This window comes from Actinoplanes sp. NPDC020271 (assembly GCF_044388125.1).
In the GTDB taxonomy this organism is placed as follows: Bacteria; Actinomycetota; Actinomycetes; order Mycobacteriales; family Micromonosporaceae; genus Actinoplanes.
This window is the reverse complement of sequence record NZ_JBIRWQ010000005.1, coordinates 172459-229057: the sequence shown is the minus strand read 5'-3', so window position 1 is coordinate 229057 and position 56599 is coordinate 172459. Positions and strand designations below refer to the sequence as shown.

The following is a 56599-nucleotide window of genomic DNA, read 5'->3' as shown; positions in this document are numbered from 1 at the left end:
CAACCGCGCCGGAAGGCATACCGTCGGCGGTCGAGAGACGGTTCAGCAGCAGTTCCGCATAGGCGGAGTAACCGTCCCGAGTGGCGTCGGCTGCCGCAGCGGCAGCCCGATACGCGAGCGGCGACGGATCTGTCCAGATCTCCACGAGTGCCCGAGCGGCGGAGACGAAGCCGTGCTCAGTGTCGCCGGGGAAAGCGGTCAGGGTCCAGGGCAGCTTCCGGGTGAGCGGCTCCAGCCCGTGGTGGACGATGTCGCCGTCGAAGCCGCACTGGAAATGGTTCTCCCGATGCAGCCAGAGCGGGTCGGCGTCGTGAACGGGAACGCGGCGGAAGGCCCACAACGGGTCGAGGACCGGATCGACCGGGCCGGAACCCAGAGCGATGCGGATGTCGCGGCCGTCATCGGTGCGGATCCGATCGACGGTCGTCGAGTCGACCAGGCTGCGCCAGCCTTCCGCGGAGAGCTGGGATTTCCACAACAGCGCTTGCGAATGCCAGGCTTGCACCGGGTCGGCGTGATCGGGGTAGAGCTGGCCCGCGCGGACGGGTCCCGTGCAGAGGATGAGCAGCAACACGTTCGCGGCGTAGGTGGCGTAGCGTGCGGGCACGCCGGCGAACGTCGGCACATAGCCGTAATCGTTCCACTGTGGCGACGCATGGTTGACGCTCTGGAACACCTTCAGCAGCGGATCGCGGACCTGTGCGTCCCCGGCAGCCATCTCGGTGAGGAATGCGGGTACCCGCGACCGCTGGCTGAGGGGCTGATGTGACAGCAGACTCCTTAGCAACTCGTCGTCCAGCGGGATCGTGCCGAACCTGGGCCCCCGGACCGTCATGGATTGGAGCACGTCCCAGGTGAGCCGGGACACCAGGAATTCGCCGAAGGTGGCATGCAGGAACTTGTAGGTGCGTGGCGGCTCTTCGTCTGACGTGGCCGTCTGTGCCCGGCGTACGAAGAAGAATCGGCTGAGCAGCAGTTCAGAGGCGCTCAGCGGGGCTCGGAGATCGGCCTGCGCCGGTGACCGATCAGGAGGCGCAAGCGCTCTCAGGTCGGCGTCGAGTTCGTAGTGGGTGACCCATTCCCGGTCACGGTTGAACATGGCGAAGGCCGCGACAGAAAGCAGATGGATCTCCGACTCGGCGGCCCGCTCCAGATCGCGTACGGACAGGCCGATGCCGCGCTTGCCGATCTCTCGTCTGACGAAGGTGCTGAGCAGGCCTTCGTAGCCGGAGGCCGGGTGTTCGCCACCGAGGTGCTGAAGGGCAAGCATCAGCAGCCACAGCGGCTGGGTGGCGAGATCCCGCTGTGCGAGAACGATCTCCAGTGTGAGCGGTGTCCGGCCCAGACGGGTGAACTCGGGCGCGTTGACCTTGTTCCAGACGTCGATCCACGCTGCCACCTGACCCTCGTCGAACGGTTCCAGGCGCAGCACCACGGTTCTCGCCGGGAGCCGAACCCGGTCGGCGACGACGATGCGGCTCGTCACGATTGCCGCCACCGGACGGCCGATTTCGGCCTCACGGCGCTGGAACCTCGCCACCCGCTCGAGGTAGTCGCTGTGCCTCACGCCGGCGGCCTGCAGGAGTTCGTCGAAGCCGTCCAGGATGACCACTGGCAAGGCATCCCCGGCCAGTCGAGCTACCGTGGGCCAGGGGATGCGTTCGCCGGTGGCCTCCCGGACCGCGTCTTCGATCTGCTCCATGACCTCACCCGCGGCCGACACTTCCCGGAGCGGGACGCGGATAGCCATGAAGTCTGCGACGGGCAGGCGAGCGGCGAGCACTCTGGTCAGCAGCGACTTGCCCGCGCCGGGATGGCCGAGGATCAGCAGCGGCCCGTCCACCGCTCTCGGCGAGGTGAGGTACCCGAGCAGGAACTCCTGAAGGTCGTCGCGGACCGGCTGGCCGGCCCACCACGATTCATCGGTGACGTCCGCGTGCGGCGCGATCTCGGCGACCCGATACGACGGCGAGATGAATCCCTCGTCGAGGACGGGAATCCGGACTCCGGTCTCGACGTCTACGGACCTGACGATCGGCCGCTGCAGGTAGGCCTGGTACACGCGGGCCAGATCCCGGCGCCATGCGTCCGGCTTCCGCTCGACGGCCGGACGACTGGTTGCCCCCTCGTCCCGGCTTGTCGCCCACTGGCTGACCTCGGGGAAGTCGATGGCGAGCAGCCTCAGCGCCTCACGATATCGGAGGGCGGCGTGGCTCGCGGCGTCGGTCAGCTGTCGGGTAATCCGGTTGCGCTGCAGGAACGGGAGCTTCTCCCACCCGGCGAGGTCGGTGATGAACTGGTGCAGCCGGTCGGCGAGCCCGAGGTAGTAGCGGCGCAGCACGTCGTCGAACGACGCCGGGATCTGCTCCGGGCTCGGCACCAGCAGCCCGGCCGACCGGATCTGCTCGGTGAAGTCGCCGATGCCCGCCGTCCCGGTCTGCGGGAGCGGTGCGCCGCGGGTCAGCTCGACCGGCAGCCGCACCTCGGCGAGGCTCTCGAAGAACGCCGACACGACGATCACGGTGTGCGCCGCGGACAGGCTGTCGCCGCGCTCGACGGGGTCGAGAGCGTTGCGGCGTTCGGTGAGCCGGCGGAGCAGCGTCCTGCTCTGGTGGACGACCTCGTCGGTGCCGCCGAACCAGCGGAGCACGTCGGTGGACGGCACGTCGCCGCCGGTCGCCACGGCCTCGGCAATCCCCTGATCCGTGCCGCCGAGCAGCCGGATGGCGTCCGCGTACGTGAATGCCCGTGCCATGGTCCCTATCCTGCCTGTCCGGAGTGCTGCGATGCGTCAGGTGCGAGCGGTGCGAGCCGTCTCACGAGTCCGGGGCGCCGATCACCGATCCGGCCGGTGAACGCGTCGAAGTCCGCGCGGGAGGTGAGCTGCCGGACAGTGGGCAGGGCGAAGCCCCGTTCGGCGAGCCTGGTCATCGCCATCGCAGCAGTGATCACGTCGACATTGTCGAGGTCGGGTTCGAGCATCGAGCGCAGGACACGGGCGGTGCGCTCGTCGTCCTCGCCCTGGTCGAGGTGTGCCAGCGCGCACAGGACCATCCGGGATTGCAGTCGTGGGGGCAGCAGAGGTGCCAGGGACTGATGCATCTGCTCCAGGACGGTGACCGCCTCGCCCGGTCCGAGGTGGCCGTACGGTCCCAGGTGCGGCAGGGACAGCTCCGCGACGTTCAGCCGCAGATCGGACGGCTGTGACTCGTCCACCGCGAGGTGCAGGCAGCGGTGGAAGTCGTCGCGGGACGGTGCGGTCCACAGCCGCATCAGGACGTCGGCCGCGACGGCTCCGACCCTGCGGCGCAGCGGCCCGGCGGTCCGCATCAGGGAATCGGCGATCGGGTCGTACCGAAAATTGATCTTGATCTCGAATTCTTCGTCGGGTGGTGGCGGGATGCGGTCGCGCCAGCTCTCCGGAGCCAGCTCGATGCGCACGTCGCGGTGGTCGCCCTCGCCGATCCGCTGCACGCTCAGCCCGTGGACGAGGCCGGCGCTGTTACCGTCGGGCAGCTGCGACTCCCAGAACAACGCCTGGCCGTGCCAGTGGCGGGGCACGTCCGGATGGTCCTCGAACAGGCTGCTCGCCAGCACATCCCCGGTCACGTTCACGAGGATCAGCAGGAGGTTCGCGCGGTAGACGGCGTACCGGAAGGGCACGCCGCCGGGCGGGCGCCGGCCGGGAATCGGATCCGACGGCATCGGCTGGTCGTGGGCTGTACGGAACAGCAGCGTGAGCCGGTCCCGGAGGGTGACGACGCTGCTGGGTGTCAGGGTGGTCGCCATCCCGGTGAGGAAGTCGACGACCGGCTGACGGTCGTCAAGCATGCGGGTGGACAGCAGCCGCCGCAGAGCCGTGTCGTTGGGGAGCATGGTCCCGCCGAGAGCGGCCGGGTCGGTTGCCGTGATCCCCTCCAGTTCCGTCCAGATGAGCCGGGCGACGAGGACGTCGGCGAAGGCGGTGTAGGAGAATTCGAACGCCGTCCCGCGCCGCCGGAACGGGAAGCGGATCAGCAGATCCTCGGCGGGGCGTAGGGACCGGTGCGGTTTCACCTCGGCCCTGGTCAGATCCTGGTTCAGCTCGTCCTCGCTGATCCGGCCGGTGGCGCGCTGGAACATGGCGAGCGCTCCGGCGGTGAGCGCGCGCAGGTCGTCCTGCACCACCTCGCGCAGGTCGCGGTCGTGCTGGTCGGATTCGTACTTGGTGATCTCCCGGGTGGCCACCAGGTTGATCACATGTTCCGGTCCGCTCTCGGGCGGGTGGTGCCCAGCGGCGTGCAAAGCCAGCATGACGAGCAGCAGCGGCTGCCCGGCGAGAGCCCGGTACGCCCGGATGTCCTCCACGGTCAGCGGCGCCCCGGGGTTGAGGGCATTCCACCCGGCGAGCCAGGCGGAGATCTCCGGTTCGCCGAACGGCTCCAGCCGCAGCGCGAGACTGCCCTCCGGGATGCGGGCCCGATCGGCGACCGATGTCCTGCTGGTCACCACTACGGCCACCGGCCGACCGAGCGCGGCCTCCTGACGCTGGAAGACGGCGACGCGTTCCAGAAAGCCGGTCTTGTTGGCGCCGGTGGCGTGTAGCAGCTCATCGAAGCCGTCGAATACCACCACCGGTCTCGCGTCACCGGCCGACGCGACAAGCGCGGGCCACGTCAGGTTCTCACCTGTCGCGTCGAAGATCGCCTGTTCGAGGCGCTTGCGGATGCCGTCAATCTCCGCGTTCTCCCGCAGCGTGGCCGGCAGCACCAGGAACTTCTCAGGCGGGAACACGGCGGCGAACATCCGGATGAACGACGTCTTGCCGCCACCGCAATCCGCCACGATACAGGTCGGTGTCCGGGTGGCCGGCTCCGACTGCAGATGGTCGCCGAGATACTGCCAGGGATCCTCGCGGATCTCCTGACGGACCCACTGTGCCTCGTCGCTGACCTGCCCGGCCTCGGTCACCTCGAATACCCGGAACCGGGGAGTGATGTACAGCTCCTCCAGCGAGGGGATCGTGACGCCGTCGGGTGGCTTGCCGACGTCGCCCGCACGGTGGCGCAGGGTGGCGGACTGCGCCGCCGCCAGCGCGGCCCGGCGCTGGTCGGGCGCCTGCCCGGTGTAGAGGCTGCGCAGCAGCGTCATCATCTCGGCGATGTCCGCCCGGGTCGCCTGATGTTGCTGCTCGTCGGTCCAGTGCGCGAAGGCGGGGAAGGTACCGACCAGCTCGTGCAGCATGCTGCGGTAGTGGGCGACCGCCCGGCCGGGCACCGCCCCGAGATCCGTGGTGATCTTCGCGCGTTCCTCGGCGGACAGTCCCTCCGTGGCAGCCAGCCCGTCGAGGAAGGCGTCCAGATCCTGGGCCAGGCCTTGGTAGTAGGCGAGCAAGTCGTGCCGGAACTCCTCGGGCGACTGACCATCGGCAGGCACCAGCTGACCGGCCGACATGATCTGGCCGACGAACGTGCCGGGCATGGCCGGGACGCCGGCGCCGAGCGCGACCTGCTCGGCGCGGGTCAGTCGGGCCGGCAACGCCACGTCCTTGAGCTGGTCGAAGAAGCCGGTGATCACGATGACCGTGTGCGCTGCCTCGATCCGGTCGGTGTTGCCGTAGTCGGACAGCCCGGTGTGCCGCTCGTAGAAGAAGCGGATCGCCCGCTGGCTCAGCTGGGCCAGATCGGCCTTGTAGTCGAACCAGCCGAGCACGTCACTGAAGATCGGTGACGTGCCTGCCATGATCCAGCCCGCGGTGGAGTTCAGCAGATTCAGCAGCCGGTTGTCCTCGCCGCCGAGTAACCGGACGGCGTCGGCGTAGCTGAGCGACCGTGCCATCGCACCATCATCGGGGATCGGCGATGATCTGCCGAGCCCGGACGCGCCGGGCGACGGGTGCGTTTCGTGCCAGTGATCAGCCACCTCGTCTTGTCGGTGACCTTCACCGTCCACCGAGGATGTGCTCATCGGACGCAAGGGAGGCTGTTCGCGTGAATCAATTCACCCGGGCACTGACCGCCCTGCTCGCCCGAAATACCGCTGGCTGGTCGGGCAGCTCGGCGACACCCGCACCAGACGACCTGGCCGGACGGCAGCGTGCCGGAAAGCGCTGATCCGGGCAGTAGGCAAAGCGGAGGCATCGCCCGGGGGCGCCCCTGCAGCGGTCTCGCCGACGCCCGGCGACAGCACCCCCGCATCATGCGTACGACAGGGGCAATGAGTCATACCGGGCCGAGTGACCGAGCAGTCCCCGGTCGAGACGATCAAAAGGTAACGGGTGGGTCAGCGGTGGTGATCGGTGAGGACCTGGGACAGAGCCGCGGTGACGAGGCCGGCGGCCACTACCGTCAAGAGGCCCACACGGAGGCTGGTCCGGTCGGCGACGAGCCCGACGATCGGCGGGGAGAGCAGGAAACCGCCGCGCAACAGCCAGCTCACGATGGTCAGGCCGGTGCCGGGTGACAGGCCGGGAAGTTCGTCGGCGGTGTGCATCGCCGCCGGTACCAGGGTTGCCACACCGAGTCCGGCCAGGGCGAATCCGATCAGGGCGGTGGGCCCGGACGGGAAGGCGAGGGCGCCGCCCATGCCGGCGGCGGCGAGCGCTCCGCCGGCGCGGACGACCGTGCGCTGCCCGAACCGGTCGACGACCCGGTCCCCGGCGAGACGTCCGGCGGTCATGGCGACCTGCAGGGCGACTACGGCCAGGCCGGCGGTAGCGGCCGCGGCGTGCAGGTCGGTCAGGTAGAGCGCGCCCCACGACGCGCCCGCGTCCTCGACCAGCGAGCCGCAGGCCGCGAGCACGCCGAGTGCCACGAGCATCCGCACGGCCGGCCCGCCGGGGGACCACCGGGCGGGCCGGGCCTCGACGGCGACGGGCACGACGGCCGGGGCACCGGCAGACGAGCCGATCAGGACCCCGGCCGGAGAAGCGGCCGGGACGTCAGCGGGAGAAGCCGGGAGGTCGGTGGGAGAAGCGGCTGGGAGGCCATCAGGCGAGGTGGCGGTGCGCTCGGCGTCTTCTGGGCCGGGGAGCAGGAAGCGGTACGCCACGAGCGCCACCACGCTGAACACCGCCGCCGAGATCGTCAGGTGCACCCCGAGCGGCAGGGAGAGCCCCGCCGCCGCCGAGCCCATCAGCCCGCCCAGCACGGCCCCGACGCTCCACACGCCGTGCAGCGAGTTGACGATCGACCGGCCGTACCGGCGCTGGACCCGCAGCCCGTGCGCGTTCTGGGCCACGTCGACGATCGAGTCGAGGGCGCCGACCACGAACAGGACGGCGGCCAGGGCGTACCAGTGCGGCGCGGCCGGGATGCCGAGCGTCGCGACCGCCATCAGCACGATGCCGAACGACGCGACGCGCGCCGAACCCCACCGGCGGACGGCGGCGCCGGCGAGCAGGCCGGCGATCAACGCGCCCGCCGGGAAGGCCGCGATCGCGGTCCCGAGCAGCGCGTTGCTCAGGCCGAGTTCCGCTTTGAGCTGCGGATAGCGGGGGACGACGGTGAAGAACACCGCCCCGTTGGTGAGGAAGAGGGCGGCGACGGCGACCCGTGCTCGACGGGCGGAACTGGACACAAGGGGCTCCGGGGAGAAACGCGTACGCGAAAGAGGGTTGATCTTTATCGGAGGAAACGCTCGACCGCGTGGCGGATCTGGTCGGGCGTCATCGGGTCGGTCGAGAGGACGCTGTGCAGGACCAGGCCTTCGATGAGCGCGTCGACCTCGCGGGCCGTGGCCGGGTCGAAGTGTCGCTCGAGGGCGTCGCGGCTGCGCTGCATCCAGGCCTGGGTGACCGCGCGCAGCGCCGGGTTGCGCGCCGCGGCGACGTAGAGTTCGACGGCCATGACCAGGTCGTTCGGCGAGCCGATGAGGTCGTCGCGGATCAGTGTGATGACGGCTTCGATGGCGCTGTCCCGGTCGGTGGCGGCGCCGAGCCGCTGGTCGAAGACGTCGGCGGCGGCGTTCGCGTGCCGGGTGAAGGCCTCCGCCAGCACCTCGTCGAGCGACTCGAAGTGGTAGGTCATCGAGCCGAGCGGCACGTCGGCGGCGCGGGCGATCTCCCGGTGAGTGGTCGCAGCCACGCCTTTCTCCGCGATGACCTGCAACGCGGCATCGATCAGCCGATCCCGCCGGTGGGGGTCGTGCCGACGCGTCCGGCGGACCTCGGTCATGCCGCCACCTCCGCCGCGCTCCGGCGTCGCCGTGACCGCATCACGGCGTCCGATGATGCACTCGCCGGCTCGCTCATGCGATCTGCCGGACGATCCGGGCCGGGTTGCCGACCGCCACCACGTTTGCCGGCAGGTCGCGGGTGACGACGGATCCGGCGCCGACCACGGTGTTCTCCCCGATGGTCACGCCGGGCAGCACGATCGCGCCGGAGCCGAGCCAGACGTTGTCGCCGATCACGATCGGTTTTGCCGCCTCCCACTTGTCACGCCGCGGCCCCGGCTCGATCGGGTGGGTCGGCGTGAGCAGTTGCACGTTCGTCCCGATCTGCACGTCGGCCCCGATCGTGATCGGCGCGACGTCCAGCGCGACCAGCCCGAAGTTCGCGAAGGTGCGGGCCCCGATCCGGAGGTGCCGGCCGTAGTCGATGCGTAGCGGCGGGCGGATCTCGACGCCTTCCCCGACCTCGCCGAGCAGGTCGCCGAGCAGGCGGCGGCGCTGGTCGACGTTGCGGATCGGGGTGGCGTTGTATTCGTCCATCAGGTCGAACGCGCGCAGTGCCGCCTCGCCGAGCTCAGGGTCGTCGGCGAGGTAGAGGTCACCGGCGAGCATCCGCTCACGCATGGACCGTCGGTCGGACGTGGTCATGCGTACGAGCGTACACATCCTGTGTACTTCCGTACACAGGAGCGCCCGGGTTCCGGAACCCACCGCGCTTCGACGCTGTGACCTGCATCAATACCGGAACCGGTGTCGGAACCGGTTCCGGTCCCCATTGACACCGGTTCACACCAGCGACACAGTGTCCGGCAAGAGAGCGTTTTCACAGCTTGTTCCCCAGATGGAAACGACTTCGACACATCCTCCAGGAGTCCCCATGTCGATGACCCCTGCCCTGAAACGCCGACGAGCCTGGCTCGTCGCGGCCGTCCTGGCCGGCGCGCTGTTCACCGCACCGACCAGCGCGAACGCCGCGGAAACCCTCGTCTCCCAGAACAAGCCCGTCACCGCGTCGTCGTCGGAATGGGCCGGCACCCCGGCCGGCGCGGCCGTGGACGGCGACAACGGAACCCGCTGGTCCAGTGCGTTCGCGGCCGCCCAGTGGTTCCAGGTCGACCTCGGCGCCGCCACCGCGGTCAGCCGGATCGCGATCAACTGGGAGGGCGCCTACGCGAAGGCGTTCACGATCCAGTTCTCGTCCGACGGCACCAATTACACCCAGGCCTACGCCACGAGCACGGGCACCGGCGGCCAGCAGAGCATCACGGTCACCGGCACCGCCCGTTACGTCCGGATCAACCTCACGCAGCGCGCTCTGGAAGCCTACGGATACTCGTTCTGGGAGTTCCAGGTGTTCTCCGGCAGCGTCGTCACCAACCCCGCGAACACCCTTCTCTCGTACGGGAAACCGGCGCGCGCCTCGTCCGAACAGAACGACGTGAACTGCAACCCGTGCACGGCCGACAAGGCGTTCGACAACGACCCGGCCAGCCGCTGGGCCACCAGTTCCACCACCGGCTGGGTCGACCCGGGCTGGATCTACGTCGACCTGGGCGCGACCGCGAACGTCACCCAGGTGGTGCTGCAGTGGGACCCGGCGTACGGGAAGGCCTACCAGATCCAGGTGTCGGGCGACGCCACGAACTGGACCACGATCTACTCGACCACCACCGGTGACGGGCTCAAGGACGTCATCAACGCCACCGGCACCGGCCGCTACGTGCGGATGTACGGCACCGCGCGCGGCGGACCCTACGGCTACTCACTGTGGGAGTTCAGCGTGTACGGCACCGGCGGCAACCCGGTCACCCCGCCCGCCGCACCGGCCGACCCGACGTTCCCGGCCACCCGGCTCGTCTTCGCCGACGAGTTCAACGGCGCCGCCGGCGCCAAGCCGGACACCGCGAAGTGGACCTACGACCCGGGCGTCCCGCAGAACGGCGAAGTCCAGTACTACACGCCGAACAGCGAGAACGCGTCGATGAACGGCGCCGGGCAGCTCGTCCTCGAAGCCCGCAAGCAGGACTACGAGGGCCGGCAGTACACCTCGGCGCGGATGAACACCAGCAACAAGTTCCACGTCCAGTACGGCCGGGTCGAATCCCGGATCAAGGTGCCGAAGGGCAACGGGCTGTGGCCGGCGTTCTGGATGATGGGCGCCGACTTCCTGCAGGGACGGCCGTGGCCGTACAACGGGGAGATCGACATCATGGAGATCCTCGGCCGCAACACCAACGAGGTGTACTCGACGCTGCACGCGCCGGCGTACAACGGGGCCGGCGGTTACGGCCAGAAACTCTCGACGGTCGACCTGTCCCAGGACTTCCACGTCTACGCGGTCGAGTGGGACAGCAAGGGCATGCGCTTCTACCTCGACAACACGCTGATCCTCAACGCCGCCAAGGACACCGTGGAGAACACGCGCGGGCCGTGGATCTACGACCACCCGTTCTACCTCATCCTCAACCTGGCGGTCGGCGGCGACTTCCCCGGCCCGATCGACGCCACCACACCGTTCCCCAGCCGGATGCTGGTCGACTACGTGCACGTCTACCAGTGAGATGTGCCGCGGCAGGGCTCTCCCCCAGGCCCTGCCGCGGTCACCGTCCGAGGGCTCCGGCTTTCCGGTCGGACACCAGGTAGGAGGCTGCCGCGGTGACGGCCGAGACAGCGAGCACCGCCGGCCACGAACCGATCTTCTTGGCCAGGGGATGAGAAAGGCCGAAAGCCCCGACGTACGTCGCGGCCAGCGCCGTCGTCACGAACGGGCTCGTCCGCCGAGCCCACTCACGGCCCGCCGCGACTCCCCCGGCGGCCAGGACGACCCCGCCGAGCGGCCGCACCCCGGTCCGCCGGGCCACCTGCCACCCGCCGATGAGCGAACCCGCCGTGATCACTGCTGTGAGAACACGCATCCCCCGACCCTACCGCCGCCCGGGCCGCCAGCCGGAGCACGGCACGTCGTCAGGTCAGCCGGCTCTCGATCTCCTCCGGGGCCCGCATGCGCCACGCGTCCGTGATCAGCTCGGTCAGGCGGGCGACCGACACCCGCGGCAGGTGCAGCATGACCAGCGGAAAACCCTCATAACCGGGGGTGGTGAAGAACAGGTCGGGCTCGCCGAGGACCAGGGCCTGTTTCTCGGCCTCGTCGCCGACGTAGAGCACGGCGATGTCGGTGCGGATGACCCGCGGCTTGCCGGGTTGCCGCTCCGGATAGGACCAGGCGAAGCCCTTGTTCGCCACCCGGAAGTCGAAACCGTCGCTGTCGATCTCGACCACCTCGGGGAGCGCCAGCGCGAGCCGGCGTACGTCGTCCGCGTCAGCCATGCCGTGAGACTAACGACCCCCTACGACAACTTCGACGAGGCGGGACTGGTCGTTCACGGCGTTACCGGCGAGCGTGACGATCCGCACGGCACTGGTTTGCCGGGGCGGGAACCGGGCGACCTGAAAGGCAGAGACATTTGCGCGTACGGCCGCAACCGTCGCCCAGCCGCCGGGCACAGCGACCTGCACGTCCCAGTCCCGCAGGCCGCCCTCCGCGGCAGTGGTCACCGCCACGCTGCTGACCTGGTGTGACGTGGGCCAGTCGAGTTGCCACCAGTCCGGCCACCGCTTGCCGGTCGCGTCGTTCCACATGGTGTCGGCCCGCCCGTCGATCGCGGCGCACACCGGCCCGGTCGCGCGTGCCGTCGACGCCGTGACCCGGGTGGCAAGCGCCGTCAGGCCGGCGTCCGCGGGTGGCACGGTGACCTCGACGGGCACGTCCACGACCCGATCGTCCCTGGTCACACGCACGTGATAACTACCCGTCCGGGTCCCGGTGACGGTGACCGGCACGCTCGTCGTGTATCCGGCCGGCAGCCAGCTGGTGATCAGACGGCGGGGCAGGTGCAGCGCGTCGGAGGCGGTCAGCGACGCCTCCGCGTAGAGCCCTTTCGTCCCGTTGTTGGTGAGCTGCACCGCCAGGTCACGCCCGTTGCACGGACCGGTGGTGATCGTCAGTGACCCGGGCAGGACCGTCAACCCGCCCGGCACCGCCAGCAGCACCGCCGCGAGCCGGATCACGCCGTCACCAGCCCGGGCCGCACCCGCTCCGACACGAACGACGCCCGCGTCGACACCGTCCCACCGCGCCGGGTCACCTCGGACATCACCCGGTAGTCCGCCCGTATCGAGTCCCGCCCCAGCTCGCACCGCAGGTAGCCGCGCTGCCCGTTGGCCAGCCGCAGGTGCGGATTGAAGGCGCGCTGCATGTCCAGCTGAGGCGTGGTGTCACTGCCGTCCCCGCCGCTGGTGATCGACGTCCCGACCAGCTCGACCCCGACCGCGGCCGTCTCCGGGCGCCCGAAATCGACCCGTAGATCGGCCGCGTAATTGTTGTGGATGTCCCCGGAGATCACCACGGTCCCCGGTTCGACCGCGGCCATTTCCAGAATGCGGCGCCGGTCGGCCGCATACCCGTCCCACTTGTCCATGTCGAGCCGGCCGGCGGTGCCGCCGTACCGGCATTCGGCCATCATGACCTGCTGCGCGAGAAGGTTCCACCGAGCCTCCGAACGGCCCATCCTCCGGAGCAGCCAGTCCCGTTGCCCGGCGCCGAGAAGCGTCCGGTCCGGGTTGTTCCGGTCGTCGCATCCGGCGCGCAGACCGTCCCCGCACGCCTGGTCAGTCCGGTACTGCCGGGTGTCGAGCACATACGCGTGGGCGAGGTCGCCGAACCGGAATCGCCGGTGAAGTGACATGTCCGGGCCGGCCGGCTGTCGCGGCCACCGCAGTGGCTGGTTCTCCCAATAGGCGCGGTAGGCGTTCGCCCGCCGTACCAGGAAATCGTTCTCGGGAATGGTCGTGAACCGCGGGGCGTCGCCGGCATAGTTGTCCTGCACCTCGTGGTCGTCCCAGGTCAGGATCCACGGGAAGGCGGCGTGCGCGGCCTGCAGGTCCGGGTCGGTGCGGTAGAGGGCGTAGCGCATCCGGTACAGATCCAGGGTGTCCGTCTCCAGCTCGAAAGTGTCGGGGAGTCGCAACGAGGAATCCATCCGACTGCCGCCGACGCTGTTGATCGCGCCCTCGTAGACGTAGTCGCCGAGGAAGAACACGACGTCGAGCTCCTCGGCGGTCAGGTGCCGCCACGCGTCGTAATAGCCGTCGGTGTACGCCTGGCAGGACGCGACCGCGAAACGGAGTGCTCGGGGTGCGGCGGTCTTCGCGGGGGCGGTCCGGGTGCGGCCGATCGGGCTCAGGTGTCCCTGACTGCGGAAACGGTAGAAATACTCCGTTGCGGGTCGCAGTCCACTGACGTCGGCGTGCACCGAATGGCCGTACGCGGGAAATGCTGTTGCCGTCCCGGTACGGATCACCTTCGTGAAGGTGTCGTTCTCCGAAACCTGCCATTCGACCGGGTACTCCGCCGGTGGCAGGCCGCCCGCGGGTTCGAGGGGTTTCGGGGCGAGCCGGGTCCAGAGCAGAATGCCGTCCGGCAGAGGGTCGCCGGACGCGACGCCGAGGGTGAACGGGTTCGTGATGCGTGGCGCCGGCAGCGTGCCGATCAGGGCCGACCCGCCGAGCGTAAGGAGGCGGCGCCGGGACAGTCGCAGCATTTCCGCCTCCTATGTCCGGATATATAAGCACGATATCAACTCGTCGGCCGACCGGAACGGGACGACACGTCACACTCCGGAAATCGATCTTCGTCCTGGCGCAACAAGAAGTTCACGGTGAGACCCATCCATGGATGTCGAATTCCCGTAGAACTCGGAGGTCCCGTTTCCTCACCGATGGGAGCACCGTATGCACACTGTCCCCCGCGTGGTGGCCGCGCTCGTGACCGCCGCGATCACCACCGGCCTGCCGGCGTCCCCGGCCCGGGCCACGCCGCCGAACATCCCGGCCAAAGCCACCGCGCAGGCCGAACTGAACACGCTCACCGTCGCCGCCGAGACCAACGAGAGCACCTACGACCGGGACCTGTTCCCGCACTGGATCACGATCAGCGGGACCTGCAACACCCGCGAGACCGTCCTCAAGCGCGACGGCTCCGACGTCGTCGTCAGCTCGGCCTGCGCCGCGACCAGCGGTTCCTGGTACTCGCCCTACGACGGCGCGACCTGGACCGCCGCGAGCGACCTGGACATCGACCACGTCGTGCCGCTCGCCGAAGCGTGGCGGTCCGGCGCCTCGGCCTGGACCACCAGCAAGCGCCAGAGCTTCGCCAACGACCTCACCCGACCGCAACTGATCGCGGTCACCGACACCGTCAACCAGGCCAAGAGCGACCAGGACCCGTCGACCTGGCAGCCGTCCGTGGCGTCGTATCGCTGCACCTACGCCCGCATGTGGATCGCGGTCAAGTATTACTGGGGGCTGACCCTGCAGTCGACTGAGAAGACCGCTCTGCAAACCATGCTCAACACCTGCAGCTGACCGCTCCTGTCACTCTTTCCTGCTTCTCAGGGCTCTTGTTTCTCTCGCGGCTCGTGCTTTCCCACGGCTCTTGGTTTTCTCGCGGCCGTCGCCTTCCTCGCGGCGGCCGCGAGGTGCCGGACCCTCGGTCATCCGTTCGCACAAGGTCATCATTGGCCGGGTGCGCGCCTCCGGGTAGCCTTCGCCGCGCCATGCCAGACCATTCCTCCCCCACCCCGTCATCCCCGCTCACCGCCTCCGGGCCCGGGCATCATCCCTCCCGTCTGCGGCTCGCGCTGCTCTTCGGAGCGGTCGTCGCGATCCTCGCCGCGGTCAACGTCGCCGACAAGTTCGGCCCGCACCACACCGGACTGGTCGCCGGGCCGATCGTCGCCCTGGCCCTGGTGCTGATCGCCCGCCGCGCCGGGCTGTCCTGGCACGACCTCGGCCTGTCCCGGCGCACGCTGGTCCCCGGCCTGCGCTACGCACTGGGTGCGGTCGGCGTCGTCGCCGTGGTCTACACGATCGGCGCCGCGATCCCGGCCACCCGGGTCGCCTTCCACGACGTGCGGTACCACCTGCACCCCGGGGCCGCGTTGCTCACCGCGTTCGTGGTGGTGCCACTCGGCACGGTCCTGCTCGAAGAGGTCGCGTTCCGGGGCGTCCTGCTCGGCCTGGTCCACCGGCACCGGGGCGCGACCTGGGCCAGCATCACGTCATCGGTGCTGTTCGGGCTCTGGCACGTGCTGCCGTCGCTGCGGCTCGCGCAGGTCAACCAGGCCGTCGGCGCGACGTTCGGGGTCGGCGCGACCGGGCGGATCCTCGCGATCCTCGGCGCGGTCGCGTTCACCGCGGTGGCCGGGCTGCTGCTGTGCGAGCTGCGGCGGCGGTCCGGAAGTCTGCTGGCCGCGGCGGCGTTGCACTGGGCCACCAACGGGCTCGGGCTGCTGATCGCGGCAGGGCTGGCCGCCGTCCAGTTCAGCTGATTCCCGTCAGGCCGTTCTCACTCGTTCGGCTCGCTCTGCGGCTCTCCCCCGGCCGTCCTGCTCGGCTGCTGCGCCGGCGCGCCCGGCCGTCCCGCTCGGCTGCTGCGCCGGCGCGCCCGGCAGCCTCACTCGGCTGCTGCGCCGGCGCGCTCGGCGTCGGCGAGGATCTCGCGGGCGCCCTGGCGCATCAACGAGACTGCTACCGCCGTACCCAATAAGACCGGGTCTTTTTCCCACTCGTGAGCGTCGGCGACCGTTTTGCCGTCCGGGGAGATGACCCGGGCCCGCAGACCGATCCGGCCGTCCGGCTCGGTGCGGGCCAGCGCCGCGATCGGCGAATGACAGGAACCCTGCAGAATGTGCAACATCGTGCGCTCCGCCGTGGTCTCCGCCCACGTCCGCGCGTCGCCGAGGCCCGACGCCAGCTCGCGCACCGCGGTGTCGTCCTCACGGCACTGCAGGACCAGCGTGCCGGCGCCGACCGCCGGAACCATCGTGTCGACGTCCAGCGTGTGCGTGATCCGGGCCGCCTCGCCGATCCGGTCCAGCCCGGAGACGGCCAGCAGCAGCGCGTCGTAGTCACCGGCGTCGAGTTTCGCCAGGCGCCGGTTCGCGTTCCCCCGGATCGGCCTGACCTGCAGATGCGGCCAGTGCAGGCCGATCTGCGCGATCCGGCGGACCGCGGACGTGCCGACCACCGTCCCCGGCGGCGCCTGATCGATCGGGATCCCGCCCGGATGCAACCAGGCGTCCCGGACGTCATCCCGGGCCAGGTAGGCGGCCATCACCGTGCCGGCCGGCGCGGGACGATCACCCGGGACGTCCTTCACGCAGTGCACGACCAGGTCGACGTCACCGGCGAGCAGGGCCGCGTCGACCTCCTTGGTGAACGCCCCCTTGCCGCCGAGCGCGGACAGGCTCCCCTGCCAGCGGTCGCCGCTGGTCGTCATCGACAGCACCTCGGCTCGGACGCCGGGGTGCCGGGCGGCGAGCATGGCCTTGACGCGGTCGACCTGAGCGAGCGCCATCGGGGAATTCCGGGTGCCGATGCGCACCGTACGCGATTCGGGCATACGGGCAGGGTACGCCCGTCGTTTCCGCCGCACGCGGCCGACTCCGGTGGCCGGCTGCCGGTCGCCGGGCTGGCGACCTCGCGCGCGGGGGGCGTCCGAAAGTGGTCGGGCGGCCCGGTCGCGGGCGGGAGATAGGCTCAGGCCCGCGACAGAACTGTGGGAGGCGGCCGTGGCCGAATATTCACCGGTGCCCGAGCTGAACCTGCTCAAGGCATTCCAGGACAAGTTCGGTTACGAGGCGTACGCCGACGGCTTCGGCCTCGACGACTTCGCCGACCGGTCCGGGCTGGTGGCCGGCTGGTCCGCCGACCCGGAGTTCCTGGCCCGGCTGACCCCGTTCGCACGGGCGACCGGTGGCGGTTCGTTCTACGCGTTCTGGCACGTCGACAACCGCTCCGACCTGGCCACCCTCCCGATCGTGGTCTTCGGCGACGAGGGCGGCCAGCACGTGGTCGCGCGCCACCTCCGGGAACTGTTCCAGCTGCTGGCCTACGACACGGAGATCTCCGTCGACTGGGACGAGGCGTACTACTACCGTGCCGGCGACGAGGAGCACAGCGACTCCCACGACGAGTTCGTCACCTGGTTGGCGGAGCACTTCGACCTCGCCCCCGCCACCGACCCGGACGCGATCGTGAACGCGGCCCGGTCCGAGTTCGGCGACAGCTTCACCGTCTGGTCCAACGCCTACCTGACCCCGTAACCCTCCCGCACTGTCCGGCAACGTTCAGTCCCGCCGAACACACCCCCCGGCCCAGCTCCCAGCGCCGGCCCGCCGGAGCCGGTCGGTCCCCAGGGCTGCCAGGACCGGCCCGGCCCGGCTCCCAGCGCCGGCTCGCGGAAACCGGCCGGCCCCCAGGGGTGCTGAAGCCGACCCGGCACAACCCTCGAAGCCAGCCGTCTCGTGCGTCGGAGTGCAGCCGTCAGCGCGGCCCCCTGGTCAGCGAGCGACCGCCGTGAGCGGTGATGACGGGTGAGCGGTCAACAGAGTCGGCAGATCCGCCATCGCAGTGAAGATGTGCGTGGCCCCGGCGTCCAGCAGTACCTGCGGAGCGTGGTGGGCCGGGCTGTCCGGCGGGCAGTAGCCGAAGACGACGGCGCCGGCCGCGACGCCCGCCCGTACACCGGTAGCGGTGTCCTCGACCACCGCCGCCCGGGCCGGGTCGACGCCCAGCGCCGCCGCGGCAGCCAGGTAGACGTCCGGAGCCGGTTTGCTCCGGGGCGTCTCCATGCCACTGAAGATCTTGCCGGCGAAGACGTCGTCGAGACCGACCTTGCGGAGTTGCAGCTCGACCTTCGGGCGGTCGGCGCCACTGGCACACGCCACGTTGCCGTGGAAGAGGCGGTCGATCTCCCGAGCCGCGGCCTCCGCGCCGGGAATCGCCTCGAGCCCGGCGATCAGCGCGTCGTTGCGGCGCCGGCGGAACTCGGCGAGCCACTCGCCGGTGACCGTGAACCCGGTGTTGGCGGTGATCACACCCACCTCGTCGGCGAGCGCCCGACCGACGAACAGCCGGAAGCAGTCCGCCTCGCTGACCGCCCAGCCGAGCTCGTGCAGCATCGCGCGGAGGACCGAGTTCGTGATCCGCTCCGAGTCGACGAGCACCCCGTCACAGTCGAAGAGCACGGCGTCGAAGGACCGATCGGGGGCATCCAGCATGCCGCCGACCCTATCCGGATCCACCGGCCCGCCGCCGTGGCCGCCTTCACACCGCACACGCCGCGGGCCGCCGGGGAGGTTCGGGCGGCCCGCTCCGGCTTGGTCGTGACCGGCCGGGCGAGCGGGTCAGTCGCGGAGGGCGGCCAGCGCGGAGGGCGGGGTTCGGAGGAGGAGAGCGGCCGGGATCAGGCTCGCGGCGAAGGCTACTGACACGCAGAGGACGGTGATGAGGGCGATCAACGACCACGGCGCGACGATCTCCGCGGTGCTGACCAGGTCACTGAGGCGGGAGCGGAGGCCTCCGAGCATGGCCGCGGTCACGACCGCGGCGAGGAGGAGGGCCACGGCGACGACGGTGCCGGTCTCGGCGGCGATCAACCCGAGCACCTGGCGTGGGGTGGCACCGCCGAGGCGTAGGACGGCGATGTCGCGGGCGCGGTCGGCGGTGGACATGACCAGGGTGTTCGCGATGGCGATGGCCGAGTAGAGCAGGGTCATGCCGAGCAGGGCCAGCATCACGAGGTGGTTCATGCGGTCGGCCGCGACGGCCTGCGCGGCGAAGTAGGCGTCGGGTGTCGCGATCTCGCCCGCCGAGCCCACGGCCGCCCGGAGCGCCTCCGCGTCACCGGTCCCGGCAAGGTAGACGACATCCGCCCCGACCAGGGAAGGTCCGTCCAGGGAAGGTCCGACCGGGGAAGAGCCGTCCAGGGAAGGTCCGACCGGGGAAGAGCCGCCCGGGGAAGGGCCCACCGCGGAAGAGCGGGAAGAGGCGACAGCGGACGGGTACGGAAGGAGGACGGTCAGGCTCAGGTCGAGGCTGGGCGGGAGGACCGCCACGACCCGGCAGCGCAGCGGCGTAGTGTCGCCCTCCCACAGCTGGATCTCGTCGCCGACGTGCCAGCCGCGGTCATCAGCCAGATCGGCGCTGATCACCACCGTTCCGGGTGCCCGCAGCTCACGGACCTCGGCCGGCAACTTCCACACCTGTTCGATCCCGGCCCCGACATAGTCCGCGGTGATCAGCTCGACGCTGTCCCCGGTCGGCATGAACGCCGATGCCGACCGGACCGGAACGGCCGCGCTCACTCCCGGCACCCGGCTGAGGGCGTCGACCGCCGAGGCCGGCACCCCGAGCGAATCCACCGCGCTGACCAGCGTCGACGCCGTGATCCGGGCCCGTGACGCGGTCTGCGCGGCCCGCTGGGCGGTGCTGGTCGCGGACAGGATGGTCGCGGCCAGCCCGACGGTGAGCAGCACCGGCGTGGCCGTCGAGGCGGTGCGCCGCACCGCGGTCAGCGCGTTGCTCCGGGCGATCTGCACGGTCACCCCGGGCAGGGCGCCGGTCAGGACCCGGATCAGCAGCGGGGCGAGCAGCGGCGTGAGCAGGACGACCGCGATCAGGGCGAGATACGACGAGAAGAACGTGAGCGCGATCGCGTCCTCCCCGGTGACGGATCCACCGGCGGCGACCATCGCGATCGCGCCGGCGGCGAAGAGCACCCCGAAGATCCACCGCGGGACGGTCATCACCCGCCGGTCGGCGGTGGCGTCGCGCAGCGCTTCGATCGGGCGCACCTTCCCGGCCCGCCGCGCCGCCGCCCACGTGCCGATCATGGCGATGAGCAGGCCCGCGCCGGCGGCCGAGAGCACCGCCCACCCGTTGAACGCGACGGTGAACCCGGCCGGCGCCAGCCCGTGGGCGACGAGCCAGCGCCCGCACCACGGCGCGAGGACGGTGCCGAGCGCGCACCCGGCGGCCGAGGCGAGCAGGGACGCGAGCGCCGCCTCGCCGAGGACCAGCCGGCGCACCTGCCGCGGGGTCGCGCCGGCGGCCCGCAGCAGGGCCATCTCGCGCCGCCGCTGGCTGACCGCGAACGCGAACGTCCCGGCCACCACGAAGATCGACACCAGGACCGCGAGCCCGGAGAACGTCCCGAGCAGTGCGATCGTATCGGCCATGGCGTCGCGGTCGGGGTCCGGCTCGGCGAGGGCACGACGGTCCCCGGTCAGAACTTGCAGACCACTTTCCCGTACGGCTTCGGCCGCCCCACCGTCCCGGAACGCCACCGCGTCCACGCGCCCCCCGGCGAGCGCGGCCGCCGAGGCGTCGGTCACGTAGACGGCGGCCGGCCCGGTCACCACCCCGGTCACTTTCCAGGTGTGGGTCGCGTCTGCCGTACGTACGTCGAAAAGCTCACCCACCTGCCGCCCGGAAGCGACCGTGACCACCGCCTCCCCGTCCGCCGCAGGCGGACGCCCCGCCGTCAGCGAGGCCGGGTGCAGCGTCGCGCTCGCCCACGGGTGCACGTCGGCCGCCATGTCCCCGATCATCGCGGGGATCCGCCTGTCCACCACCGCGCCGGGCAGCGTGGACAGCCGCGTGACCGCCTCCGCGGGGACGCCCGGCCGGGCACCGACGGAGTTGGACGTGTCGAACGCGCCGTCGCCCGACCCGATCCGCACGGTGACCGTGTCGGTGGGTACGGCGACGAGCGTGGCGCCGGAGAACCAGACGGGTTCCCGGTCGTGGCCGATCGTCGCGGCGATCGCCAGCCCGGTGACGGTGAGCAGGCCGGCGCCGAGCGCGAGCGCGACGAACACCCCGGCGAACCCGGCCCGGCGGGCGCGCAGCGTCTGCACGGCCAGGCCGATCATGAGTGGACCACCGGGACGGATTCAAGGCTGGTCATCAGGTCGGCGACCGCGGGCGCGGACATGGCCGGGCGGTCGTCGGCGACCCGGCCGTCGACGAGGAAGACCACGCGGTCGGCGCGGGAGGCGGCGAGCGGGTCGTGGGTGACCATCACGATGGTCTGGCCGTGGTCGTCGACCATGGCGCGCATCAGGTCGAGGACCCCGCGCCCGGTCGACGAGTCGAGGGCGCCGGTGGGCTCGTCCGCGAAGAGCACCGCGGGCCGGGCGACCAGCGCCCGCGCGATGGCGACGCGCTGCTGCTGGCCGCCGGAGAGCTGGGCCGGGCGGTGACCACCGCGCTCGGCGAGACCGACGGCGGCGAGCATGTCGCGTACCTGGCGGCGGCCGGGCCGGCGACCGCCGAGGCGCAGCGGCAGCGCGACGTTCTGTTCCGCGGTCAGCGACGGCAGCAGGTTGAAGGACTGGAAGACGAACCCGATCCGGGACCGCCGGAGCAGGGTCAGCGCGGTCTCGGAGAGGGTGGTCAGCTCGACGCCGTCCAGCGTGACCGTGCCGGCGTCCGGTTTGTCGAGCCCGGCCGCGCACTGCAGCAGCGTGCTCTTGCCGGAGCCGGACGGGCCCATGACTGCGGTGAACGTGCCCGCCCCGAAGCCGAGGGTGAGTGAGTCGAGGGCGGTGACCGCTCCGGCGCCGCGGCCGTGCCGGCGACGGACTCCGCGCAGGTCGAGCAAGGGTTCCATGCCGAAGAGCCTGCTCGATCCGCCGGCGCTTCTCACTACCGCTCACGTGAGTCTTCGAGGTAGGGCCAGCCCTACCTCACGGGCCGGAGACCCCGAGGATCTCCCGCGTACGCTCGTCGGGGCCGTCGTAGTACCGCTCCAGGACCTGCCGGAACACGGCAGGATCATCCGCGGCCTCGGCGAACAGGGTCATCGACGAGCGCAGCTTCAGATCGTCCGGACTGCCGAAGATCTGCGCGGCCGTCCGCCCCTCGACCCCGAGCAGCGTCTCGGCACACTCCACGAGTCGCGGCCCGAGCACCGGGTGCGCCAGATAATCCCGGGCCTCGGCCAGGTCCCGGATCGCGTAGGTCTGCGCCGTGTGACTCGACCCCAGGCCCGCCACTTGCGGGAACACGAACCACATCCAGTGCGACCGCTTGCGGCCGGCGGCCAGCTCGGCGAGGGCGCGCTCAAACACCCCGTCCTGGGCGTAGACGAACCGGTGCAGGTCGCTCATCCCGTGAGCCTAGCGATGTGCGCGCCGGGATCGCCCGGGAACGCCCGCCGCGCCGAGCCGAGCCCGCTCACCCCTTCGACGGTGACCTCGACCAGGTCGGCGTCGGCCAGCACGGTGGTCTCGCCGCCGGACGGCATCCGCAGGATCACGTCGCCGTGGTCGCGGACCTCGCCGTCGGAAGCGCTCAGGCCGGTGACGCCGTTGACGAGATAGCGGTCCAGGTGCGGGTGCGGGGTGGCGATCAGCCGGTCGTCGCGCAGCGAGAGGACCCACGGCACACTGCACGAGGACTCGCCGACGCGGGCCAGGAAGCACCGCCGGCCGGCCGCGTCCAGGAACGGCGTGACCGGGCCCAGGCTGCCGTGCTCGAAGACGCCCCAGATCCGGGGGACGAAATCACGACCGTCATAAGAGCCGATGGCGTACGCCGGAGCAACGCCCGCCACGAACAACACCCACGCACCGTCCAGGTCGAACAGCCGCGGGCACCGCCAGCCGCCGGACTCCCCCGTGGTCAGCACCCCGTCGTGCGCCCAGGTCAGCAGATCATCCGACCGGTACTGCAGGACCGCGGAACCGCCCGTGGTCACCGACGCCGCGACCAGCATCCGCCACCCGTCGGCGACCGCCCAGACGAACGGGTCCAGCAGACCGGTGAACCCGGCCGGGGCAGCGCCGAGCACCGGCCCGACCGGCTCGGCCCGCCAGCCGTCCAGTTCCGGCCCCGAGGTCGCCCGCCAGACGCCCTCGCCCGGCCGGGAATGGAACAGGACCGGGCCGGCCGGGCCGTGCACGACCGACCCGCAGCGCGGGTCGGTCGACGCGTCGGGCACCGCCGAGACCGGGCGTTCCCGCCAGATCACCAGATCGTCGGAGACCGCACAGCCCCAGCTCGCGACCTGCTCGTCGATGGTCTGGTGCTCGTAGAACAGGTGGTACCGCCCGTCCACCCGGAGCACCCCGAAGAGATCGCCGACCCGGCCGTCGCGCGGAGTGAAGTGCATCCGGGGCCGCAGCCCCACACCCGGTCCAACATCCATGCCTCTGCGTAACATCACGGCGGCTCGGGCGCCAGACCGTACGAGTGCCAGGCCTAGTTGTCGAACTCACCGTCCTTCGCGCCGTCGACGAACGCCGTCCACTCCGACGGGGTGAAGAACAGGATCGGCCCGTCCGGGTTCTTCGAGTCGCGGACCGCGCGGCCACCGTCGGGCAGGTCAGCCACTTCGACACAGTTGTCGGAGTAACTGCGCGTACTCCTGCGCCAGGCCGCGGTCCTCCGGTCGAAAGTCACGGCATAGGTCTTCTCTGCCATCTCGCACCTCCGGGCACATTCTCGGCATCCGGCCACCGGCGAAACTGTCCGTGATCCGTCTCTGGAAGAGATAGGCACGTTACTGCACGTGCGGAAGAACGTGCGCTCAGAAAAGCGTCGTCGGCTCCGGCGGGACCGGCACGGGCAGGCCCGGCAGGCCCGGGACACGCGCCCGCACCTCCTCGTGGAAGAGCCGCGCGAGCGCGGGAGCGTCGGCGTTGTCCGGGGTGTGCACGAACACCGTCGGTGAACGGCCCTCGCGCAGCCAGCCGGCCACCCTCTCCACCCACGGCTGCCAGCCCGCGACGGTCCGGGCGGTGTCGTCGCGGCCCAGATAGCGGACGATCGGCCGGTCGGTGAGCGCGGTGTCGCGGCGCGGCATGCGAGGCTTCTTCATCCACGCGTCACGCTCGGCGTCACTGGTCGGGGGCGAGTCGAAGAACGCGGTGGTGTCGAACGGAACCCACTCGGCACGATGCTGGACGAGCAGTTCCTCCAACCGGCTCGGATCGGTGAAGAAATCGGGGTGGCGCACTTCCACGGCGTACCGGAAATCAATCGGCAGGGAACGCAGAAAGCGTGCGAGAACCGCAAGATCGCCGGGGCTGAAGGACCCGGGAAGTTGAATCCAGAGAGCCGCGGCCCGCGAGCCGAGCGGCTCGATCGCCTCGAGGAAGACGCGCAGCTCCTCGTCGGTGTTCGTCAGGCGCAACTCGTGCGTGATGCGTTTCGGAATCTTCGGGATCAGCCGGAAATCCGGGCCGGTCTGCTCGGCCCAGGTCGTCACGGTCGCGCGCGACGGAACCGCGTAGAACGTCGTGTTGCCCTCGACCGCGTTGCACCATTCCGCGTACGCCCGGAGTTTGTCACCGGGGGCGAAACGGCTCTGCCACGCCTTCAGGGACCACATCGCGCAGCCCACGTGCAGGGCCATGACTCCGGATCGCACCGGAGAACCGTATCCGGTACCGTCGCCCTTTCGGACGGGGAGGGACGATCGATGCCTTATTCACCGGGCGAGGTCGCGGGGAAACTCGGCGTGAGCATCGACACCCTGCGCTATTACGAGCGGATCGGGCTGCTGCACGGCATCGAACGCACCAGCGGCGGCCAGCGCGTGTTCTCCGACGACGACCTGGGCCGGATCGGTCTGCTCCGCTGCCTGCGCGACTCGGGCATGCCGATCGCCCGGCTGCGGCGCTTCGCCGAGCTGCTCCACGACGGCGACGAGGCCGCCGAGCAGCGCGTTCAGCTGCTCGCCGAGCACGACCGGGAAATCGACGAGAAGGTCGCCCGGCTGCGCAGGGAACAGCAACGCGTGCGCGAGAAGATCGCCTGGTACCGTGCCGAGACCGTTCGCCCGGCCGGCTCGAAGGAGGCCCCGTGACCCGGCACGTGATTCGTGGCGCGTCCGTCCTGATGTTGGTCGCCGGCCTCGCCGGTGGCGCCTATCTGGGCGAGAAACGTCCACCCCAGACCACCGGCTACGTCTTCGACTCGGTGCAGGCCGACGCTGCCGACATGCAACTGCTCAAGGAACGGCAGAACGCGCACGCCGCGGCCCGTTCCCGGGTGACCGTCGCCGAGGGCACCGCCACCGACAAAGCCGAAACGGTCGCGAAGAGCGCCGACGGATATGCCAAGGACCTCGACAAGAGTGTCGCCGCGGCGAAGAAAGCCGCGCAGCAGAAGGCAAGCGGCCCGGTCGCCTTCGCCGGCCCCATTCCCAGTTCCTGCAACGAATTCAGCGGCAGCCGCGCGATCGGCTGCGCACTGACCCTGAGCGCCGGTTTCGGGCTCGACCAGTTCGCCTGCCTGAACAAGCTGTTCAACAAGGAGAGCGGCTGGAACTACCGCGCCGAGAACCGCAGCTCCGGCGCCTACGGCATTCCGCAGTCGCTGCCCGGGTCGAAGATGGCCGCTTTCGGCGCCGACTGGAAGACCAATCCGGCGACCCAGATCAAATGGGGCCTGGACTACATCAAGAAGCGCTACAAGACCCCGTGCGGCGCCTGGAGCCACTCCGAGCAGTACAACAACTACTGAGTACGCCGCGAGCTGGTCCCGGCGCCGGGCCGCGACGCGCGTCGCGCGGTCACTCCAGGGACTTGGTCGTGTCGCCCGGTCCGGGGCGGCTCATCGACGTACCGCCGCATGAATTGACGGCGAGCACAGCGGAGCCGGCGCCGGACCGGACTACGCCGGGATCAGGACGTGGGCTTGTTGCGGCTGCGCAGGACGACCAGGGCGTGCCGGATGACGTCGACGCTGCTGCCGGCCCGGGTGGTCTTGCGGCGGCGGGCGAGCAGCGGATCGGCCGTGTGGGCGACGATCTCCCAGGTCTTGCCGTACTCGCGGGCCGGCAGGGTGAACGTCACGTCCTCGTCCAGGGGGTTGAACAGCAGCAGGAACGAGTCGTCGGTGATCTCCTCGCCGAGGGCGTCGCGTTCCGGGATCCCGTGACCGTTGAGGAAGACGGTCATGGTCATGCCGCGGCGGGTGTTCCAGTCGGCCTCGGTCATGATCTCGCCGTCGCGGCGCAGCCAGGCGATGTCGGGCAGCTTGTTGTCGTCGGCCACCTCGCCGGTGAAGAAGCGGCGGCGGCGGAAGATCGGATGGTCGGCGCGCAGCTTGGTGAGCGCCCGGACGAAGTGCGTGAGCACGTCCTCCTCTCGGGCGTTCTCCCAGTTCACCCAGCTCAGCTCGTTGTCCTGGCAGTAGACGTTGTTGTTGCCCTGCTGGGTGCGGCCGAGCTCGTCGCCGTGCAGGATCATCGGGACGCCCTGGCTGAGCAGCATGGTGGCCAGGAAGTTCCGCTTCTGGCGCTCGCGCAGGACGATGATCTCGGCGTCCTCGGTCTCGCCCTCGGCCCCGCAGTTCCACGAGCGGTTGTGGCTCTCGCCGTCGCGGTTGCCCTCGCCGTTCGCGTCGTTGTGCTTCTCGTTGTACGACACCAGGTCGTGCATGGTGAAACCGTCGTGCGCGGTCACGAAGTTGATCGAGGCGATCGGACGGCGGCCGTCGATCTCGTAGAGGTCGGAGCTGCCGGTGAAGCGGGACGCGAACTCGCCGAGGCTGGACGGCTCGCCGCGCCAGAAGTCGCGGACCGAGTCGCGGTATTTTCCGTTCCACTCGGTCCAGTTCGGCGGGAAGCCACCGACCTGGTAACCGCCGTCGCCGACGTCCCACGGCTCGGCGATCAGCTTCACCTGCGACACCACCGGGTCCTGGTTGACCAGGTCGAAGAAGGCGGCGAGCCGGTCCACCTCGTGGAACTCGCGGGCCAGGGAGGCGGCCAGGTCGAAGCGGAAACCGTCGACGTGCATCTCGGTCACCCAGTACCGCAGGGAGTCCATCAGCAGGCGCAGCGACTCGTGGTGCCGGACGTTGAGGCTGTTCCCGGTGCCGGTGGTGTCGTAGTAGTACTGCTTGTCGGTGTCGACGAGCCGGTAGTACGCCGGGTTGTCGATGCCGCGGAAGCTCAGCGTCGGGCCGAGGTGGTTGCCCTCGGCGGTGTGGTTGTAGACCACGTCCAGGATGACCTCGATGCCGGCCTGGTGCAGGGCCTTGACCATCGACTTGAACTCCTGCACCTGGCCACCACCGCCACCGAACGACGAGTAACCGTTGTGCGGGGCGAAGAAGCCGATGGTGTTGTAACCCCAATAGTTCTTCAGGCCGCGCTCGACCAGGCCGCTGTCGTGCACGAACTGGTGCACCGGCATCAGCTCGACCGCGGTGATGCCCAGCTTCTTGAAGTACTCGATCATCACCGGGTGGGCGAGACCCGAGTACGTCCCGCGGACGTCGTCCGGGATCTTGGGGTGGCTGTTCGTCATGCCCTTGACGTGCGCCTCGTAGATCACCGTCTGGTGGAACGGGACCTTCAGCGGGCGGTCGTTGCCCCAGTCGAAGAACGGGTTGATCACGACGGACTTCGGCGCGAACGGGGCCGAATCGGCATCGTTGTAGGACATCGGGTCGCCGAAATCGTAGGAGAACAGCGCCTGGTCCCACCGATAATCGCCGTCAATTGCCTTCGCGTACGGGTCGAGCAGCAACTTGCTCGGGTTGCACCGCAGCCCCTGGGACGGGTCGTACGGACCGTGCACGCGGAAGCCGTACCGCTGACCGGGAGTGACCCGGGGCAGGTAACCGTGCCAGACGAGAGCCTCCCGCTCGGGGAGGTCGACGCGGGTCTCGTTGCCCTCGTCGTCGAACAGACACAACTCGACCCGCTCGGCGACCTCGCTGAAGATGGCGAAGTTCGTGCCGCCGCCGTCGTAGGTCGCACCCAGCGGGTACGGATTGCCCGGCCAGATTTTCATGCCGCCCACCATGCCCACATCGTCTCGTCCTGAAAACCCCGTGTCGATGTGACCAGGATCCCGCCTCGTCCTCACGTTCTTTCCCGGCGATCAGTTAGTTGTACGGGTACAACTAACTCGTGCCACGCCGTTACCTCGTCCTGGCGATCTGCTGCATGAGTCTGCTGATCATCAGCCTGGACGTCACCATCATGAACATCGCCCTGCCGGCCATCCGGGCGGACCTCGGCTCGTCCGTCTCCGGCCTGCAGTGGACCATCGACGCGTTCGCCGTCGTCATCGCCAGCCTCCTGGTGCTCTCCGGATCCACCGCCGACCGGGTCGGCCGCCGCCGGATCTTCCAGAGCGGCCTGGCCATCTTCACCGTCGCGTCCCTGCTGTGCAGCATCGCACCCGGGCTCGGCTGGCTCATCGCGTTCCGGGTCCTCCAGGCCATCGGCGCCTCGATGATGAACCCGGTCGCCATGTCGATCATCACGAACACCTTCACCGAACCGCGCGAACGGGCCCGGGCGATCGGCGCGCGGGGGCGCGGTCAACGGCTGCGGCCTCGCACTCGGCCCGGTCGTCGGCGGCCTCCTCGTACACAGCCTCGGCTGGCGGTCCATCTTCTGGATCAACGTACCGATCGGCATCGCCGCCATCGTCCTCACCGCGCTGTTCGTCCCCGAGTCGCGCGCACCCAAGGCCCGCCGGCTCGACCCGGTCGGCCAGATCCTGGTGTTCCTGCTGCTCGCCGGCGTCACCTTCGGCATCATCGAGGGCCCCGGCGCCGGCTGGTCCTCCCCCGAGATCCTCGGCTGCTTCGCCGTCACCCTCGCCGCCCTCGGCGGCCTGCTGTGGTGGGAGCCGCGCCGCGCCGAACCGCTGATCGACCTGGCCCTGTTCCGCAGCCCGCCGTTCTCCGGAGCGGTGGTGGTCGCGATCTGCGCGTTCTCCGCCCTCAGCGGCTTCCTCTTCCTGAACACGCTCTACCTGCAGGAGACGCGCGGCCTGTCCGCCCTCACCGCCGGGCTCTACACGCTGCCGCTGGCCGTCGCCAACATCGCGTTCTCGCCGCTCAGCGGCCGGCTCGTCGGCGCCCGCGGCACCCGGCTGCCGCTGCAGATCGCCGGCATCGCGATGGCGCTCGGCATGCTGCCCCTCACCGGGGCCGGGCCGGACACCCCGGTCTGGCAGCTGCTCGTCGGCTACCTGCTGTTCGGTATCGGCTTCGGCATGGTGAACACGCCCATCACCAACACGGCGGTCTCCGGCATGCCCCGCGAACGCGCCGGCGTCGCCGCGGCCATCGCCTCGACCAGCCGCCAGGTCGGCAGCGCCCTCGGCGTGGCCGTGATCGGGGCAGTCCTCGCCTCCGGGAACAGTCACGCCGGATGGTGGATCCTGGTCGGGCTGGGGCTGGCGGTGCTGGTGTTCGGGCGGCTCAGTACGGGAGCATGGGCGCGCACCCATGCCCACGAGCCCGAAAGAGTTGCCGCTTGAGCATCGCCGGCGCCGGCGCAGCCCCGCCGGACCCTCCCCTCCCCGGCCCGGGCCCGCGCGCCTCGGCCGGATCGGACGCTCTGCCTTCCGCTCCCACCGCTGCCCCGGCCGCTCCGCACGCCCCCACCTCTCCCGCGCCGCACGCTCCCACCCCGGCCGCGCCACACGCTCCCACCCCGGCCGCGCCACACGCTCCCACCCCGGCCGCGCCACACGCTCCCACCCCGGCCGCGCCACACGCTCCCGCCGCACCGCACACGCCCGCCGACGCCTCGACCGGCCTCGCCGGCTCCGCTTCCGCTGCGGAGCAGGCCTGGCGGGCGATGCGAGCGCTCGTCACCGAGCAGCACGACGCGAAGACCCGGGTCTGTGAGGCGCTGGGCATGAGCTTCGTCCGCATCAAGGCCCTCGCACTACTCGCCACGGGCCCGCAGACGCTGCGCTCGATGGCGGCCAAGCTGGCCTGCGACCCGCCCTACGCCACCGTGATCACCGATGACCTGGAGTCCCGGGGCCTGGTCCGCCGCGCACCGAACCCGGCCGACGGCCGCTCCCGCCTGGTCACCCTGACCCCGGCCGGACACGACGCCGCCCGCCGGGCCGACCAGATCCTCGGCACTCCCCCGCCCGAACTGCTCGCCCTGCCGGTCGAGGACCTGGCCACCCTGACCCGGATCCTCACCACGGTGACCCTGCCGTCCGCTTTCCCGGGGTCCGGGTCCCCCTGATCACCCGCAGATCAGCCGAGTTGCCAGGAAGCCGCTGCGGCGTGAATCACGCCGACAAGCCCGCAGGCAGGCGGGGCGCAGGGCGCGGGACGCGCAGGCGCGGGGACGCACGGCGCGGGGACGCACGGCGCGGGGACGCACGGCGCGGGACGCGCAAGCGCGGGGACGCACGGCGCGGGACGCGCAAGCGCGGGGACGCACGGCGCGGGACGCGCAAGCGCGGGGACGCACGGCGGGGTGCGGAAGCGGGGTGGGCTGTGGCCCGGCGAGGGCGGCCGCCGGGCCACAGCATCCCTTTCGGGAGTAAGGCCTATCCGAAGCGAGCCGTGATCCAGTCCGCCACCAGATCCGCCGATTCGATCACCGCCGTGTCGTGCGTGGCGCCCTGGATCACCTCGAACTGCACCGGCTGGCTGTACGCCTGCAACTGCGGGATCAGCAGGTCGGCCGTGATGCTGTAGGGCACTGCCTCGTCGTCGGTCCCCTGCACGACCAGGATCGGCGCGGTCGGGGCGGTCTGCGCCGGGTTGTCGTACTGCGCGAGTTTGGTCAGCACGTAGCCGGGCACCACCCCGTTGACCACGAGCTGTGACGGCGTGAAGTTCTGGTAGGCCGCCAGGATCTCGTTGAGGCACCCGGTCGACAGCACACTGATCTTGGTTTTGGCCGGCGTGGCCAGGATCGTGAGCGGCTGCACGCTCGGGTCGACGGCGTTCAGCCCGTACAGCGCCATCACCAGGTATCCCTGTGCCGGGTTGCCGGGGATGGCCGGCGCGATCACGTCGGCGTTGGACAGCGGCGCGATGCTGGCGGTGCCCTTGAGCACCAGGTTCCCGTCGTAGGACGGGGCCATCTGGCTCGCGAACAGTGCCCCCTGGCCGCCCTGCGAGTGCCCGTCGATGACGTACGACGTGCTCAGCGCCGAGTCCAGGCTGCGCGCCGCTTTGACGCTGTCGATGATCGCCCGGGCCTCGCTGTAGCCGATCAGGTACGGGTGCTGCCCGCCCGATCCCAGCCCGGGATAGTCGGTCGCGGCGACCGTGTAGCCCCGGCTGAGCAGTGCCGCCACCGCGATCCGCGCCTCCGCCCAGAACACGTTCTGGTTGATCGAGGGCGCGCACTGGTAGGCGAGCCCGGTCGTGCCGTGGGCCCAGGCGACGACTTTGTTCTTCTTCCCGGTCTTCGGGGTGAGGACGAGCCCGGTGGAGGTGATGGTGGTGCCGGTGATCGAGGTGGAGAGGTACTGGATACGCTTTCCGGTCGCCAGTGCGGACAGTTCGGCCGGAAGGGTGGCGGTCGAACTGGTCAGCACGTAGCCCGGCGCCAGCGTCGCGGTCGCCGGTCGGGCGATCGCGACGGTCGCCCCGCACGCGCTCAGCAACGCGGCGAGGAGCAGGCGGACGATCTTGTTCATGGACACCCCGTTCTCGTCTGGGAAGATCCGATGTGGATGATCGGATGAACGCACAGCGTAATGCGAATCACATCGCTATGGAGCGCATTCCCGGGCAGAGAATCGTGGCCCTTCAGACATCCGTGCACGTCACTAGGTTGATGGACGCGCGCCATTGGAAAGATCGATTTAATCGTCGCTTCAATTGTGATTACACACCGCTCGGGTACGTCTCCGGCTCGTGCGCATTGACCCGCAGCGTGTGCAGGGGCCGCAGGGCGTGTGACTCGTCGAACCAGAGGAACGCGTCGTACCGGTCGCCGAGCACGGTCGGGACGTAGTTCGACCACCGCTCGCGTTCCGGGCGGTAGACGACACCGATCGCCCGGTGCGGCAGCACGGAGGTGAGCACTTCCGGCCGGTCCGCCCCGGCCGGGAAGACGATCATCGCGTTCCGCGGCGCCGCCAGGTGCAGGATCTCCTCGAGCGAACCGCCCCGGGCCGGCGGCACGCCCATCACCTCGGCCGGTTCACCCCACTGCGGCCCGGCCACCACGCTGCCGCGGAACGAGCCCATCCCGATCAGCAGCACCTCGTCCCAGCCGAACCGGTCCCGAGCCAGCTGCCCGAGTGTCAACTCGCCGTGATCGGCCTGGTCGGTGCCGCGGGCGTCGCCGATGTGCGTGTTGTGCGCCCAGACCACCGCCTTGGAACCGGGCCCGTAGTGGGTGAGCAGCCGGTCGAGCGTCTCGTCCATGTGGCGGTCCCGGCCGTTCCAGGCGTCCGGCCCGCCGCGCACCATCGTCCGGTAGTAACTCTCCGCTCCGGCCACGACGGCCGCGTTCTGCCGGACCCCGAAGTCACGGTCGTCGAGCGCGGCGAGCATCCGCACGACCTTGTGCTCACAGCTGGCGTTCACGAACTGAGTGGACCACCCGTACGCGTTGGGGTCCTCGTTGAACGGCTCGAAGCATCGGTAGGCGTCCAGCGCGACCGGCACGAGATCCGGGTCGTGTTCGCGCAGCCAGGTGAGGATCTCGCGCATCGACTGCCAGAGGGAGTAGACGTCCAGCCCGTGGAAGCCCACCCGGTCGCCGGGCGGTCGCGTCCGGTTGAGCCCGTGCAGCCAGCGGGTGAAGTCGACCAGTTCCTCGTTCGCCCACATCCAGGTCGGCCAGCGGTCGTACCGCACCAGCGCCGACCGCGGATCGTCCGGCGCGCCCGGCCCGCCCCGCACCGCCGTGTTCACCCGTTCACCATCGGGCCAGTCACTCTCGACCGCGACGAGACCGAACCCGCGCTCCTCGATCAGCCGCTGGGTGAGTGCCGACCGCCAGGCGTAGAACTCGTGCGTCCCGTGCGTCGCCTCACCGATCATCACTACGCGTGCCGACGCCGCACGATCCAGCAGGATTTCCAGATCTCCCGGATCCCGCAGCTCACGCGCGATCGACGCCACCTCGTCCCGGTACCGGATCATCCCCGACCGTTACCCTGCGCCACCGGCCCCATACCTCCGACCTTTGACCCCGGGTCCCTTCCGCCGGGAAGCTCGCCGGGCGTTGTGGCACACCACGGGGGCGGGCGCGGGTGCAGGATGGCGGGATGGGACGTTCTACGCTGTTCGAGGCGGCGGGCGGTGCGGCGGGGATGCTCGCGCTGGCGGCTGACTTTCACGCACGGTGCCTGGCCGACCCGGTCCTGGAGCATCCGTTCTCGCACGTCGACGACCCGGATCACGTCCGGCATCTCGCCGACTACTGGGGTGAGGTGCTCGGCGGGCCGCCGATCTTCTCCGAGAAGCACGGCGGGCACACGGCCATGCTGCGGATCCATGCGAACCAGTGCGACGAGGACCCGTTCTCGGCCCGGTTCGGGGAGGTCTTCGACGAGGCGGTCGCGGCCACCCTGCCCGACGATCCCGAGCTGCGCCGAGCGCTGCACGACTACATGACGGCCGCCACGGCCGAGGTGTCGGCGATCTTCCCGACGGCGGCGACGGTCGCCGAGGCGCTGCCGATGCCGCGCTGGTCGTGGTCGGGGCCGGCGGCTTGAACGCGTACGCGCGAATTGTTTCTGGTCTTGAGAATGTGATCTTTTCCGGTACGTCGTGGGCGGTGCCGCGGCCCACGACGTACCGGAAAAGCGATGTTATTTCTTGCCGAGCTTCGACTGGTCGACGAATTCCGACGCGGCCGGTTCCTTGATCTCCGGGAACGTCTGGTCGAAATCGTCGAACGTCAGGCCCTGACCGCCGGGGCCCGTGAGCTTGACCGGGTAGGGCTCGCCGCGCATCGCCACCCAGAGCGTGCTCGCGGTGTCGGTGCCGTCGAGCACCGCGAGCGCCGGCATGCCGTCGATCGTCTTGGTCTCGCCCTTGGTCACGGTGCCCTCCGACGACAGCAGCGTGTCGACGTCGAGGGCGGTGAACAGCGTGCCGAAGCTGTCGTCCTTGTCCTTCACCTTGACCCACTTGTTACCGACGACCTGCTTGATCGCCGTCGCGGTGGCGCCCGTGGGGTCGATCTGGTTCCAGAACTTCGCGTCCGGCCGGATGTACTTGTGGCCGCCGACCGAGAGCAGCTCGATCTTGGCGCCGCTGGACTTCAGCGACCCGGTGAAGTCGTCCCCGGCGTTCTTCAGGTCGAGCTCGACGAGGTCCTTGTCCTCCTTGATCGTGCCCTTGACGTGGAAGGACTTCGCCGACTTCAGCGCGATCCGAGCCTTGTCGATGACGCCTTTGGCCGAGAGGATGTCGATCCCGTTACCGGCCGGGTCCGACGACACGGACGGGTTCGGGTGCGGCGTGTTCGGGTCGTCCGGGAGGCCGCAACCAGCGAGCAGCGCGGCGGAAAGGGTGAGCGCGGCCAGGCCGGCGCGCGTAACAGTATTCATCGTTCGTCCCCGTCGTGAAGCGGGCACGATCGAAACTCGGCGATCGCCCCCGCAGTCTGCGCGCGTGAGAATAGCGGTCGCGCCGCGCCGGCCCGCCCCCGAGTGACGATGATCTCGCCGGGCCGCCTCATGACCGCGATGCATGCCGGAAACGTAACCTGAAGCCGCTGTGACGCGCATGTGACGCCCGGGTCACGGCTCCACAGTCGTCGATGACGAGGCTACGCGCCGGGCCCGAGGAGAATGATGGGCGCATGGACGAGATCGTGATCGCCCCCGTGACACCCGCCGACGCCGGGGAGATCCACACCCTGCAGCTCGCGGCCTACGTCGCCGAGGCCCAGCTGTACGACGATCCGCACCTGCCCGCCCTGACGCAACCCCTCGACGACCTGGCCGCCGAACTCGCCGACAGCCTGGCCCTGAAAGCCACCCTCGGGCACCGTATCGTCGGCGCCGTCCGCGGCCGCCCCGACGGCACGGTCCTGCGCATCGGCCGCCTCGTCGTCGCCCCCGACCAGCAGCGCCGTGGCATCGGCACCCGCCTGCTCACCGCCATCGAGGCCGCAGCCGGTGAGGCCGAGTGGCTGGCCCTGTTCACCGGCCACCTGAGCAGCACGAACATCCGCCTCTACGAACGTCACGGCTACGAGGAGACGCACCGCGAGCAGATCCGCCCCGGCCTCACCCTGATCCACCTCATGAAGGAACGCTGATCGGCTGGTTCGCCGGGGTGTCATCCGGCTCGGACAACAACCCGGAGAACCGGCCGGGAGCTCGCGCCGCGCTGCGAGGTCTCCCCGGGCGCGGCTCGCGGAGTCGCGACTCGTGAGCTGAGCCGACGAGGGGGTCAGGGGTTGAGGGCGGCGGACAGGCCGTGTTCGAGGAGGGCGAAGGCCTCCTCGGCATGGAGGACCGCTGACGGATGAACGAGATCGGCCGGGTCGCCGGCCAGCATGCGGTCGCGATTCTCGCTGATCAGGACCATGCGGGTGGCGGCGATCTGGGCCGCGGCGAGCCGGGCGGTCCGCGGGTCGGTGACGGTGGCGAGCTCGGCGGCGAGCAGTTCCTGGGAGCGGGCGGCGACGACGAACAGCCGCGGCGCCAGCGACGGCGTCGCGTTGATCAGCCGGTGCACCCGCAGCACGGTGGGATGGTCGCTCAGGCCGGTCGCCGGGTCCCGCTCGGCGAGCGCGGTGAGGAAGTGCCGGCGCAGCGCGGCGAGCGGCGTCTCGCCGGGCGCCCGGGTGCGCACGACCCGGGCCGGCTCGTCGACGTGGTCCTCACCGGCGGACAGGACCAGGTCTTCCTTACTACCGAAGTAGTTGAAAACGGTTGTTTTGGACACATTGGCCGCCGCCGCGACCTCGGCCATCGCCACGTTGTCGAAACCACGCTCGATGAACAGGCCGATCGCCGTCTCCCACAGCAACCGACGGGTCTCCTGCTTCTTGCGCTCTCGCAGCCCGGCCCCCACGCCCGCACTTTACCAGAGTCATTTTTTGTCCTGGACAAACTATTGACCCAGACCAAAAATTTTCCGTACGGTCGTGAGCATGACCCCGATGACCACGACGGAGCGCCGCATCGGCGTGTTCGTCTGCCTGTTCACGATCGTGCTGGCGATCCTCGACCAGAACATCGTCTCCGCAGCGATCGTCCCGATCGTCCGCGATCTCGACCCGGCCCACGGCGTCGACCACGTCGCCTGGCTGGTCGCCGCGTTCTCGCTGGCCGCGACGGTGGTGCTGCCGCTCTGGGGGCGGTTGTGCGACGCGTGGGGCCCGAAGCAGGTCTTCCTCGGCACGGTGCTGACGTTCCTGATCGGCTCGGTGCTGTGCGGGGCCGCGCAGTCGATGGGCCAGCTGATCGCGTTCCGCGCGGTCCAGGGCATGGGTGCGGGCGGCCTGATGAGCGTCACCATGGTGGTGATGGCCCATCTGCGTGACCCCGACGACGACGGCAGCAAGGGTCGCGGCGGCCTCGCCGGGCTGGTCGGTGGCCTCGGCATGGCGATCGGCCCGCTGGTCGGCGGTCTCTTCGCCGAGCACGGTCAGTGGCGCTGGATCTTCTACGTGAACGTGCCGCTCGGGGTGCTGGTCCTGGCCGGTGGCCTGCTGGTGCTGCGGATCCCCCGGCACGGCGGCGGCACCCACCTGGACCTGCCCGGTGCCGCGATGATCGGCGGCGCGTCCGCGGCCCTGCTCCTGCTGTGCGACTGGGGCGGTGACCGTTACCCCTGGTCCTCACCCACGATCCTCGGCCTCGGGGCGACCACGCTCGTGCTGCTCGGGGTGTTCCTGTGGTGGCAGCGGCGCAGCCCCGACCCGATCCTGCCGCCCGGCCTGTTCCGCGTCCCGGCCGTCCGCAACAGCTTCGTCATCCAGACCGTGGTCGGCGCGGCACTGATCGGCGGCATCGTCTTCCTGATGGTGTACCTGCAGGCCGGCCGGGGGATCAGCGCCGGCCGGGCGGGCACGTTCCCGGCCTTCCTGGCGGCCGGGCTGGCCGTCTCCGGGCTCGCGTTCAACCGGTTCCGCCGGCCGGTGCGTACGTCCATGCTGATCGGCACGCTCTGCGCCGCCGCGGCGCTCGGCGGGCTCGCGCTGACCCGCGACGACACGTCGTTCTGGCTGATCCGCGCCGAGTTGGCGCTGCTCGGCGTCGGCTTCGGTCAGCTGCTGGGCAAGTTGATCGTCGCCGTCCAGCAGGCCGCGCCGCGCCACCAGCTCGGCGCCGCGACCACCGGGATCCGGTTCTTCCAGTCACTGGGCGGGGCGATCGGGGCGGCCGCGTTCGGCTCCCTGCTGAACACGATGGACACGATCACCGCGGGTGTGGACGCCGTCTTCGCGGTCTCCGCCCTGCTCATGCTCGTGGCGGCGGCGCTGACCACCCGGCTGCGCACGCCGGCTCCGACGGTCGCGACAAGGGCGCCGGAAATGTCCGCGCAGAGCTGACATGCACCACCCTCCATCAAGGCCGGCGCTGACGCGCAACCGCGCGGCGCCTGGCCGGGCGGCGGGAACGGCCGACCGGCACGGAACCGGCACGCGGGCCGCTCCCTACCCGAGAGCTGCGGATCGGCCGGCCGGACATCGCCCGGGTCCGGGCCACGCCGGTGTACCGCGGCGGGGCGGCCGGCGCCCGGGCGGAGGGTTCGGGACATGTCGTGTCGGCGGCCTCCGCGGTCGCTGAGATCGACCTCGGTGAGGGCGGGTCAGTCCCGGTAGACCGGCTGGGGCGGGGCGGGCACCGGCCCCAGCGCGGAGGAGAGCCACCGCCGGTAACTCGCGGCCCAGGTTCCGTCGGCCCGGATCTGTTCCAGCACGCCGTTGACGAAGCGGACCAGATCGGCCGAGTCCTTGTTGATCCCGATGCCGGAGGGCTCGTCGGAGACGGGCGTGCCGACCACCTCGGTCGTCGGGTCCTGCGCGGCCAGCCCGGCGAGCAGCACGTCGATGGTGGACACCGCGTCGACCTGGCCCTGCTGGAGCATGACCAGGCAGTCCAGGGTGCTGTCGGTGGCCACCGGGACCGGCTTGGCGGGCTGCGCGGCGATGGTCCGGATGCTGGTGCTCCCCCGCGTCGCGCAGACCTTGCGGTCGGCCAGGTCGGCGAACTCCTTGATCCCGGAGCCGCGGCGGACCAGCAGGCGCTGCCGCGAGGCGAGGTACTCGGTGGAGAACGAGATCTGCTGCCAGCGCTCACAGTTCATCGTCATCGTCCGGATCACCAGGTCGGCCCGGCCGTCCTGGATCACCGGGATCCGGTCGGCCGTGGTGATCGCCAGGAACTGCACCTTCTCCGGGTCGCCGAAGATCGCCTTCGCCACCGCGCGGGCCATCTCGATCTCGAAGCCGGCCAGGTCACCCGTGGCCGGGTCGCGGAAGCCGAACAGGTACGCGTTCTGGTCGACTCCGACGATCAGCCGGCCACGAGCGGCGATCTTCGCCATGGTGCTGCCGGACGGCATCTTCCCGGGGGCCGGCATCGAGGCGGGCGGACGGAGGCTGGCCCGCGGCGTGCAGGTCGGCGCCGGTGCCGCGCTGGGGACCTCGGCCGGGTCCTGAACGTTCTCCGGCAGAGGCACGGAGCCTTTTCCGGCGTACGCCGGATCCTGTGATCTTGATGCTGATCCGCAGCCGGCCAGAAGCGTCAGCAGGATCAGCAGAGCGGCGACGCGCTTCATCGATATTCTCCGATCCGGGGGCGGATGCCGAGGACGACCGCGGCCACCAGACCGGCGGTGAGCAGCAACAGTGCGATCTCCAGCCCGGTCAGGGCGCTGCGGCCACGCCCGGCCTGGTCGCCGACCCGCCCGTTGGCGGCGGCAAGGGCGGTGTTCATCGCGCTGTCCAGGTCGGCGAAGACGGCCGGCGGGTCCCCCGGCCCGGTGCCGGTCGCCTTCGCCACCGCGCCCAGGTAGTCGCCCTGGTCGTCGAGCGCGCGCACTCCGCCGTGCAGCTGATCGAACCGTTCCGCGTGCTCGCGGGCGGCCCGGATGACCGCCTGGTCGGAACCCGGCGCCTCGTCGGCGGCCCGTTCCAGCATGGCGGTCAGGCGGTCCATCACGCCGCGGTAGTCCGTCTCGAAGGCGGCGCCACCACCGCGCGCGACCAGCGTCAGCGACTCGTCGGCCCGCGCCTGCAGGGCCAGCCGGCGGGCGTCCGCGAGCAGGTCGACCAGCGAGGACCCGGCGGTCCGGCCCACCTCGACCCGGCCCGCCGCGGCGCCCAGCGCGGCCGACGACCAGACCAGCAGGATCAGCGCGACAAGGCTGGCCGCGACCAGGCCGACGTTGAAGTCGCGCTTGGTCCGGCGGGCGATCAGCAGCTGCGTGGCGAGGAGGGCGGCGAGGGTGAGAACGCCGAGCAGGACGACCGGCCAGGTCGAGCCGGACGCGTCCCGCTGGGCGTCGCGCAGCCGGCCCTGAGCGGACACGAACAGGCCCTCGGCCTGCGGCAACAGCGTCTCGCGCATGAGGGCCGAGGCCTCGCGCAGGTAGGCGCCACCGAGCGGAACCCCGAGCCGGTTGTACGACCGGGCCGTCTCCACCAGCCCGGTGTAGACCGGCAACCGGTCGGCGAGGACCGCAAGCCGGGCCGCGTCCGCGTCGTCGGCGTCCCGGGCCGCGGCGGTCAGTGCCGCACCGGCCCGCGCGATGTCGTCGAGGTAGCGCTGCCGCAGCTGGGCCGGCTCGGCGCCGTTGGTCAGGAACGCGGTCGCGGCGGTGGCGTCCGCGTCCGACAACGATCGGTACAGATCCTGGGCGCCGACGCTGAGCGGCCCGCTCACCGCGGTGATGTCCCGGGTCAGCGCGGCCCGGTGGTGCACCGTGGCCAGCGCCGTCCCGCCGAGGGCGAGACCGAGCGCGACGAGCGCGGCGGCGACGACGCGATAGAGATCCGGCGTGGCTAGTCGTGGCACCGTCCACTCCCGAGGTTCGCTGGGCGACTGCCGACGACGGTACGGCGCGGGAGCAATACGTAACGTGATTATGCTTGCTGTTGGAGGTATCGCCGCAGGTCACGAGTGCCGCCGGTGGACGGGCGTACCGCCAGGATGCACGTGTCGTCGTCCGGATTGGCCCGCCGCAGCCGCCCGACCAGCTCGGCCAGCGGCTGCAGCGGCGCCGCCCGGACGGCGTCGTCGACCGCGGCCATCACCGCGTCCAGCCCGGTGTCCAGGCCGTGCGTCCGGTGCTCGACCAGCCCGTCGGTGTAGAGCAGCAGCACGTCCGCGGGCCGGAAATCGGTGACCGCCGCCTGATAGGTGGCGTCCTCCACCACTCCCAGCATCGGGCCGGACGGGCGGGCCAGCGGCGCCGTCCGCCCACCCCGGCACAGCAGCGGGGGCGGATGCCCGGCCTGCGCCCAGACCAGTTCCCGCCGCCGCGGGTCGAACCGGGCGATCACCGCGGTCGCGGCCAGCTCCGGCGTCTCCCGTTCCAGCTCGCAGGTGAGCCGGTTCAGATGGCCGAGCAGGATCGCCGGGTCGCTGTCGACGACGGTCAGCGCGCGCAGGGCGTGCCGCAGCTGGGCCATGTTGCTGGCCGCCTGGGTGCCGTGGCCGGCCACGTCACCGACCGCGAGCAGCACCGACCCGTCACGCAGCGCGGCCGCGTGGAACCAGTCCCCGCCGACCATGGTCTCCTGGCCGGCCGGCAGGTACCGGACCGCCGCCTTCAGCCCCGGCAGCTCGATCGGCTCGTCCGGGATCGGCAGGATGATCTCCTGCAGGCGCAGCGTCAGATTGTGCTCGGCCGCCGCGGCCCGCCGCTGCTCGTCCAGCTTCTGCTCGACCTCGGCCAGCCGTTGTGCGCTCACCGGCTGCTCGGTGACGTCCTGCACGATGCCGAACATCCGGACCGGGCGGCCCTCGGCGTCCCGCAGCGTGTCCGCGACCGCCCGCAACCGGCGGAACCGCTCGCCGATCCGGACCCGGGCGACCAGCTCCACCCGGTCCCGGCCCTGCGCCGCCTCGAGCGCGGCCCGACTCAGCTCACCCCCGGTCAGCGGGCCCAGCGCCGGGTCCCGCTGGTAGATCCGGTACAGCTGCGGCGACCAGTAGATCTCGCCGGTGACCAGGTCCCACTCACCCCAGCCGAGGTTGGCCAGCTCCTCCACGGCGGCGAGCCGGTCGGCGATCAGCTCCCGCCCCGCGAACGGCGACGGCGGTCCGTCCGCGGCGTCCAGCAACCGGATCACCCGGCCCGCCACCTCGACCGGCTCGCGGCTCTGCTCGGCGGCCATCCGGAACAGGTGCCGGTACGCGTCGGCGATCCGGCACCGGGCCCGGCCGGCGAGCAGCCCGACCGCCCGCTCGATGACCACGTCCATCCTGGCCCGTCGATCGCTGAGCGCCTCCGCAAACGCCTGACCACCCACTGACAACGCCTCCCCGTCCGGCCTACGGGTACCGGTTTACGCCAGAGCGCGTGGACACCACATCCCCCGACTGCACCGTTCCTCACCCAGGTCACCCGGTCGGGCGTAAGGCGTTCGGATATCGGACTGGATGGATCGGGGGAGCTGTCCCTCCGACCGCCCGAGTGCGAGGCGAGGTCCAGGTGGTGGCCGACGTCGGTCGTGGGAACGTCGCCCACCGGTGTCGTAGGTGGCCTTGCCGCGGACGCCGCCCGGGGCCACGCCGCAGCCCCGGGCGGCCGGAAGAACGGCGCCTAGAGCTCGAAGAGGTCCCTGACGGCCTCGGTCAACCGGGCCATGCTGGCGCCGGTGACCATCCCGATCCGCTCCGCGCCGGTGGTGGCCGGCAGCCGGCGCATCCGGTTGACCACGACCACCCCGGTGATCGGATCCTGCTCGGTCAGCGCGACCGCGAACGGCGGCAGTTCGGTCACCCCGCGCTGCCGGACGATCGGCGCGCAGTAGGGTGAGGCGTTGTCCCGCTCGTTGTAACTGTCGGCGGAGAGCACGAGCACCCGGTAACGCAGGTCGGAGCGGTCGCCGATGGTCCAGATCTCGCCCCGGCGCATGTCAGCCCTCGACCCGTCGCATATCAGCAGAGACCGGAGAACGGCACGGCCCGGAACGACATGGCACGAAGCGTACCGGTGCGCGGATCTCCGCTGCGTCCGGCCCGCCCCGCGTGTTCATTCCGTGGACGTGATCGAACTTCGGGCGCTCCGATCGCGTAGAAATGACCGCGGGGCCCGTCACGGGCCGGTAACGAGGAAGGACGCAGGATGTCGCAGAAGGCGCAGATCGGGGTCACCGGCCTGGCGGTGATGGGCCGGAACCTGGCCCGTAACTTCGCCCGGCACGGGCACACCGTGGCGGTGCACAACCGTTCCTACGGCCGGACCAAGGAGCTGGTCGAGGAGTTCGGCAACGAGGGCACCTTCATCCCGGCCGAGACCGCCGAGGAGTTCGTGGCCGCCCTGGAGCGCCCGCGCCGTGTGGTGATCATGGTGAAGGCCGGTCCGGCCACCGACGCCGTGATCGACGAGTTCGCCCCGCTCCTGGAGGAGGGGGACATGCTGATCGACGCCGGCAACGCGCACTACGCGGACACGCGTCGGCGTGAGGCCGCGCTCAAGGCCAAGGGCCTGCACTTCGTGGGCATGGGCGTGTCCGGCGGCGAGGAGGGCGCGCTGCACGGCCCGAGCATCATGCCGGGTGGCCCGAAGGAGTCGTACGTCGCACTCGGCCCGCTGCTCGAGGACATCTCGGCCAAGGTCGACGGCGAGCCGTGCTGCACGCACGTCGGCCCGGACGGCGCCGGCCACTTCGTCAAGATGGTGCACAACGGCATCGAGTACGCGGACATGCAGCTCATCGCCGAGGCGTACGACCTGCTGCGCCAGGTCGGTGGCCTCTCCCCCGCGGAGATCGCCACCACGTTCGGCGAGTGGAACGAGGGCCGCCTCGGGTCGTACCTGATCGAGATCACCGCCGAGGTGCTCAAGCAGAACGACGCCGCGACCGGTAAGCCGTTCGTCGACATCGTGCTGGACCAGGCCGAGCAGAAGGGCACCGGCCGCTGGACCGTGCAGGCCGCCCTCGATCTGGGCGTGCCGGTCAGCGGCATCGCCGAGTCCGTTTTCGCCCGTGCCCTCTCCGGCGGTGCGGACGTGCGCAAGGCGGCCGCCGACGCCGGTCTTCCCGGCCCGTCCGCGGGCGCTCAGCACGTCGGTGGCGACCTGCGGGCCGACGTCGAGCAGGCGCTGTTCGCCTCCAAGATCGTCGCTTACGCGCAGGGCTTCCAGCAGATCCAGGCCGCCAGCGCCGAGTACGACTGGGAGATCGACCCGGGCGCGATGGCCAAGATCTGGCGCGCGGGCTGCATCATCCGGGCCAAGTTCCTCGACTTCATCAAGCAGGCCTACGACAAGAACCCGTCGCTGACCACGCTGCTGGTCGACGACTACTTCCTGGACGCGGTCAGCGGGGCCCAGGACGCGTGGCGCCGCGTCGTCGTCACCGCCGCTCAGCAGGGCATCCCCGCGCCCGGCTTCGCGTCCGCCCTCGCCTACTACGACGGCCTGCGGGCCAAGCGCCTGCCGGCCGCGCTGATCCAGGGCCAGCGCGACTTCTTCGGCGCCCACACGTACCACCGCGTCGACCGCGACGGCTCCTTCCACACCCTCTGGGCCACGGAAGACCGCAACGAGGTCTCCGCCTGATCCCCGCTCCTCCGAGATGCCCCGGTCGCTGCGGCCGGGGCATCCCTCATGTCAGGACCCCTGTTCGGTACGTCGTGAGCGGCCCGCCGGCAAACCACTCCCGGCCGGACCGATCCGCGCGGGGCCGCCGTCCGTAGTCATCGTCGAGGACAACGGGCCAGGAGGCACCATGAGCGAAATCCAGGCCGGCACCCCGACCGAATCTGATCAGCCGGTCACCTTTCTCCGGGGCGCGCACCCGGTCCCCGCGCCGTTCGCCGCCGACCATCCGGCGCCCCCTTCCGCGGCCGGGCCGCGCCCGACCCTGCCGCTGGTGGCCGGGGAGCGCGCGACCGGCGGCCTGTCCGCGGAGGCGGTGGCCCGCGCGCGACGAGCGCTCGACTCACGGGTCGGGATGCGGTTGGCCGTGGGGCCGGAGGACGAACCGGCGAAGCTCGACGCGACGAGCGAGTGGCCGGCGCCGGACCCGGCCGAGTTCGCCGAGGAGGACACCGACCCGCGTGGGTTCGCGCCAGTTTCCGGGGCGCCCTATCCCCCGGCGACCGACCCGTTCGACGATCCCGGGTTCACCTCGGCGTACCCGCTGCCCGGCTGGACCGCCCCGCCCGGGACCGAACCCGCTCCCGCCGCCGCACGGGCTCGCCGGCCGGTTCTGCCCGCCGTCGCCGCGGTCGTCGGGCTGGCCGGCCTGATCGCCGCGTTCCTGCTGGTCCCGCGCGGGGAGCCGACCCCGACCGGCGCCGCACCGGCCGAAGCCGCACGGCAGGCCCCGGCCGGCGACAACGGCGGGGGCGGGGACAACGGCGAGCCGGGCGCCGGGGGCGTGGTGACCGCGGCGCGCGGCGGCCTGGACGCGGCCGCTTTCGACATTCTCGACAGTGCCACCGTCGTGCAGCTGAGCGCGGCCGACCTCGGCGACGACCTGTACCGGGTCAGCACCCCGGCGGGGAGCGGTCTGACCCCGTCCGCCGAGCAGTCCGGCGGCACGGTGAAGCTGCGTCTGCGGTCGGACGGCCGAGGCGGTTCGGCGGCGGTGACGATCCAGTTGAGTTCGGCGGTCCGCTGGACGCTCCGGCTCGACGGCGGCACCGCCCGGTCCCGCCTCGACCTGACCGGCGCCGACCTGGCCGCGCTGGACCTCAACGGCGGTGCCGGCCGCATCGATCTGGCCCTGCCGTCGCCGCAGGGACTGCTCCCGGTCCGGATGACCGGTGGCGTCGACCAGTTCCGGGTGACGCTGGCCGGGACGACGCCGGTGCGCGTGCGGGTGCAGTCCGGCGCCGGCCAGGTGACCCTCGACGGCACCACGCACAAGGGGATCGCCCCGGGCCGCTCGTTCACCAGCGGTGACTGGTCCGGGACGGCCGGGATCGACCTGCTCGCGGTGGCCGGTCTGTCCGCGTTGACGGTCAGCGACTGATGCGGATCAGCCGGCGATCGACGGGACGGGCGGCTCACGACGTACGCCCGCATCGGGTTCTGTCGTGGCAGCGGCCATGAGTTTGCCGCATTCCTCGGGTGGGAGGGGTTTCGCCATCAGGTAACCCTGGCCGTAGCGGTAGCCCATGTCCCGCAGCCGGTCCCGCTGCTCCTCGTTCTCGATGCCCTCGGCAACGACCTTGAGCTGCAGGTACTCGGCGAGTTGGGCGACCGCGGCGGCCACCGCGAGCCGCCCGCGGTCGGCGCCCTCGGCGATGCCGTCGACGAACGACTTGTCCAGTTTGAGGACGTCGACCGGGAACGCGCGGAGCAGGCTGAGCGACGACTGCCCGGTGCCGAAGTCGTCGAGGGCGAGCTTGACGCCCATCTCGTGCAGCGCCTGCAGCGTCTCGCGCACCTGCCAGCCGTCGACGACCGACGACTCGGTCACCTCGATGATGAGGTTCTGGCTGGTCAGGCCGGTGTCGCTGAGCACCGCGGCGACCTCGTCGACGAAGCCGGCCTCGCGCAGCTGGCGGACCGCGACGTTGACGTTGATCGCCTCGATGGCGGTGTCGCCGAACTCGGCGTGCCAGCGGGACAGCTGCGAGCAGGCCTCGCGCAGGACCCACGCGCCGAGCGGCACGATCAGGCCGGAGCGTTCGGCGACCGGGATGAAGTCGGCCGGGGAGACGAACCCACGCTCCGGGTGCTGCCAGCGCACCAGCGCCTCGGCGCCGGACGGCAGACCGGTGTGCAGGTCGTAGACGGGCTGGTAGACCAGGCGCAGCTGACCGCGGACGATCGCGTTGTGCAGTTCGCCGGCGAGCCGCGCGTGGTGCGCCAGGTCCTGGCGCATCTGCGGCTCGAAGCGGACCCAGGACGCCTTGCCGGCCTCCTTCGCCGCGTACATCGCGATGTCCGCGTTGCGCTGCACCTCGTCGGCGGTCTCGCCGGGCGCCGCGACGGCGATGCCGACGCTGGCGTGCAGCAGCAGCTGCTGGTCGGCGACGTGGAACGGTTCACCGATCCCGGCCAGCAGCCGGGCCGCGGCCGCCTCGGCCTGCGCCGGCTCGTCGACCGGCAGCAGCACGGCGAACTCGTCGCCGCCGAGCCGGGCCGGCAGCTCGCCGGGCCGGCAGTGCTCGCGCAGCCGCTGCGACACCTGGTAGAGCAGCTGGTCACCGGCGGCTGGGCCGAGCGTGTCGTTGATCATCTTGAAGTCGTCGACGTCGATCAGCAGCGCGGTGGCCGGCTGCCGGCCGACGATGCGCTCGCCGAGCGCGACCGCGAACCGGGTGCGGTTCGGCATGCCGGTCAGCGTGTCGCTCAGCGCCAGCCGCTCCAGCTCGACCTGCTGCTTGCGGATGCCGCGCAGGGCGAGCGTGTTCTCCCGCAGGCTGAGCAGCTGGCGGGCGACGACGAACCCGGCGATCAGCACCGCGCCGATGATCACGGTGCGCTGCCGCGAACTCATGTCCTGGGCGCTGACGCTGATCACGAGGATCGCGGTGGCGGTGACCGCGACGAACGGGAGCAGGTTGAACAGCGAACGGCCGGCTGAGGCGGGCACCGGGACCGGCTCGGCCTCGGACGCGCGTCGCTGCAGGTACGCGGCGCCCGCCATGGAGACGCCGACCAGCGGCAACGCCAGCACGGAGAGCGCGAGCCGTCCCCAGTCGGCGCCGGCGATCAGCAGCGTGCTGCCGGCCACGTCGACCAGCGGTGCGACGGTCAGCACCCGCAGCGAGGCGGGATGCACGGCGCTGTCCGCGGCGGCGGCCGCCTTGCCGATCACCACGAGCAGCAGGACGCCGCTGACCCCGACGACCGCCGCGGCGACCCGGGAGACCAGGGACGTGCCCTCCGGGGCGAGGTCCAGGACGACGTACCAGAAGATGAGCGTGCTGGCGATGGCCACCGTGGCGCCGTCGAGCAGCGCCCTGGTCCAGCCCAGCGCGGTGCGCTCGCCGAACGGCAGACGCACCAGTGCGACGATCAAGATCGTGATGCCGAAGAGCATCGGGCCACCGACGTACGGCGACAGCCCGGTGTTGTTGTTGGCGCGCAGCAGCGACACGACCGAGGCGACGAAGAGGAAGCCGCCGGCCCACGTCAGCTGCCGCCAGAACGACCGGATCGGGCCCGGCCGTTCGACCGCGACGATCTGCCGGCAGGCGAGGACCGCCGCGCCCATCGCGACCGGCGCGCCGGCGAACCCGAGGTACAGGCCGCCCGGGGTGCCGATCAGCAGCCAGAGCAGCACCCACGTGGTGGCGGCCAGCGCGACCACGGCGGGCCTCAGCCCGCCGGGTCGTGGCCGGTCACCGGCGTTGTCACGTGCGCTCATGATGGCTTACCAGTCGGCCCGGATCGCCGGTTTCTGAGCGAAAGCTCCGGGCTGCGACGTGCGCCGGTCCGATCAGCGCGGCAGCCTCACCCCTGCAGAGCGGCCGAGACGACCGCGCGGGCCTCCTGCTGGATGCGGGACAGGTGGTCGGCGCCGTGGAAGGACTCGGCGTAGATCTTGTAGACGTCCTCGGTGCCGGACGGGCGGGCCGCGAACCAGCCGGAACCGGTCACCACCTTGAGGCCGCCGATCGGCGCGTCGTTGCCGGGCGCGCTGGTCAGCACGGCCGTGATCGGCTCGCCGGCGAGTTCCTTCGCGGTCACCTGCTCCGGCGACAGCTTGCCGAGGATCGCCTTCTCCTCCCGGGTGGCCGGGGCGTCGATCCGCGCGTAGGCGGGCGCGCCGAACCGCTCGGTCAGCTCCGCGTAGTGCCGGCTCGGCGTCCTGCCGGTGACCGCGAGGATCTCCGAGGCGAGCAGGTCGAGGATGATCCCGTCCTTGTCGGTGCTCCACACCGAGCCGTCGCGGCGCAGGAACGACGCGCCGGCGCTCTCCTCACCACCGAAGCCGATCGAGCCGTCGATCAGGCCGGGCACGAACCACTTGAAGCCGACCGGCACCTCGACGAGCGTGCGACCGAGGTCGGCGGCGACCCGGTCGATCATCGAGGAGGAGACGAGCGTCTTGCCGATGCCGGCGCTGCCGGACCAGCCGGTGCGGTGCCGGTACAGGTAGCCGATGGCGACCGCGAGGTAGTGGTTGGGGTTCATCAGCCCGCCGTCGGGCGTGACGATGCCGTGCCGGTCGGCGTCGGCGTCATTGCCGGTGGAGATCTGGAACCGGTCCTTCTGGGCGATCAAGGACGCCATCGCGTACGGCGACGAGCAGTCCATCCGGATCTTTCCGTCCCAGTCGAGCGTCATGAAGCCGAAGCGCGGGTCCACGACCGGGTTCACGACGGTCAGGTCGAGCCGGTGCCGTTCGGCGATCTCGCCCCAGTAGGCGACGCTCGCCCCACCGAGCGGGTCCGCACCGATGCGCACCCCGGCCTCGCGGATCGCGTCGAGGTCGACGACGTTCGGCAGGTCATCCACGTACGTACCGAGGAAGTCGTATTTCTCTGCCTTTACGGCGCTGCGGCGGACGTCTTTCAAGCCACCGGCGATCAGGGCATTGGCCCGGTCCTGGATCCACTTCGTGGCGTCGGTGTCGGCCGGGCCGCCGTTCGGCGGGTTGTACTTGAAGCCACCGTCGTCGGGCGGGTTGTGCGACGGAGTGACCACCACGCCGTCGGCCTGCTGCGCCCGATTTTCCGCGTTATAGGCGAGAATGGCCCGCGACACGGCCGGAGTCGGGGTATAACCGTCGCGGCTGTCGATCAGCACGGTCACGTCGTTGGCGGCGAACACCTCCAGCGCCGTCACCTGCGCCGGCTCGCTCAGCGCGTGCGTGTCCCGCCCGAGGAAGAGCGGCCCGGTGGTGCCCTGCTCCCGCCGGTACTCGACGATCGCCTGGCTGGTCGCGGCGATGTGATCCTCGTTGAACGCGGTCCGCAGACTCGACCCGCGGTGCCCGGACGTCCCGAACGCGACCCGCTGGGACACCTGCGACGGGTCAGGGTGCTCGGTGTAGTACCGCGAGACGACCTTCGGCACGTCGATCAGATCGGACGGCTCGGCCGGCTGCCCGGCACGGGAGTGGACGGTCATCTTCGCCTCCTGAAGGATGTTCCCGGATCGTATCCAGGAAGAGTCACCTTGAACCTTTCCGCACCCCCATCCGAACTATCCTTCGTGACCGGGAAACTTCCGCGCTTGTTCGTCCTGCTCTTACTCGCGCTGGGAGTGCCCCTCGCCACCCCGCAGGCCGCTTCCGCGCACGCCGCGACGGTCGGCTCGACCCCCGCGCCCGGCAGCGTGGTCGGCAGCTCCCCCACCGAGGTCACCGTCACGTTCAGTGAGTCGATCACCCCGGTGGCGGGCCGGATCCAGGTGATCGCGCCGGACGGCGAGCGCATCTCCGGCCTGGCCACGGCCCGCGGCGCGGTCCTGCACATCCCGGTCCGGACGGCCAAGCACCCGCTCGGGACGTACCTGATCAGTTACCGCGTCATCTCCGCGGACAGCCACCCGGTCGGCGGCGCCGTCACGTTCTCGGTCGGCGCGCCGTCGGCCCGCCCCGAAGCCGCCGAGACCACCGGCACCCACTGGTCGGTCCGGGCCGCTGTCCCCACCCTGAGATTTCTCGGGTACGCCGGTCTGACCGTGATCATCGGCCCGGCGATGTTCCTGGCGTTCCTCTGGCCGCGGCGCCGCTCCCGCCTCGGCGCGACGCGCCTGGTCAAGGCCGGGTTCGTGCTCACCGCCGTGGCCACCGCGGGCGCGATCGGCACCCAGGCACAACAGGGCAGCGGCGCCGCGCTGTGGCAGGTCTCCCCCGGTGAACTGGGCGACGTGCTGACCAGCCGGTTCGGGGTGACGCTGGTGGCGCGGCTGGGCGTACTGGCAGTCCTGTTCTTCCTGGTTCCGCAACTCCGCTATGGCCGGCTCCGGGGCACCCTGGTCCTGCTGCTCGGCGCCGCCGGCCTGGCCACGTGGCCGCTGACCGGGCACTCGATCGCCACCCCGCTCCCGGCCGTCACCGTCGCCGTCGACGTGGTGCACCTGGCCACCATGGCCCTGTGGCTGGGCGGCCTGGTCACCCTGCTGGCGTTCCTGCTGCGCGGCACCGACCGCCGTGTCCTCGGCGTGCTCCTGCCGGTCTGGTCCCGCTGGGCCGCCCTCTCCGTCCTGTGGCTGGCCATCGCCGGCTCGGTGCAGGCCGTCGTCGAGGTCGGCTCCGTCGACGCACTGGTCAACACGGGCTACGGCCGCCTGCTCCTCACCAAACTCGGCGTCCTGGTCCTGGTCCTGGCCGTAGCCGCGGTCGCGCGCCGATTCGTCCGGCGGTCCCGCCCCGGAACCGGCCTGCGCCGCACCGTGGGCATCGAAGTCCTGGCGACGGTCGTCATCCTCGGCCTGAGCGCCGTCCTGGTCCAGGTCAACCCGGGTCGCACCGCGGGCGCGACGGCCGGCGCGGTCACCGGCAACGGCGTGTCGGAGACGCTGACCTGCCCGTTGTACACGCTGCAGTTCAACATCTACCCGGTTGAACTGGGCGAATACAACACGGTCCACGCGTTCCTCTACACCCCGGAGGGCAAGCCCCTGCCCCCCGCCGAGTGGGAGATCAGCACCAAACTGCTCGACCAGGACCTGGAGGCGGTCAAGGACCCGTTGCTCGGCCTCGACCCGCCCCACCACGCCCTCGGCTCGGTGTCGTTCCCGCTACCGGGCACCTACGAGATCGCCTTCACCATCCGCGTCGACGACCTCAACCGGGCCACGGTCAAAACCACGATCAAGGTTCCCCCGGCCGCCGACTGACCAGGTCACCGCGCGGACACCACCTCGGACTCGGTCCCCTCCGGATCGGCCGACGTGACCCACCCCGCCCGCCGAGCAGCCTCGGCCGATGCCGCACGCCGCAGACGCGAGAAGGTTCGCCGACACCGACCGAGCCGCCGCGGAACCGGCCCCTGATCGGCTCTCAGGCACCAGCGCACGCCAGGAAATACCGGCACCGGCGGCAGCGTTCAGACCTTCGCGCGCGACGGAGACCAACGCCCGCGCGGAAAGAGGTCAGCGTCATGAAGGTCCGCAACTCCCTGCGCTCCCTGAAGAGCAAGCCGGGCAGCGTCGTCACCCGCCGCCGTGGCCGCCAGGTAGTGATCAACACCAAGAACCCGCGGTGGAACGGCCGCCAGGGCTGATCCACCCGACCAGCGTCGCCGGCCGGAGCATACGCTCCGGCCGTTTCGCTCACCGGCGAACGAGCACCTGGACGGACGCGAGGTCGCGATGCGCGGCGTGGACTGCGGCGATCTCGGCGAGAGCGTCACGGCCCAGCGCCCGGTACGCGCCGACGAGCAGGTCGAGACCGGCTTGCCGGTGCTCGGGCCGGTCGAGCCAGTGCAGTTCGCTGCCGACGGCGAGGGCGAGGGCCGGTCGGCCCGCGGCGAGCTCCCGGCCCGCCTCGGCGATCCACCGGGCGGTCCGGGCCGGGTCGTTCCGGAAGATGTCGAGGCGGATGCCGGACTCGTCGGCCTGCGGGTCACCGCTGCCCGGCGGCAACTGGGGCAACAGTGACATCGCCAGGTACGACCGCGGTGTCGCCACCGGCCGTGGCAGCCCGTCCGCGCGCAGCGCCGCTTCGTCGGCGGCGGTGTACCACTCGACGGCTTCGATCAGCGGGGTGATGCTGCCGACCGTCTGCGGGTCGTCGCCGTAGTCGGCGAGCTGCCGGTCCACCAGTTCACGCACCACGGTGAGCAGGCTCGGCCGGGCGGACTCCCAGGTCTCGGCCGAGTCCCGGGCGTAGTTGTGGACGATGAGCGCCGGCAGTTCGGCCGGATCGTCGAACCACAGTCCGAAATGCAGTCCGTCGGAGCCGCCGCCCATGACCGTGACGAACTCGGCCGGGTCGCAGCGGAACCGGGCGTGCAGCCGCGGGTCGAGCCCGTCCCGGCCGACGAGGTCGAGGCCACCGTCGGCGAAGTAGTCGGTGACGCCCCAGGGCGAGATGTCGTTCTCACCGAGGGCGCGGCCGTCGCTGGCGGCCAGGGCGGCGAACACCGCGACGTGGCGCGGCAGCCGCATTCCCCAGATCTGCCGGACCCGCTCCGCGACCAGCGGAAATCGCTCGTTCATGGTGTCCAGGGCACGGTCACGCGAGATCATGGGGAAACCCTACGACCAGCCGGGAACGCGAGCCCCGGAACCCACGGTGGGCAGGCCGTGCCCGTACCGGGAAAGCGGTCTTCGGAGGTCAGGTGAGCTGGGGCAGGACCTCCGCGGCGATCAGATCCAGGTGGTCGAGGTCTTTCTGGTCGATGATCTGCAAGTAGGCGTGGTCCACCGGATAACGCCCGAGCCGGTCCACCACCTGCGCCGGCGTGCCGACCAGCCCGTGCTCTTTCAAGAACGGACCGTCTTTCCCGTACGCCGTGAGCCGCCGCCTCACCTCCGCCTCGTCACGCCCGACGATCGTCGCATGGGCCACCGACACTGTCAGGGTTGCCGGGTCCCGCCCGATCGCCTCGCACGCGCCACGCACCCGCTCGAAGAGCACCACGCTTTCCGCCGCGGTGGTGAACGGCGCGTTGAACTCGGTCGCATACCGAGCGGCCAGGGCCGGGGTCTGCGTCTTCCCCTTGCCGCCGATGATCACCGGCGGGTGCGGGGTCTGTGCCGGTTTCGGCCAGCCGGGCGAGCCCTCGACCCGGTAGTGCCGCCCGGCGAAACCGAACATGCCGGACGTCTCCCACAGCCCCGTGATCACCGCCAGCTGCTCGGACAGGCGCTCGAAGCGGGTGGCCCGGTCCGGGAAGTCCAGCCCGAACGCCCGGTGCTCGGGCTCGAACCATCCGGCTCCGAGCCCGAGTTCGACGCGCCCGCCGCTCATCTGGTCGACCTGGGCCACGGTCAGCGCCAGCACGGCCGGGTTGCGGAAGGTCGCCGAGCTCACGAGCGTGCCCAGGCGGATGCGCCGGGTCTCCCGGGCGAGCCCGGCGAGGGTGATCCAGGAGTCGGTCGGCCCGGGAAGCCCGTCACTCCAGTCGGTCTGGGCCAGGTAGTGGTCGCTGCGGAAGAACGCGTCGAACCCGCACTCCTCCGCCCGCCGGGCCACCGCCAGCTGGTCGTCGTAGGACGCGCCTTCTTGCGGCTCGGTGAAGATCCTCAGCAGCACACCGGAGAATCTACTGTGGTCCGAGCTTCACCGCGGTGACCGCCGCCGTCGTGTACGGCATCGTGAAGCTCCCGCCCATCCGGTCGATCACCGCGCCGGCCGCATCCTGGAGCTGGGCGATCTGCTCGGCCGGCAGCCGGGTCAGCGCGCCGGAGGTCGGCATCTGGTCCAGCCACTCGTCCCGCGTGTACGTCCTCTCCCAGTTCACCTGCCACTGCTCGGGTTCCCCGAAGCCGCCGGCGGCCCGGATCCCGTCGGCGGCCGCGGTGAGGATCGGCTGGTAGCCCTCGATCGCCGTCCCGGGCGGCTGCCGCGCCAGGTCGAACGGTGAGTGGGGGACGAGTCGCCGGAACGCCTCCCCGAACCCGCTGACCAGTTCGTCGGGGAGTTTGAACGTGTGCCAGAACGGCGCGAGCCGTCCACCGGCGGGCAGCACCCGGGCGGCCGCCGCGGCGCCGGCCACCGGGTCCACCCAGTGCCACGCCGTCCCGGCGGTGACCAGGTCGAACGTGCGGCCGCGTGGGTCCCAGGCCTCGATCGTGGCGACCTCCACCTCGATGCCGGTGGAGCGGGCGAAATCGGCCATCCGCGGGTCGGGTTCGACGCCGAGCACGGTGCACCCGAGGTCGCGCAGCTGGCGCGCCTCGATGCCGGTGCCGCAGCCGGCGTCGAGCACGGTGCGGCCTCCGGTGGCGTCGAGGATGCGTTGCAGCAGCTCGACGGGGTAGGGCGGCCGGGTCCGGTCGTAGCGCGCGGCGTCCACGCCGAACGACTCGGCGGCTTCTCGCAGGTGATGTGGAGTGGGCATGCGCCCACCCTAGTGGGCATGCGCCCACTCGGGCAGGCGGTACGGTGAGGACGCTGGTCAGGAGCAGAAGGGATCGCCGGTGCCGACAGGGGTCGCCCTCCGCGACGTACGCCGTCAGTTGTTCGCCGCCGCCGACCGGATCCTGCTGCGGGCCGGGCCGAGCGGCCTGACCAGCCGGGCCGTGACCACCGAGGCCGGCTGCGCCAAGGGCGTGCTGCACAAACACTTCGAGGACTTCGACGCGTTCCTCGCCGACTTCGTGCTGGACCGGGTCGAGCAGCTCGCCCCGGAGGCTGCCGCCCTCGAGTCCCGGGCCGGGACCGGAACCGTCGCCGGCAACGTGACCAGCGCCCTGGCCGCGGTCTTCGGCTCGGTGGCGGTGGCGATCGTCGCGCTGATCACGTTCCGGGACGGGCTGCGGGCCCGGCTGCGCAACGTCTGGCCGGCCGGCGTGCCGGTGCTCACCGAGGCGGCCGAGATGATCGCGGCCTACCTGGCCGCCGAGCGCGACCTGGGCCGTCTCCCGGCCGGCACCGAGGTGGACGGTCTGGCCGCGATGCTGATCGGAACCGGTCACCTGCTCTACGCCGACCGCACGGGCACGCCGCCGGCCGAGGAGACGCTGCACCGCATGGTCAGTTCGGTGCTGCCCAGCGGCGCCTGAACAGCAGGAAACCGATCATCGCGAACTCGCCGATCGACGCGGGAGCCGCCAGCACGCCCGTGACCACGGTGGTGTCCGCCGCCAGATAGGTGACGAACGCGCTGATCACATACCCCACCCCGCCGACGATCAGGAGCCGGCCGAGCGGGCCGGGCAGCACACCCGACCGTGACGCGAGCCGGCCCATCGGGATCAGCCAGAGTCCGAAGAAGACACCACCCAGGCCCCAGGCCGCGGTGTTCACGTCGTACAGAAGAAGGACCGGCGCCGTGCCGCCGGCCCGGACCGACGCGAGGGCCACGGCGGTGAACATCGTGCCGACGAGAACGATCACCGAGTTGATCAGGCCGAACGCGGCGAGCGCGCCGGCCTGGACGTCGTCGACCGGGCGGAACAGGCGGAAGAAGAGCAGCGCGGCCAGGGCCTGAGTGACGACGACGCCCAGGTCAGCGGCGATGCCGAGCCCGGCCAGGGTCGGATGGGCGGCCAGGTTGGCCGTGGTCGCGGCCGCGTCACCGTCGACGTACAGCCGATTCTGGATGATCAGGTGGCCGAGCAGGCCGCAGAGGGCGAGTCCGAGATAGGCCAGGCCGGTGGCGCGCTCAGTCCTCATACTGAAACACCTCGTCGAGTGGTTGTCCGAAGATGCGGGCGATCTGGAAGGCCAGCTCCAGCGACGGCGAGTAACGGCCCTGCTCGATCGCGATCACGGTCTGCCGCGTCACGCCGAGCTTGGCGGCGAGGTCGGCCTGGGTCATGCCGCCGGCCTCCGCGCGCAGCGCGCGGATCCGGTTGGTGACCTTGGTGGGTTTCGGCGCCATGCTGGTCAGAACCCTCGACGGTAGAGCCGGATCTTGATGACGCCCTCGGCGACCGCGGCCACGAGACCGGTGAGGAACGCCAGGTTTCCGATCCAGAAGTAGTCCGCGCCGAGCGAGGCGAGGATCGTGACGCCGCCGATCCCGGTGCCGAGGATCGGGGTGGCGAGCCGGCCGCCGCGCCGGCTGATCTCCTTGTCCCGCACGTCGGCGACGACGTTGCTCTGCGACTCGTCGCCGCGGCGGACCACGACCACGACCTCCACGACGATCGCGAAGATGATCGTCGCGACCAGGCCGACCAGCATCGAGAAGAAGAGCGGCGGCACCCAGGTGATCTCCGCGACCGGGGTCCGGAACAGCTCGGGCACCATGTAGGCGTAGTACAGCACCGACGACAGGACCATCGTCACCAGGCCGGTCCAGACCTGGCGCTCCTCCCTCGTGGTGTGCAGCGGCTCCTCGTCGGCCATCTCCATCACGCCTCCTGAGTCAAAAATGTTTGACATGCCGACGATAGGCGCGCCCGGAGACCGAAGTCAAACATCTTTGACATCAATTTCCCCGTACGCCCGTGACCCGCCCCCGCGTGGCGAGCGCCGGGCGCGGGTAAAACGTGGCCATGACCCCCCGCCCGGTGCGCGTCCTCACGACGCTGCTCGCCGCCACGGCCGTCGCCACCGTGGTGGTCGAGGCACTCAACTTCTGGTACGCCCCGGACCACGGGGTCGGGTTCGCCGTGCGGACGGGGTGGGCTCTCGCCCGTACCCTCGGATGGTTGATCTTGATCTCGCAGGTCCGCAAAGCACGGGCCACCGCCAAACCGCTGAGTCTGATCCTGACCATCACCACGCTGTTCGCGGTCGGGCGCCTGATCGTCCCGCCGACCGGCCGGCCACCGCTGCCCGGGCTGATCAGCTTCGGCGTGCTCACCGTGCTGTGCCTGACCGTCGTGACCCTGCTCCACCGGCACCCGGCCGTCGACGCGCACCTGAGCCGCCAGCCGCGCCGGCCGGTCCTGACCCGCGACGGGCTGAGCTTCCGTGCGGCCCCGCCGGGCGACCCGTGGGTGCTGACCGCGCGGCTCGCGTCGTTCGCCTACAGCCCGTTGATGCTGGTCCCGGCGGTGACCGCGATCGGCACACTGCGTCACCGCCCGGAGTGGGCCCTGGCCGTGATCTTCTGGATCCTGGCCGGCATCGCCGTCAGCTACGCCGCCCTGCTCGCCGCCGTCTTCCTGCGCCGGGGCAGCCACCGCGCCCGCACCGCCCTGACGTCGGTGACGCTGGCGGTCC

At 71.0% G+C, this 56599-nt stretch carries 50 protein-coding genes and 2 pseudogenes (2 of these 52 running past the window's edge); 18 read left to right on the top strand and 34 right to left on the bottom strand.

Going from position 1 to position 56599, the window contains the following annotated elements; genetic code table 11:
* The 5 genes from ACH442_RS13820 to ACH442_RS13800 form a co-directional block, all read right to left on the bottom strand.
* On the bottom strand, positions 1-2755 hold the 5' portion of the coding sequence (locus ACH442_RS13820; protein WP_396338322.1) for an NACHT domain-containing protein. 341 nt of this gene lie to the left of the window's left edge; 2755 of the gene's 3096 nt are visible here — the first part of the coding sequence; the start codon lies at positions 2753-2755; the stop codon falls past the left edge of the window.
* 5 nt (positions 2756-2760) lie between these two features.
* Entirely contained in the window at positions 2761-5817 is a 3057-nt protein-coding gene (locus ACH442_RS13815) for an NACHT domain-containing protein (protein ID WP_396338321.1), read from the bottom strand.
* Between the two features lie 444 nt (positions 5818-6261).
* Positions 6262-7557 carry an MFS transporter gene (locus ACH442_RS13810; protein ID WP_396338320.1) on the bottom strand — a complete coding sequence of 432 codons (1296 nt, stop codon included), beginning with the start codon at positions 7555-7557 and terminating at the stop codon, positions 6262-6264.
* A 44-nt stretch (positions 7558-7601) separates the two neighbouring features.
* Entirely contained in the window at positions 7602-8153 is a 552-nt protein-coding gene (locus ACH442_RS13805) for a TetR/AcrR family transcriptional regulator (RefSeq protein WP_396338319.1), read from the bottom strand.
* A 73-nt stretch (positions 8154-8226) separates the two neighbouring features.
* Positions 8227-8799 (bottom strand): sugar O-acetyltransferase, encoded by a 573-nt coding sequence (locus tag ACH442_RS13800; RefSeq protein ID WP_396338318.1) that lies wholly within the window; start codon positions 8797-8799, stop codon positions 8227-8229.
* Between the two features lie 229 nt (positions 8800-9028).
* Between ACH442_RS13800 and ACH442_RS13795 the strand changes: the two genes are divergently transcribed.
* Entirely contained in the window at positions 9029-10711 is a 1683-nt protein-coding gene (locus ACH442_RS13795; protein ID WP_396338317.1) for a discoidin domain-containing protein, read from the top strand.
* Between the two features lie 40 nt (positions 10712-10751).
* On the opposite strand, the gene ACH442_RS13790 is transcribed toward ACH442_RS13795, so the two are convergent.
* The 4 genes from ACH442_RS13790 to ACH442_RS13775 are packed head-to-tail and all read right to left on the bottom strand — an operon-like array spanning position 10752 to position 13751.
* Complete coding sequence (locus ACH442_RS13790; RefSeq protein ID WP_396338316.1) at positions 10752-11066, bottom strand: hypothetical protein; 315 nt, start codon at positions 11064-11066, stop codon at positions 10752-10754.
* A 49-nt stretch (positions 11067-11115) separates the two neighbouring features.
* Positions 11116-11478, bottom strand: a complete 363-nt coding sequence (locus ACH442_RS13785; protein ID WP_396338315.1) for an MmcQ/YjbR family DNA-binding protein — start codon at positions 11476-11478, stop codon at positions 11116-11118.
* 9 nt (positions 11479-11487) lie between these two features.
* The gene (locus tag ACH442_RS13780) at positions 11488-12219 is read right to left on the bottom strand and encodes a discoidin domain-containing protein (RefSeq protein WP_396338314.1); all 732 of its coding nucleotides are present in this window, start codon (positions 12217-12219) and stop codon (positions 11488-11490) included.
* Complete coding sequence (locus tag ACH442_RS13775; RefSeq protein WP_396338313.1) at positions 12216-13751, bottom strand: alkaline phosphatase D family protein; 1536 nt, start codon at positions 13749-13751, stop codon at positions 12216-12218. Before ACH442_RS13775 ends, ACH442_RS13780 begins: the two co-directional genes overlap by 4 nt.
* Positions 13752-13941: 190 nt before the next feature.
* Here ACH442_RS13775 and ACH442_RS13770 point away from each other — a divergent pair, with 190 nt between their 5' ends.
* Together ACH442_RS13770 and ACH442_RS13765 are read left to right on the top strand one after the other, a co-directional pair.
* Positions 13942-14574, top strand: coding sequence for an HNH endonuclease family protein (locus ACH442_RS13770; RefSeq protein WP_396338312.1), 633 nt, complete (start codon positions 13942-13944; stop codon positions 14572-14574).
* 191 nt (positions 14575-14765) lie between these two features.
* Positions 14766-15539, top strand: a complete 774-nt coding sequence (locus ACH442_RS13765) for a lysostaphin resistance A-like protein (protein ID WP_396338311.1) — start codon at positions 14766-14768, stop codon at positions 15537-15539.
* Between the two features lie 125 nt (positions 15540-15664).
* Here the strand turns inward: ACH442_RS13765 and hemC are convergent, their stop codons facing one another.
* Positions 15665-16612, bottom strand: a complete 948-nt coding sequence (gene hemC, locus ACH442_RS13760; RefSeq protein ID WP_396338310.1) for a hydroxymethylbilane synthase — start codon at positions 16610-16612, stop codon at positions 15665-15667.
* A gap of 169 nt (positions 16613-16781) precedes the next feature.
* Here hemC and ACH442_RS13755 point away from each other — a divergent pair, with 169 nt between their 5' ends.
* Complete coding sequence (locus ACH442_RS13755) at positions 16782-17315, top strand: hypothetical protein (RefSeq protein WP_396338309.1); 534 nt, start codon at positions 16782-16784, stop codon at positions 17313-17315.
* A gap of 237 nt (positions 17316-17552) precedes the next feature.
* On the opposite strand, the gene ACH442_RS13750 is transcribed toward ACH442_RS13755, so the two are convergent.
* The 7 genes from ACH442_RS13750 to ACH442_RS13720 all read right to left on the bottom strand — a co-directional run bounded on the left by ACH442_RS13750 (position 17553) and on the right by ACH442_RS13720 (position 24391).
* Positions 17553-18272 carry an HAD family hydrolase gene (locus ACH442_RS13750; RefSeq protein WP_396338308.1) on the bottom strand — a complete coding sequence of 240 codons (720 nt, stop codon included), beginning with the start codon at positions 18270-18272 and terminating at the stop codon, positions 17553-17555.
* A gap of 126 nt (positions 18273-18398) precedes the next feature.
* Positions 18399-20927, bottom strand: coding sequence for an ABC transporter permease (locus tag ACH442_RS13745; RefSeq protein WP_396338307.1), 2529 nt, complete (start codon positions 20925-20927; stop codon positions 18399-18401).
* Complete coding sequence (locus ACH442_RS13740; protein ID WP_396338306.1) at positions 20924-21667, bottom strand: ABC transporter ATP-binding protein; 744 nt, start codon at positions 21665-21667, stop codon at positions 20924-20926. The genes ACH442_RS13745 and ACH442_RS13740 overlap by 4 nt, the downstream gene beginning before the upstream one ends.
* A 76-nt stretch (positions 21668-21743) precedes the next feature.
* Complete coding sequence (locus ACH442_RS13735; RefSeq protein WP_396338305.1) at positions 21744-22166, bottom strand: DUF1810 domain-containing protein; 423 nt, start codon at positions 22164-22166, stop codon at positions 21744-21746.
* Positions 22163-23206, bottom strand: coding sequence for a hypothetical protein (locus tag ACH442_RS13730; RefSeq protein ID WP_396338304.1), 1044 nt, complete (start codon positions 23204-23206; stop codon positions 22163-22165). Before ACH442_RS13730 ends, ACH442_RS13735 begins: the two co-directional genes overlap by 4 nt.
* Before the next feature lie 53 nt (positions 23207-23259).
* Complete coding sequence (locus ACH442_RS13725; RefSeq protein ID WP_396338303.1) at positions 23260-23481, bottom strand: DUF397 domain-containing protein; 222 nt, start codon at positions 23479-23481, stop codon at positions 23260-23262.
* 106 nt (positions 23482-23587) lie between these two features.
* Positions 23588-24391: a DUF72 domain-containing protein gene (locus tag ACH442_RS13720; protein WP_396338598.1), complete on the bottom strand. Its 804-nt coding sequence runs from the start codon at positions 24389-24391 to the stop codon at positions 23588-23590.
* A gap of 90 nt (positions 24392-24481) precedes the next feature.
* Here ACH442_RS13720 and ACH442_RS13715 point away from each other — a divergent pair, with 90 nt between their 5' ends.
* Complete coding sequence (locus tag ACH442_RS13715) at positions 24482-24868, top strand: MerR family transcriptional regulator (protein WP_396338302.1); 387 nt, start codon at positions 24482-24484, stop codon at positions 24866-24868.
* The gene (locus ACH442_RS13710; RefSeq protein ID WP_396338301.1) at positions 24865-25527 is read left to right on the top strand and encodes a lytic transglycosylase domain-containing protein; all 663 of its coding nucleotides are present in this window, start codon (positions 24865-24867) and stop codon (positions 25525-25527) included. Before ACH442_RS13715 ends, ACH442_RS13710 begins: the two co-directional genes overlap by 4 nt.
* A gap of 161 nt (positions 25528-25688) precedes the next feature.
* Here the strand turns inward: ACH442_RS13710 and glgX are convergent, their stop codons facing one another.
* Positions 25689-27809 (bottom strand): glycogen debranching protein GlgX, encoded by a 2121-nt coding sequence (gene glgX / locus ACH442_RS13705; RefSeq protein ID WP_396338300.1) that lies wholly within the window; start codon positions 27807-27809, stop codon positions 25689-25691.
* A 155-nt stretch (positions 27810-27964) separates the two neighbouring features.
* On the opposite strand from glgX, the pseudogene ACH442_RS13700 reads away from it, so the two are divergent.
* The 3 genes and pseudogenes from ACH442_RS13700 to ACH442_RS13690 all read left to right on the top strand — a co-directional run.
* Positions 27965-28276: pseudogene (locus tag ACH442_RS13700) on the top strand (MFS transporter); the annotation flags it as partial.
* Between the two features lie 121 nt (positions 28277-28397).
* A pseudogene (locus ACH442_RS13695) lies at positions 28398-29294 on the top strand (MFS transporter); the annotation flags it as partial.
* Between the two features lie 323 nt (positions 29295-29617).
* Positions 29618-30022, top strand: coding sequence for a MarR family winged helix-turn-helix transcriptional regulator (locus tag ACH442_RS13690; RefSeq protein ID WP_396338597.1), 405 nt, complete (start codon positions 29618-29620; stop codon positions 30020-30022).
* A 310-nt stretch (positions 30023-30332) separates the two neighbouring features.
* Here the strand turns inward: ACH442_RS13690 and ACH442_RS13685 are convergent, their stop codons facing one another.
* Positions 30333-31436 carry an alpha/beta fold hydrolase gene (locus tag ACH442_RS13685; RefSeq protein ID WP_396338299.1) on the bottom strand — a complete coding sequence of 368 codons (1104 nt, stop codon included), beginning with the start codon at positions 31434-31436 and terminating at the stop codon, positions 30333-30335.
* A gap of 190 nt (positions 31437-31626) precedes the next feature.
* A complete protein-coding gene (locus ACH442_RS13680; protein WP_396338298.1) occupies positions 31627-32895 on the bottom strand; it encodes an erythromycin esterase family protein in 1269 nt (422 codons plus the stop codon).
* A gap of 125 nt (positions 32896-33020) precedes the next feature.
* Here ACH442_RS13680 and ACH442_RS13675 point away from each other — a divergent pair, with 125 nt between their 5' ends.
* Positions 33021-33470 carry an oxidoreductase gene (locus ACH442_RS13675; protein WP_396338297.1) on the top strand — a complete coding sequence of 150 codons (450 nt, stop codon included), beginning with the start codon at positions 33021-33023 and terminating at the stop codon, positions 33468-33470.
* Positions 33471-33566: 96 nt separating this feature from the next.
* On the opposite strand, the gene ACH442_RS13670 is transcribed toward ACH442_RS13675, so the two are convergent.
* A complete protein-coding gene (locus ACH442_RS13670) occupies positions 33567-34310 on the bottom strand; it encodes a hypothetical protein (protein WP_396338296.1) in 744 nt (247 codons plus the stop codon).
* A 254-nt stretch (positions 34311-34564) separates the two neighbouring features.
* Between ACH442_RS13670 and ACH442_RS13665 the strand changes: the two genes are divergently transcribed.
* Positions 34565-35026 carry a GNAT family N-acetyltransferase gene (locus tag ACH442_RS13665; protein WP_396338295.1) on the top strand — a complete coding sequence of 154 codons (462 nt, stop codon included), beginning with the start codon at positions 34565-34567 and terminating at the stop codon, positions 35024-35026.
* 134 nt (positions 35027-35160) lie between these two features.
* Here the strand turns inward: ACH442_RS13665 and ACH442_RS13660 are convergent, their stop codons facing one another.
* A complete protein-coding gene (locus ACH442_RS13660; protein WP_396338294.1) occupies positions 35161-35787 on the bottom strand; it encodes a TetR/AcrR family transcriptional regulator in 627 nt (208 codons plus the stop codon).
* Positions 35788-35875: 88 nt separating this feature from the next.
* Here ACH442_RS13660 and ACH442_RS13655 point away from each other — a divergent pair, with 88 nt between their 5' ends.
* A complete protein-coding gene (locus ACH442_RS13655; protein WP_396338293.1) occupies positions 35876-37270 on the top strand; it encodes an MFS transporter in 1395 nt (464 codons plus the stop codon).
* Between the two features lie 260 nt (positions 37271-37530).
* Here the strand turns inward: ACH442_RS13655 and ACH442_RS13650 are convergent, their stop codons facing one another.
* From ACH442_RS13650 to ACH442_RS13635, 4 genes are all read right to left on the bottom strand, one after another.
* Positions 37531-38502, bottom strand: coding sequence for a glutamate ABC transporter substrate-binding protein (locus ACH442_RS13650; protein WP_396338292.1), 972 nt, complete (start codon positions 38500-38502; stop codon positions 37531-37533).
* The gene (locus ACH442_RS13645) at positions 38499-39740 is read right to left on the bottom strand and encodes a hypothetical protein (protein ID WP_396338291.1); all 1242 of its coding nucleotides are present in this window, start codon (positions 39738-39740) and stop codon (positions 38499-38501) included. Before ACH442_RS13645 ends, ACH442_RS13650 begins: the two co-directional genes overlap by 4 nt.
* Before the next feature lie 68 nt (positions 39741-39808).
* A complete protein-coding gene (locus ACH442_RS13640; protein WP_396338290.1) occupies positions 39809-41152 on the bottom strand; it encodes a PP2C family protein-serine/threonine phosphatase in 1344 nt (447 codons plus the stop codon).
* A gap of 341 nt (positions 41153-41493) precedes the next feature.
* On the bottom strand, positions 41494-41808 hold the full coding sequence (locus tag ACH442_RS13635) for a type II toxin-antitoxin system PemK/MazF family toxin (protein ID WP_221327645.1): 315 nt from the start codon (positions 41806-41808) through the stop codon (positions 41494-41496).
* A 210-nt stretch (positions 41809-42018) separates the two neighbouring features.
* Between ACH442_RS13635 and gndA the strand changes: the two genes are divergently transcribed.
* Together gndA and ACH442_RS13625 are read left to right on the top strand one after the other, a co-directional pair.
* The gene (gene gndA, locus ACH442_RS13630) at positions 42019-43458 is read left to right on the top strand and encodes an NADP-dependent phosphogluconate dehydrogenase (RefSeq protein ID WP_396338289.1); all 1440 of its coding nucleotides are present in this window, start codon (positions 42019-42021) and stop codon (positions 43456-43458) included.
* A 169-nt stretch (positions 43459-43627) separates the two neighbouring features.
* Positions 43628-44878: a hypothetical protein gene (locus ACH442_RS13625; protein ID WP_396338288.1), complete on the top strand. Its 1251-nt coding sequence runs from the start codon at positions 43628-43630 to the stop codon at positions 44876-44878.
* 6 nt (positions 44879-44884) lie between these two features.
* Here the strand turns inward: ACH442_RS13625 and ACH442_RS13620 are convergent, their stop codons facing one another.
* Positions 44885-47227, bottom strand: coding sequence for a putative bifunctional diguanylate cyclase/phosphodiesterase (locus ACH442_RS13620; protein WP_396338287.1), 2343 nt, complete (start codon positions 47225-47227; stop codon positions 44885-44887).
* Positions 47228-47313: 86 nt separating this feature from the next.
* Positions 47314-48936 carry a phosphoglucomutase (alpha-D-glucose-1,6-bisphosphate-dependent) gene (gene pgm, locus ACH442_RS13615; protein ID WP_396338286.1) on the bottom strand — a complete coding sequence of 541 codons (1623 nt, stop codon included), beginning with the start codon at positions 48934-48936 and terminating at the stop codon, positions 47314-47316.
* Positions 48937-49041: 105 nt separating this feature from the next.
* Here pgm and ACH442_RS13610 point away from each other — a divergent pair, with 105 nt between their 5' ends.
* Positions 49042-50652 carry a copper resistance CopC/CopD family protein gene (locus tag ACH442_RS13610; RefSeq protein WP_396338285.1) on the top strand — a complete coding sequence of 537 codons (1611 nt, stop codon included), beginning with the start codon at positions 49042-49044 and terminating at the stop codon, positions 50650-50652.
* 263 nt (positions 50653-50915) lie between these two features.
* On the top strand, positions 50916-51038 hold the full coding sequence (locus ACH442_RS13605; RefSeq protein WP_396338284.1) for a ribosomal protein bL36: 123 nt from the start codon (positions 50916-50918) through the stop codon (positions 51036-51038).
* Between the two features lie 49 nt (positions 51039-51087).
* Here the strand turns inward: ACH442_RS13605 and ACH442_RS13600 are convergent, their stop codons facing one another.
* From ACH442_RS13600 to ACH442_RS13590, 3 genes are all read right to left on the bottom strand, one after another.
* The gene (locus tag ACH442_RS13600) at positions 51088-52005 is read right to left on the bottom strand and encodes an ADP-ribosylation family protein (RefSeq protein ID WP_396338283.1); all 918 of its coding nucleotides are present in this window, start codon (positions 52003-52005) and stop codon (positions 51088-51090) included.
* Between the two features lie 88 nt (positions 52006-52093).
* Positions 52094-53014: an LLM class F420-dependent oxidoreductase gene (locus tag ACH442_RS13595; protein WP_396338282.1), complete on the bottom strand. Its 921-nt coding sequence runs from the start codon at positions 53012-53014 to the stop codon at positions 52094-52096.
* Positions 53015-53024: 10 nt separating this feature from the next.
* Positions 53025-53822, bottom strand: coding sequence for a class I SAM-dependent methyltransferase (locus ACH442_RS13590; RefSeq protein ID WP_396338281.1), 798 nt, complete (start codon positions 53820-53822; stop codon positions 53025-53027).
* A gap of 79 nt (positions 53823-53901) precedes the next feature.
* On the opposite strand from ACH442_RS13590, the gene ACH442_RS13585 reads away from it, so the two are divergent.
* Complete coding sequence (locus tag ACH442_RS13585) at positions 53902-54486, top strand: TetR/AcrR family transcriptional regulator (RefSeq protein ID WP_396338280.1); 585 nt, start codon at positions 53902-53904, stop codon at positions 54484-54486.
* On the opposite strand, the gene ACH442_RS13580 is transcribed toward ACH442_RS13585, so the two are convergent.
* Genes ACH442_RS13580 through ACH442_RS13570 form a run of 3 tightly spaced genes read right to left on the bottom strand, consistent with a single transcriptional unit; the run spans position 54458 to position 55783 of the window.
* Positions 54458-55099: a DUF4386 domain-containing protein gene (locus ACH442_RS13580; protein WP_396338279.1), complete on the bottom strand. Its 642-nt coding sequence runs from the start codon at positions 55097-55099 to the stop codon at positions 54458-54460. The two genes, ACH442_RS13585 and ACH442_RS13580, sit on opposite strands and share 29 nt — an antisense overlap.
* Positions 55089-55307 carry a helix-turn-helix transcriptional regulator gene (locus tag ACH442_RS13575; protein ID WP_396338278.1) on the bottom strand — a complete coding sequence of 73 codons (219 nt, stop codon included), beginning with the start codon at positions 55305-55307 and terminating at the stop codon, positions 55089-55091. Before ACH442_RS13575 ends, ACH442_RS13580 begins: the two co-directional genes overlap by 11 nt.
* 5 nt (positions 55308-55312) lie before the next feature.
* On the bottom strand, positions 55313-55783 hold the full coding sequence (locus ACH442_RS13570) for a hypothetical protein (RefSeq protein ID WP_396338277.1): 471 nt from the start codon (positions 55781-55783) through the stop codon (positions 55313-55315).
* Positions 55784-55926: 143 nt separating this feature from the next.
* Here ACH442_RS13570 and ACH442_RS13565 point away from each other — a divergent pair, with 143 nt between their 5' ends.
* On the top strand, positions 55927-56599 hold the 5' portion of the coding sequence (locus ACH442_RS13565) for a hypothetical protein (protein ID WP_396338276.1). It continues 143 nt past the right edge of the window; the window shows 673 of its 816 coding nt (coding positions 1-673); its start codon is at positions 55927-55929; its stop codon lies off the right edge, out of view.

What these genes read in the sequence shown, in the direction of transcription:
- pgm (WP_396338286.1), bottom strand. Translation starts at nt 48,936, where the DNA reads ATGACCGTCCACTCCCGTGCCGGGCAGCCGGCCGAGCCGTCCGATCTG.
- ACH442_RS13655 (WP_396338293.1), top strand. Translation starts at nt 35,876, where the DNA reads ATGACCACGACGGAGCGCCGCATCGGCGTGTTCGTCTGCCTGTTCACG.
- ACH442_RS13815 (WP_396338321.1), bottom strand. Translation starts at nt 5,817, where the DNA reads ATGGCACGGTCGCTCAGCTACGCCGACGCCGTCCGGTTACTCGGCGGC.
- ACH442_RS13570 (WP_396338277.1), bottom strand. Translation starts at nt 55,783, where the DNA reads ATGGAGATGGCCGACGAGGAGCCGCTGCACACCACGAGGGAGGAGCGC.
- ACH442_RS13725 (WP_396338303.1), bottom strand. Translation starts at nt 23,481, where the DNA reads ATGGCAGAGAAGACCTATGCCGTGACTTTCGACCGGAGGACCGCGGCC.
- ACH442_RS13715 (WP_396338302.1), top strand. Translation starts at nt 24,482, where the DNA reads ATGCCTTATTCACCGGGCGAGGTCGCGGGGAAACTCGGCGTGAGCATC.
- glgX (WP_396338300.1), bottom strand. Translation starts at nt 27,809, where the DNA reads ATGAAAATCTGGCCGGGCAATCCGTACCCGCTGGGTGCGACCTACGAC.
- ACH442_RS13690 (WP_396338597.1), top strand. Translation starts at nt 29,618, where the DNA reads ATGCGAGCGCTCGTCACCGAGCAGCACGACGCGAAGACCCGGGTCTGT.
- ACH442_RS13685 (WP_396338299.1), bottom strand. Translation starts at nt 31,436, where the DNA reads ATGAACAAGATCGTCCGCCTGCTCCTCGCCGCGTTGCTGAGCGCGTGC.
- ACH442_RS13670 (WP_396338296.1), bottom strand. Translation starts at nt 34,310, where the DNA reads ATGAATACTGTTACGCGCGCCGGCCTGGCCGCGCTCACCCTTTCCGCC.
- ACH442_RS13665 (WP_396338295.1), top strand. Translation starts at nt 34,565, where the DNA reads ATGGACGAGATCGTGATCGCCCCCGTGACACCCGCCGACGCCGGGGAG.
- ACH442_RS13590 (WP_396338281.1), bottom strand. Translation starts at nt 53,822, where the DNA reads ATGCCCACTCCACATCACCTGCGAGAAGCCGCCGAGTCGTTCGGCGTG.
- ACH442_RS13785 (WP_396338315.1), bottom strand. Translation starts at nt 11,478, where the DNA reads ATGGCTGACGCGGACGACGTACGCCGGCTCGCGCTGGCGCTCCCCGAG.
- ACH442_RS13600 (WP_396338283.1), bottom strand. Translation starts at nt 52,005, where the DNA reads ATGATCTCGCGTGACCGTGCCCTGGACACCATGAACGAGCGATTTCCG.
- ACH442_RS13770 (WP_396338312.1), top strand. Translation starts at nt 13,942, where the DNA reads ATGCACACTGTCCCCCGCGTGGTGGCCGCGCTCGTGACCGCCGCGATC.
- ACH442_RS13650 (WP_396338292.1), bottom strand. Translation starts at nt 38,502, where the DNA reads ATGAAGCGCGTCGCCGCTCTGCTGATCCTGCTGACGCTTCTGGCCGGC.
- ACH442_RS13750 (WP_396338308.1), bottom strand. Translation starts at nt 18,272, where the DNA reads ATGCTGGATGCCCCCGATCGGTCCTTCGACGCCGTGCTCTTCGACTGT.
- ACH442_RS13790 (WP_396338316.1), bottom strand. Translation starts at nt 11,066, where the DNA reads ATGCGTGTTCTCACAGCAGTGATCACGGCGGGTTCGCTCATCGGCGGG.
- ACH442_RS13580 (WP_396338279.1), bottom strand. Translation starts at nt 55,099, where the DNA reads ATGAGGACTGAGCGCGCCACCGGCCTGGCCTATCTCGGACTCGCCCTC.
- ACH442_RS13730 (WP_396338304.1), bottom strand. Translation starts at nt 23,206, where the DNA reads ATGGATGTTGGACCGGGTGTGGGGCTGCGGCCCCGGATGCACTTCACT.
- gndA (WP_396338289.1), top strand. Translation starts at nt 42,019, where the DNA reads ATGTCGCAGAAGGCGCAGATCGGGGTCACCGGCCTGGCGGTGATGGGC.
- ACH442_RS13735 (WP_396338305.1), bottom strand. Translation starts at nt 22,166, where the DNA reads ATGAGCGACCTGCACCGGTTCGTCTACGCCCAGGACGGGGTGTTTGAG.
- ACH442_RS13575 (WP_396338278.1), bottom strand. Translation starts at nt 55,307, where the DNA reads ATGGCGCCGAAACCCACCAAGGTCACCAACCGGATCCGCGCGCTGCGC.
- ACH442_RS13620 (WP_396338287.1), bottom strand. Translation starts at nt 47,227, where the DNA reads ATGAGCGCACGTGACAACGCCGGTGACCGGCCACGACCCGGCGGGCTG.
- ACH442_RS13605 (WP_396338284.1), top strand. Translation starts at nt 50,916, where the DNA reads ATGAAGGTCCGCAACTCCCTGCGCTCCCTGAAGAGCAAGCCGGGCAGC.
- ACH442_RS13720 (WP_396338598.1), bottom strand. Translation starts at nt 24,391, where the DNA reads ATGTGGTCCCTGAAGGCGTGGCAGAGCCGTTTCGCCCCCGGTGACAAA.
- ACH442_RS13805 (WP_396338319.1), bottom strand. Translation starts at nt 8,153, where the DNA reads ATGACCGAGGTCCGCCGGACGCGTCGGCACGACCCCCACCGGCGGGAT.
- ACH442_RS13795 (WP_396338317.1), top strand. Translation starts at nt 9,029, where the DNA reads ATGTCGATGACCCCTGCCCTGAAACGCCGACGAGCCTGGCTCGTCGCG.
- hemC (WP_396338310.1), bottom strand. Translation starts at nt 16,612, where the DNA reads ATGCCCGAATCGCGTACGGTGCGCATCGGCACCCGGAATTCCCCGATG.
- ACH442_RS13680 (WP_396338298.1), bottom strand. Translation starts at nt 32,895, where the DNA reads ATGATCCGGTACCGGGACGAGGTGGCGTCGATCGCGCGTGAGCTGCGG.
- ACH442_RS13635 (WP_221327645.1), bottom strand. Translation starts at nt 41,808, where the DNA reads ATGCGCCGGGGCGAGATCTGGACCATCGGCGACCGCTCCGACCTGCGT.
- ACH442_RS13640 (WP_396338290.1), bottom strand. Translation starts at nt 41,152, where the DNA reads ATGGACGTGGTCATCGAGCGGGCGGTCGGGCTGCTCGCCGGCCGGGCC.
- ACH442_RS13675 (WP_396338297.1), top strand. Translation starts at nt 33,021, where the DNA reads ATGGGACGTTCTACGCTGTTCGAGGCGGCGGGCGGTGCGGCGGGGATG.
- ACH442_RS13765 (WP_396338311.1), top strand. Translation starts at nt 14,766, where the DNA reads ATGCCAGACCATTCCTCCCCCACCCCGTCATCCCCGCTCACCGCCTCC.
- ACH442_RS13775 (WP_396338313.1), bottom strand. Translation starts at nt 13,751, where the DNA reads ATGCTGCGACTGTCCCGGCGCCGCCTCCTTACGCTCGGCGGGTCGGCC.
- ACH442_RS13800 (WP_396338318.1), bottom strand. Translation starts at nt 8,799, where the DNA reads ATGACCACGTCCGACCGACGGTCCATGCGTGAGCGGATGCTCGCCGGT.
- ACH442_RS13625 (WP_396338288.1), top strand. Translation starts at nt 43,628, where the DNA reads ATGAGCGAAATCCAGGCCGGCACCCCGACCGAATCTGATCAGCCGGTC.
- ACH442_RS13740 (WP_396338306.1), bottom strand. Translation starts at nt 21,667, where the DNA reads ATGGAACCCTTGCTCGACCTGCGCGGAGTCCGTCGCCGGCACGGCCGC.
- ACH442_RS13745 (WP_396338307.1), bottom strand. Translation starts at nt 20,927, where the DNA reads ATGATCGGCCTGGCCGTGCAGACGCTGCGCGCCCGCCGGGCCGGGTTC.